Origin of the sequence: Pseudomonas sp. NPDC090592, assembly GCF_044769185.1 — a bacterium.
Classification (GTDB): domain Bacteria; phylum Pseudomonadota; class Gammaproteobacteria; order Pseudomonadales; family Pseudomonadaceae; genus Aquipseudomonas.
Map to the genome: position 1 here is coordinate 1 of NZ_JBIVXJ010000029.1, position 55,158 is coordinate 55,158.

A 55,158-nucleotide genomic window follows, 5' to 3' on the forward strand; every position below is an offset into this window, starting at 1 on the left:
GGGTGGGGCGATGTCTCCCACGGTCTGTACTGCTGTGAACAGTCAGAATCGGCTTTTTCGTCCCACCACCCCTTCAAGTATCACCATACAAGCGGGTTTACCCGCGAAAGGGCCCTTGAAACCAACCCCAATGCCCCTGAAGTTTGCTCCCCCCGCCCCGCTCTGCTAGTGTCGCGCCGTTCTGAATGCCACCGAGACAGTCGCCATGGCCCGCAAAAAAGCCTCCCTCGATTTCGAGCAATCCCTCGCAGACCTGCAAGCACTGGTCGAGCGCCTGGAGAACGGCGAGTTGTCGCTGGAAGAGTCGCTGGCCGCCTTCGAGCAAGGCATCGCCCTGACCCGTGATTGCCAGGGCGCCCTGGCCCAGGCCGAACAGAAAGTGCAAATCCTGCTGGAGCGTGATGGTGAGCTGGCTGCCCAGCCCTTCGACGCGGAGCCGGAAGCATGATCGGCACCTACCAGGCCAGTTGCCAGGCGCGGGTCGACGCCGCCCTCGAACCGCTGTTCGTCGCCCCGACCAAAGAGCTGCAACGCCTTTACGCCGCCATGCGCTACAGCGTGATGAACGGCGGCAAGCGTGTACGCCCATTGCTGGCCTATGCGGCGTGCGAGGCCTTGGGTGCCCCGGCCGAACAAGCCAACGGTGCGGCCTGTGCGGTCGAGTTGATCCACGCTTATTCGCTGGTGCATGACGACCTGCCGGCCATGGACGACGACGACTTGCGTCGCGGCCAGCCGACTACCCACAAAGCGTTCGATGAGGCCTGCGCCATCCTTGCTGGCGACGGCCTGCAAAGCCTGGCCTTCAGCGCCCTGCTTGACCCACGCCTGAGCCCACAGGCCGACAGCATTCGCCTGGCCATGGTCCAGGCCTTGGCCAAAGCTGCCGGCCCGGCCGGTATGGTTGGCGGCCAGGCGATCGACCTGGGCTCGGTAGGCGTGAAGCTGGACCAGCAGGCGTTGGAGTTCATGCACCGGCACAAGACTGGCGCGTTGATCGAAGCCAGCGTGCGCCTCGGTGCCCTGGCCAGCGCCCGTGCCGAACAGGCGCAGCTGGATGCCTTGCAGGTGTATGCACAGGCCATCGGCCTGGCATTCCAGGTGCAGGACGACATCCTCGACGTGGAAAGCGACACCGCTACCCTGGGCAAACGCCAGGGTGCTGACATAGCGCGTGACAAACCGACCTACCCGGCACTGCTTGGGCTGGAAGCGGCCAAGGCCTATGCCAGCGAACTGCGCGACCAGGCGCTGGTCGCACTGGATGGGTTCGGCGAAAAGGCCGAACCGCTGCGGGCGTTGGCGCGCTACATCGTCGAACGCCGCAACTGATTTGATTGGGGCCGCTGTGCGGCCCTTCGCGGGCATGCCCGCTCCCACAAGGACCTCACCGCTCTCGAGCCCTGTACCTGTGGGAGCGGGCGTGCCCGCGAAGGGCTGCGCCGCAGCCCCAATGCGACACCCGTCTGAATGGGCAGTATTTCCTACAATGGGGTAAACTGCCGCGTCTTCACACACCTATAACGACTCGCCTGATGCCCACGACGTTTCAAGAGATCCCCCGCGAACGCCCGGTCACGCCGTTGCTCGACCGCGCTGACACGCCCGCTGGCCTGCGCCGGCTGGCCGAAGCCGACCTGGAGACCCTGGCCGACGAACTGCGCCAGGAACTGCTCTACACCGTGGGTCAGACCGGTGGGCATTTTGGTGCCGGCCTGGGCGTAATCGAGCTGACTATCGCCTTGCACTACGTGTTCGACACCCCGGACGACCGGCTGGTGTGGGACGTGGGCCATCAGGCCTACCCGCACAAGATCCTCACCGGGCGCCGTAACCGTATGCTCAGCCTGCGCCAGAAAGACGGCATCGCCGCCTTCCCGCGCCGCAGCGAGAGCGAGTACGACACCTTTGGCGTCGGCCACTCCAGCACATCGATCAGCGCCGCGCTGGGCATGGCCATTGCCGCCCGCCTGCAAAACAGCGCCCGCAAGTCGATCGCGGTAATCGGTGATGGCGCGCTGACTGCCGGCATGGCCTTCGAGGCGTTGAACCACGCCCAGGAAGTCAACGCCGACATGCTGGTGATCCTCAACGACAACGACATGTCGATTTCGCGCAATGTCGGCGGCCTGTCCAACTACCTGGCCAAGATCCTCTCCAGCCGCACCTACGCGAGCATGCGCGAAGGCAGCAAGAAAGTGCTGTCGCGCCTGCCGGGCGCCTGGGAAATCGCCCGCCGCACCGAAGAGTACGCCAAGGGCATGCTGGTGCCGGGTACGCTGTTCGAAGAGCTGGGCTGGAACTACATCGGCCCGATCGACGGCCACGATCTGCCGACCATGATCGCCACCCTGCGCAACATGCGTGACCTGAAGGGCCCGCAGTTCCTGCACGTGGTGACCAAGAAAGGCAAGGGCTTCGCCCCGGCCGAGGTCGACCCGATCGGCTACCACGCCATCACCAAGCTGGAGCCGGCCGACAAGCCTGCCGCGCCGAAGAAAGCCAGCGGGCCGAAGTATTCCGCCGTGTTCGGCCAGTGGCTGTGCGACATGGCCGCCGCCGACAACCGCCTGGTGGGTATTACCCCGGCGATGAAGGAAGGTTCGGACCTGGTCGACTTCAGCGAGCGCTACCCGGAGCGTTACTTCGACGTGGCCATTGCCGAGCAGCATGCCGTGACCCTGGCGGCCGGCATGGCCTGCGAAGGCAGCAAGCCGGTGGTGGCCATCTACTCCACGTTCCTGCAACGCGCCTATGACCAGCTGATCCACGATGTGGCAGTGCAGAACCTCGACGTACTGTTCGCCATCGACCGCGCCGGCCTGGTCGGCGAAGACGGCCCGACCCACGCGGGCAGCTACGATCTGTCGTACCTGCGCTGCATCCCGGGCATGCTGGTGATGACACCGAGCGACGAGAACGAGCTGCGCAAGATGCTCAGCACCGGCCACCTCTACAACGGCCCGGCAGCCGTGCGCTACCCGCGTGGCACCGGCCCGAATGCGCCGATCAGCGGCGACCTGGAGCCACTGGAAATCGGCAAGGGCGTGGTTCGCCGCCAAGGCGAGAAAGTCGCCCTGCTGGTGTTTGGCGTGCAACTGGCCGAGGCCATGCAGGTTGCCGAGCAGATCAATGCCACGGTGGTCGACATGCGGTTCGTCAAACCATTGGACGAAGCGTTGGTGCTGGAGCTGGCTGGCAGCCATGAGCTGCTGGTGACCATTGAAGAGAACGCCATCATGGGTGGCGCAGGCGCAGCGGTGGGTGAGTTCCTTGCCAGCCAGGCAGTGCTCAAGCCACTGCTGCACCTGGGCTTGCCTGATATTTATGTCGAGCATGCCAAGCCGGCGCAGATGCTGGCCGAGTGCGGGCTGGATGCAGCCGGGATCGAGGCTTCGGTGAAAGCCCGCATGGCCAGGCTCGGCCTGTAAATTTTGGGGCCGCCTTGCGGCCCATCGCGACACAAGGCCGCTCCTACACAGGAACGCGCATTCCTGTAGGAGCGGCCTTGTGTCGCGATCGAGGGCGCAGCCCTCGCAAAATGGTACTACTGATGAAATCCCCAGCCCTTGCCACCCTGCTCTGCCTCCCGCTGCCGCTGTTGGCCACTGAGCGTGACGACGCCCTCAAGCTCCCTGACGTACTGATCAGCGCCAGCCGCCAGGTCGAGTCGCGCACTGCCACCAGCGCCGCCAACACTGTCTTCACCCGCACCGACATCGACCGCCTGCAACCCACCAGCGTCACCGACCTGCTCGCCCGCGTACCCGGCGTACAGGTAGCGCCCACCGGCGGCCGCGGCAGCCTGCCCGGCATCTTCATCCGTGGCACCAAGGCGGCACAAAGCCTGGTGCTGGTCGATGGTGTACGCATTGCCAACGCCACCTCCGGCGACAGCGGCCTGCAATTTCTCGACGTTGACCAGATCGAACGGGTCGAAGTGCTGCGCGGCTCACGCTCGGCGGTGTATGGCAGCGACGCCATTGGCGGGGTGATCCAGATCTTCACCCGCCGCAGCAACGGCCCCGGTCTGCAGCCCCGCCTGCGCCTGGCAGCAGGCAGCAACCAGACGTTCCAGCGCAGCCTGGGGCTCTCTGGAGGTGATGGCCAAACCCGGTTCAACCTTGGCGCCAGCCTGGATGAAACCGCCGGTATCGACTCGACCGGGCCGTCATTCTCCAGCGATGGCGACCACGATGCCTATCGCAACAAGTCGCTGAACCTGAGCCTGAGCCATACCTTCGGCGAACGCTTCGAGGCCGGCCTGAACCTGCTCGACAGCCGCGGCCGCAGCGAGTACGACAACCCGTTCGGCGGTTTTGACCCGGTCACTTTCGAAAGCTTCGGGCAAAAGCCCTACACCGATTTCAGCGTCAGCAGCCTGGGCAGCTACTTCGATGCCCAGCTCACCGATACCTGGCACTCGCGACTGGAACTGGCCCACAGCGAAAACCGCGACGACAAGCGCGACAAGCTCAGCGCCGAACGTTTTGTGTTCAACACCTACCGCGATCAGGTCACCTGGCAGAACGACCTGGCACTGGCCGAGCATCACAGCCTGCTGCTTGGTGGCGACTGGTATGAAGACCGCGTGCACGCCAGCACCGACTTCACCGAGGACAGCCGCTGGAACCGCGCCGTCTTCGCCCAGCATCGTTACCAAGGCGAGCAGTTTTCCACCGAGGTGGGCGTGCGACATGACCGTAACCAGCAATTCGGCGGCCAGACCACCTGGAGCGGCAGCCTGACTGTGCCGTTGAATGCGCAGAACGACGTGCTGCTGTCCTACAGCGAAGGCTTTCGGGCCCCCACCTTCAATGACCTGTATTACCCCCTGTTCAGCAACCCGGAGCTGAACCCCGAGCACTCCAGAAGCTACGAGTTGCAATGGCGCAGCCAGTTGGCCACGGACAGCCGCCTGGAAACTTCGCTGTACCGCACCGACCTGCGCGACGCAATCGTGTTCGGCCAGGACTCGATACCTCGTAACGTCGCCTCGGCGCGTATCAACGGCTTCGAGATGGCCTTGGCGCAACAATGGGGCGCATGGCGCAGCCAACTGGGCCTGGCAATGATCGACCCGCGTGACCGCGACAGCGGGCACACCCTCGCCCGCCGTGCCCGCCGCACATTGAGCCTGGACCTGGACCGTGAACTGGGGCGCTTCAGCGTGGGCGCCAGCTGGCAAGCGGTCAGCGCCAGCTATGACGACGAAGCCAACCGCAACCGCATCGGCGGTTACGGCGTGCTTGGCTTGCGCGGTGGCTGGGCAGCCACGGATGAGCTGAAACTGGAAGCAAAGCTGGATAACCTCCTGGACCGCTCCTACAGCCGCGCCCTGTACAGCTACGAAGGCGCCTACCAGCCCTACCGCGAAGAAGGCCGCACGCTGCTGTTCAGCGTCACCTGGACACCGGCGCTTTAGCCGCGAGCAACGCGCACAAGCGGGCGGTGGCTTCGATCATCTGCCCGCTGGGCCGTTCAAGCCCCTTGTCGGGCACCACCAGCAAGCGGCCATCGGCAACCGCACGCAGTTGCGGCCAGGCCTTCCAGCTCGCGAGCTGGGCCTGATCGCCAGCCAGGATGACCTGCGGGTTGCGCAGCAACACTGACTCCACATTCACTTGCGGTGCCGGTTGGCTGAGGTCGCCGAACACATTGCGCGCCCCGCACACGGCCAAGGCAGCGCTTACCACCTGCCGGCCACCCAAGGTATACAAGGGTCGGTCCCAAACCTGATAGAACACCTGCAATGGCTCATCGCGCCGATACTGCTGGCGTAGCTGCCCCAGCCGCTCCCGCAGGGCCTGGGCGTATTGATGCCCCTGCCCGGCCCGGCCGACACGCACGGCGATGGCTTCGATCTGCGCGATCAACTGGTCGAGGTCGTGGGGTTCTGCGCTGAAGGTAGCGATGCCCAGGCGCTTGAGCTGGTCACGCTGGGCGGGTGGTACGCTGCCAGGCCACAGCAGCAACAGGTCGGGGCGCAGGCTTAGCAGGCGCTCCATGTCCAGTTGCCCTTGGCGCCCGACCGAGGGCAGGTCGCGCAGCGCCGTTGGCCGTTCGCCGCCATCGAGCACACCCACCAGCAGGTCATCGGCCTGCAGTTCGAGCATGATTTCGGTCATCGAAGGCGCGAGGCTGACGACCCGCAACGGGTCGGCAGCCAGTGCGGAGCAGGCGATCACAGCCAACAGGCCAGGCAGCAGGCGCATCAGCCGAGCTGGCGGGGAATACGGTAGAGGTACAGCACCACGACGGTGGACAGCGCCAGCAGGATCTGCGGCACCGCCTCCAGGCCGACCAGCACCGACAGCGCAGCGACCCACGCCGGGAAGCACGCATAAAGCATCGCCATGCGCCGGACCCGTGCCAGTTCGATCCAGGCGGCGGGCTCTTCAGCGCTGCCCAGCACCTTGGAGGTAGCGATCAACGCCCGCTTGTAGGCACCGAAGCGCGGCAGGCTGAGGAACATGGTCGCCGCGCCAGCGATGAACAGAGGCATGGCCAGCACCGGGATCAATGCGTCGCCACCACCAAAGGCCCAGGCCATGACCGGAAGCGGAACCAGGCCTACCGCCAGGTATTGCCACCAGGCCAGTGCCAGGCGCCGCTTGACCTGGGCGCGGGTCACGCCTGCGGCGCCTCGCCCTGGTGTTCGTTGCCGAGCATGTGGCCCAGTTTGCCGGCCTTGGTCGCCAGGTAGTAGCGGTTGTGCGGGTTGTGACCGGTGTGCAGCGGCACACGTTCGGCAACCACGATGTTCATGTCGGTCAGGGCTTTGACCTTGCGCGGATTGTTGGTCATCAGGCGCAGCGATTTCACACCCAGGTGCTCCAGCATCGGCAGGCACATGGCGTAGTCACGCTGGTCGGCAGCAAAGCCCAGGCGCTCGTTGGCCTCGACGGTATCGGCGCCACCATCCTGCAGCTCGTAGGCGCGGATCTTGTTCAACAGGCCAATGCCACGGCCTTCCTGACGCAGGTACAGCAATACGCCACGGCCTTCACGGGCGATGGCCTGCAGCGCGGCTTCCAGCTGCGAACCGCAGTCGCAGCGCTGGCTGAACAGGGCATCACCGGTCAGGCACTCGGAGTGCAGGCGCCCCAGCACCGGCTGGCCGTCCGCGATGTCACCCAGGCTGAGCACCACGTGCTCACGGCCAGTGGCTTCGTCGAGAAAGCCATGCATGGTGAAGGTCGCGAAGGGAGTCGGGAGTTTAGAGGCGGCAACAAAGACGACGGGCACGTTGTGCTCCTGGATAAGTAGGAATTTTCTCTGAGCCGATTGTATCAGCCGGTTGCAGGCTGTGGGCGGGCTGAATACGGTGGCTTAAGATCGAAAAGTTCGATACTTAGTTGAGATCATTGCTCGCTCTGAGCCCTGCACAGATCCCTGTGGGAGCGGGCGCGCCCGCGAATACCGGCGTAGCCGGTGCCATCCATCGCGGTGGATTCTTCGCGGGCACGCCCGCTCCCACAAAGTCCCCGTCTAGTCATCAAACGCGTTACTTAATGTGGCTTGCTGTCTGCGCTGAACGGATACGGCTGCTTCCAATGCTCGAAAATCGGCTTCAGCTCGCCACTGCGCACCAGTTCGGCCATGCGTTTGTCGAACAGGTCGCTCAGGGCCTTGGCCTCGTCGTTACGGGAAAAGGCCAGGTACAGCGGCAGCTCGGCCACATGCGTACGGCGGAAGCGCTCTGGCTGGGTGCTCTGGCCGAGCACGTAGTCGACCTCGGTCAGCGCATCGATATAGAAGTCCACCCGGTCATGCTCAAGCATCGGCAAAATGCCTTCGCGCCGCTGGACTTCCCGGAAGTCATGCACATTGGGCAGGTAGCTGCCGTAGTCATAGCCGCGCACCCAGGCCAGGCGATACTTGCCCACATTCTCCGGGGTGGGCACTGGCTTGCTGGCCAGCCCCAAGGCGTAGATATGGTCCATGTCGAAGTGCCAACGCGGGTACAGGTTGTCTTCGTTCTCGTCCTTGTACGAGCCGACCCAGGCATCCGCCTCGCCCCGTTTCACCAACCCGACTGCCCGGCTGTAGGGCGCACTCTGGGTCACCACCTTGACCCCGGCCGGCTCGAACACCTTGCGCAGTACGTCCCAGGCCACCCCGGTACCGTCGGCGTTGGTATAGTCGAGCCACTCTTCACTGACCAGATGAATCTGCTTCGGCACACCGTCAGCAGCTGCCACCCAGGGTGCAACGCTCAACAGCATTGCCAGCAGCAAAGTCCTTATGGCCATTCACGCGCTCCTTGTTCAGGCAACCGCCCACACCAGAACCTGCATGCCCAGCCAGGCAAACACGCCGGCCAGGATATCGTCGAGCATGATGCCGACGCCCCCGTGCACATGGCGGTCGATCCAGCGGATCGGCCACGGCTTGAGGATGTCGAAGAAGCGGAACATCAGGAACCCCGCCAGCAACCACTGCCAGCCTTCCGGCACCAGCCAGAGGGTGATCCACATGCCGACAATCTCGTCCCAGACAATGCCTTCATGATCGTGTACGCGCAAGTCATTGGCGACTTTGCCGCACAACCAGAAGCCAAACAGCATGCTGACGCCGAGCAACAGCCAGTAACCCCAGTCGGGCAGCATCTGCCACAACGGGATGAACGGTATCGCCACCAGCGAGCCCCAGGTACCCGGGGCCTTGGGCAAGGTGCCGGAACCAAAGCCGAACGCGATGAAGTGCCACGGGTTGCGCCAGACCGAAGGCGGAACGAACTCCGCAGGCACCTGATTGGGGTGATCGGTCACGGTGTCTCCCTAAAGTGTTGATAGCCCCGCTGAACGGGGGTGATGTCCTGGCCCTGCGCGTCGCGCAAGGTCACGCCCTGCCCTTCGAGCACACGGCCAATGGTATGGACCTCGATGAAACCCAGGTCAGCCAACGGCGCAAGCGCCTCAGGCGCCAGGGTGAAGGCCAGTACGTAATCGTCGCCACCAGCAAGGGCGGCCTGCACTGCCGCTTCACGCCCGAGGAATGCCTCTACAGCAGGAGACACTGGCACCTGGGCCAGGTTCACCTCCAGCGCCACGCCGGACGCCTTGGCGATGTGCCCGCAATCAGCGAGCAGGCCATCGGAGATATCCAGCGCCGCCGTGGCCCGGCCACGCAGCAGCGTGCCTAGTGTGAGCTGGGGCATTGGCGACCAGTAATGGGCCAGCAGCGGTTCGGCCTGCCCGGCAGGCGCCTCGCGTTCGCCCAACACCAGCGGCAGTGCGCCGGCCGCCTTGCCAAGCACACCACCGACGCACAACAGATCGCCCGGCCGAGCACCACTACGGCGCAATGCCTGGCCTGCTGGCACGCGGCCGAACACGGTAATGGTGATACTCAGCGGGCCCCCGGTGGTGTCCCCGCCGATCAGGCTCATGCGGCAACGGTGGGCCATGCGGCTGAGGCCGTCGGCATAGGCCGCCAGCCAGTCGGGGCCGACGTCAGGCAGGGTCAAGGCGAGGGTGAAGCCGATCGCGGTCGCGCCCATGGCGGCCAGGTCACTGGCGGCCACGGCCAACGAACGCTGGCCAAGCAGCAGCGGGTCGCAAACAGCGGGAAAATGCACCCCGGCCACCAGGGTGTCAGTCGACACCGCCAGTTGCTCACCGGGAGGCAGCTGCAGCAGGGCGCAGTCGTCGCCGATCCCCAGGGCCACGCCCTCGCCGCCCTGCGCACAGGGCGCGGCGGCGAAGTAATGGTTGATCAGCTCGAACTCACCCATGGGCAGCTAGCGCCGGAATCAGCGCTTGTTCGCCTTGACTTCTGCTTCACGCAGGGCCGGGGCGAGCTTGTCCAGCACACCGTTGACGAACTTGTGGCCATCGGTGGCACCGAAGACCTTGGCCAGCTCCACACCTTCGTTGATCACAACGCGGTACGGCACATCGACGCGTTTGATCAGCTCCCAGGTGGACAGGCGCAGCACGGCCAGTTCGACCGGGTCGAGCTCTTCCAGTGCGATGGTCATGCAAGGCACCAGCGCCTTGTCGATTTCGCCCTTGATTGCCGGAACCCCATGCAGGATCTCGCGGAAATAGGCACCGTCGACATCGGTGAAATCGTTATCGACCCGGAACTGCGCTTCGATCTCGTTCAGCGAATGCTGCGCCATGTGCCACTGGTAGAGGGCCTGGGTCGCGAGCTTGCGGGCTTCGCGGCGCTTGGCGCTCTTCGAGGGCTTGCCGGCATCCGCAGGTTTTGGATCGCGCGGGTTGAAACGATCGCTTTCGTCGCTAATCACTTGGCCTCCAACTGCGCCAGCAGGCTGACCATTTCCAGAGCGGACAGGGCAGCTTCACCGCCTTTGTTGCCAGCCTTGGTGCCGGAACGCTCGATGGCTTGCTCGATGGAGTCGACGGTCAGTACGCCGAACGCCACCGGAACACCGAACTCCATGGACACCTGGGCCAGGCCCTTGGTGCATTCGCCTGCCACGTATTCAAAGTGCGGGGTACCACCACGGATCACGGCGCCCAGGGCGATGATCGCGTCGTAGGCGCCTTGCTGGGCGACTTTCTGTGCTACCAGCGGGATTTCAAAGGCGCCCGGGGCACGGATGATGGTGATGTCGCTTTCGCTGACACCGTGGCGCACCAGGGTATCAACGGCACCGCTTACCAGGCTTTCGACAACGAAGCTGTTGAAGCGGCCAACCACCAAAGCATAGCGACCTTTGGGGGCGATGAAGGTACCTTCGATGGTCTTCAGGGTCATTCCGATATTCTCATCTTCAAGAGCGAGGCCGCATACAAGCGGCCTCGACAGGGGTCTGGACTCGAGCAGAGGGCGTCAATGCCGCCTCAAGTCACTCGGAGGGCACGTATTCTACAACTTCCAGATCGAATCCGGATATCGCGTTGAACTTCATCGGCGAACTCATCAGGCGCATCTTGCGCACACCGATGTCACGCAGGATCTGCGAACCGGCACCCACGGTGCTGTAGGTGGTCGGTGCCTTGGCCGGTGCATCGCCCGCGCTTTCACGGATATGCGCCAGCAGCACATCGCCGTCCAGCGGGTGACCCAGCAGCAATACCACGCCGCTGCCGGCCTCGGCTACGGCGGCCATGGCCGCACGCAGGCTCCAGCGGCCGGGTTGCTTGACCAGCAGCAGGTCGCGCAGCGGGTCCATGTTGTGCACACGTACCAGGGTCGGCTCTTCGGCGCAGATCTTGCCCAGGGTCAGGGCCATGTGCACGTCGCCTTCCACCGCGTCGCGGTAGGTGACCAGGTTGAATTCACCCAGCTCACTTTCCACCGGCTGCTCGGAAACGCGCTGCACGGTGCGCTCGTGGATCATGCGGTAGTGGATCAGGTCGGCGATGGTGCCGATCTTCAGGCCGTGCTCGGCGGCAAACACTTCCAGCTCGGCGCGGCGCGACATGGTGCCGTCGTCGTTCATCACTTCGCAGATCACGCCGCTTGGCTCGAAACCGGCCATGCGCGCCAGGTCGCAGGCAGCTTCGGTGTGGCCGGCACGGGCCAGGGTACCGCCGGGCTGGGCCATCAGCGGGAAGATATGGCCGGGGCTGACGATGTCATCAGCCTTGGCATCCTTGGCAGCCGCAGCCTGCACGGTGCGGGCGCGGTCAGCGGCGGAAATGCCGGTGGTGACGCCTTCGGCGGCTTCGATCGACACAGTGAACTTGGTGCCGAAGCCCGAGCCGTTGCGCGGCGCCATCAGCGGCAGCTTCAGCGTTTCGCAACGCTCGCGAGTCATCGGCATGCAGATCAGGCCGCGGGCGTGCTTGGCCATGAAGTTGATGTGTTCAGGCAGGCAGCACTCGGCTGCCATGATGATGTCGCCTTCGTTTTCGCGGTCTTCGTCATCCATGAGGATGACCATTTTGCCCTGGCGGATGTCTTCGACCAGTTCTTCGATGCTGTTGAGCGCCACGCGGCACCCCCTTCTCAATCAGGATTTCAAGAAGCCGTTGGCGGCCAGGAAGCTTTCGGTAATGCCACTGCCCTTGCTCGGTTCAGCGGCCTTGTCACCCAGCAGCAAGCGCTCCAGGTAACGGGCCAGCAGGTCGACCTCAAGGTTTACCCGACGCCCTGCGCGGTAGTCGGCCATGATGGTTTCGGACAGGGTGTGCGGGACAATGGTCAGCTCGAACTCGGCGCCATTGACCTCATTGACCGTCAGGCTGGTGCCGTCGACGGTGATCGAACCCTTGTGGGCGATGTACTTGGCCAGTTCCTTGGGTGCACGCACCCGGAACTGGATGGCGCGGGCGTTATCGCTGCGCGAGATGATTTCGCCGACACCGTCGACATGGCCGCTGACCAGGTGGCCACCCAGGCGGGTGGTAGGGGTCAGGGCCTTTTCCAGGTTGACCTTGCTGCCGCTCTTGAGGTCGATGAAGGCGGTGCGCTTGAGGGTTTCGACGCTGACGTCGGCCCAGAAACCGTCGCCCGGCAGTTCGACGGCGGTCAGGCACACACCGTTGACGGCAATGCTGTCGCCGAGCTTGACGTCACCCAGGTCGAGCTTGCCGGTTTCGACGTAGACGCGCACGTCGCCACCCTTGGGGGTGAGGCTGCGGATAGTGCCGATGGATTCGATGATGCCGGTGAACATGGGGTCTTCCTCAAAAACGGTTTGCGCAAGGCAAGCCCGGCATTATACGCCGGGCGCCGGCAGGGGGATGGCTGTGACCCGCCAGTCATCGCCCACTGCGCGCATTTCGGTAATTTTCAGCCGCGGTGCTTCGCTCATCTTGTCCAGCGGCCAGTCCAGCAACGGGCGGGCGTTGGAGCCGAGGAAGGTGCCGGCGACGAACAGCTGGTACTCGTCGACCAAGCCGTGCCGGGCGAAGGCGCCGACCAGGCCGGCACCGGCTTCCAGCAGGATTTCGTTGACGCCGCGGGCTGCCAGGGCTTGCAGCAGCGCTGGCAAGTCGACCTGGCCATTGTCGCCCGGCAGGCTGAGCAGCTCGTGGCCGGCAGCGGCATAGCCCGGGTCATCTGCGACAGCGGTCACCACCAGTGCCGGGCCGGCCTGGAAGAACGGCGCATCCAGGGGCAGGCGCAAACGGCCATCGACCAGCACACGCAAGGGGGTGCGGCTGAGTGCCAATGTGGTGGTTTCGGCATCCAGGCCCAGTTCGTCGCCACGTACGGTCATGCGTGCATTGTCGGCCAGCACGCTCGCAGCACTGGTGAGCACCACGCTGGAGCGGGCGCGCAGGCGTTGCACCGCCGAACGGGCAGCCGGGCCGGTGATCCACTGGCTTTCGCCACTGGCCATGGCGGTGCGGCCATCCAGGCTCATGGCCAGTTTGGCGCGCACGAACGGCAGGCCATGTTCCATGCGCTTGAGAAAGCCCGGGTTGAGCGCCCGCGCCTCGGCTTCGAGCACGCCACTGGCCACTTCGATGCCAGCCTCGGCCAAACGCCGCAGCCCCTGCCCCGCCACTTGCGGATTGGGGTCCTGCATCGCGGCGACCACCCGCGCCACACCGGCCTTGACCAGTGCTTCTGCACACGGCGGCGTGCGCCCGTGGTGGCTGCACGGTTCAAGGGTGACGTAGGCGCAGGCGCCGCGTGCCCGTTCACCGGCCTGGCGCAAGGCATGCACTTCGGCATGCGGCTCGCCCGCACGCACGTGCCAGCCTTCGCCGACCACTTCGCCATCGCGCACGATCACGCAGCCTACGCGGGGGTTGGGGTGAGTGGTGTACAGGCCCTTGCGCGCCAACTCCAGCGCGCGGGCCATGTAGTGGGCATCAAGGATGGCGGCTTGGCTGGGCATGTTCACTCTTTAGCCGGCTCACGGGCCAGGCGGTCGATTTCTTCGCGGAACTCGTCCAGGTCCTGGAAGCGCCGGTACACCGAGGCAAAGCGGATATAGGCCACTTCATCGAGCTTGCGCAGCTCGGCCATGACCATTTCACCCACCACCAGCGATTTCACTTCGCGCTCACCCGTGGCGCGCAGTCGGCTTTTGATGTGCGCCAGCGCCGCTTCCAGGCGCTCGACACTGACCGGGCGTTTTTCCAGGGCCCGTTGCATGCCGGCGCGCAGCTTGTCTTCGTCGAAGGGCTGGCGTGTGCCGTCCTGCTTGATCAGCCGCGGCAGCACCAGCTCGGCGGTTTCGAAGGTGGTGAAGCGCTCGCCACAGGCCACGCATTCGCGGCGGCGGCGCACCTGCTCGCCCTCGGCGACGAGGCGAGAGTCGATGACCTTGGTGTCGTTGGCACCGCAAAAGGGACAGTGCATGGTGGCAGGCAACAAAAAAAGGGAGGGCCATGGTAGCGCATTGCACTGGCAAGACAAGCCAAAGGGGTTAACATCCATGGGAAATCTGCCCGTGAAGGACTACCCCATGCACTACCGAGCGCTCGTCGTGCTGTGCTGCGCCGCCCTGCTCACCGCCTGCGGCAGCGACAGGCCGAAAACCGATACTCCCGCGGCGCCCGCGCCAACCCGCTCGGCCAAACCGGCCGAAGTCCTGGGCCCGCTGCCGGCCTACCAGCGCGAACTGAGCGGCACCTTGCTGGAAATCCCGGCCGGGGCCGACGTGGAACTGGCCTTGCTGGTGATCGACGAACGCGACCGCCCGCAACGCCTGCTGGCCAGCAGCAACCTGACCGGCACCGGCCAGGCCCTGCCCTACCACCTGCGCTTCAACCCCGAAGCCTTCCCGGCCGGCGCGCGGGTCGAGCTGCGTGGCCGCGCCAGCAGCTCCGGCCAGCTGATCATGCACCTGCCACCGGTGCGCATCACCCAGGCCCAGACCCAGGCCACCGGCCCGCTGCGTTTCGAGAAGGCGCCTTAAGTGGCGCCGCTTGCCCTGCAACAGGCCCTCAGCGGCCTGATCGGCGAAGCGCGGCTGGTGGTCAGCGAGCTTCCAGGCTGCAACCTGAAACTGTGGCTGATCGACGACCAGAACATGGACCGCGCCTTCAGCAGCGAAGAGACCCGGCGCATTCTTGAAGAACCGCCGTACTGGAGTTTTTGCTGGGCCAGTGGCCTGGCCATGGCCCGCTACCTGGCCGAGCGCCCGGAATGGGTGGCTGGCAAGCGCGTGCTGGACTTTGGCGCCGGCTCCGGTATCGCCGGCATTGCCGCCGCGCGCGCCGGTGCATTGGAGGTGGTGGCTTGCGACCTCGACCCACTGGCCCTTGATGCTTGCCGTGCCAATGCGGCACTCAACGGTGTAGAGCTGGGCTGCAGCAGCGATTTCTTCGCCGAAGCCGACCGCTTCGACCTGATCCTGGTAGCCGATGTGCTGTACGACCGCGCCAACCTGCCGCTGCTGGATGCCTTCCTCGGCCGTGGCCGCCAGGCACTGGTGGCCGACTCGCGGGTACGCGACTTCAGCCACCCGCTGTACCGGCAACTGGGTGTGCTCGAAGCGCTGACTTTGCCAGACTTGGCCGAGCCGCACGAATTCCGCCGGGTCAGCCTGTACCACGCCAGCCGCGACGCCTTATAGTGGTGCCATACATGAGTTTGCGAGAGTCGCGATGACCCAAGACACGCCTTACATTTTCGACGCTACCGACGCCACCTTCCAGCAACTGGTGATCGAGAACTCCTTCCACAAGCCGGTGCTGGTGGACTTCTGGGCCGAGTGGTGCGCGCCGTGCAAGGCACTGATGCCGCTGCTGGCGAAGATCGCCGAGGGTTACCAGGGCGAGCTGTTGCTGGCCAAGATCAACTGCGACGTGGAGCAGCAAGTGGTTGCCCAGTTCGGCATCCGCAGCCTGCCGACCGTGGTGCTGTTCAAGGACGGCCAGCCGGTGGACGGCTTTGCCGGTGCCCAGCCGGAGTCAGCGATCCGCGCCATGCTCGAGCCGCATGTGCAGATGCCTGCCGCCCCCACTGCATCGCCGCTGGACCAGGCCAAGGCGCTGTTTGCCGAAAGCCGCTTTGCCGAGGCCGAAGCGCTGTTGCAGGCGCTGCTGGGTGAAGACAACAGCAATGCCGAAGCGCTGATCCTGTATGCCCGCTGCCTGGCCGAGCGTGGTGAACTGGGCGAGGCCCAGGTGGTACTGGATGCGGTCAAGACCGATGAGCACAAGGCCGCGCTGGCCGGTGCCAAGGCCCAGCTTACTTTCCTGCGCCAGGCGGCCAGCCTGCCGGAAGTGGCGGACCTGAAAAGCCGCTTGGCGCAAAACCCGCAAGATGATGAAGCGGCTTACCAGCTGAGCATTCAGCAACTGGCGCGCCAGCAGTATGAAGCGGCGCTGGATGGGTTGTTGAAGCTGTTCCAGCGTAACCGTGGGTATGAGAACGGGCTGCCGCAGAAAGCGCTGCTGCAGGTGTTCGAGTTGCTGGGCGGTGATCACCCGCTGGTTGGGGTTTACCGTCGCAAGCTGTCGGCGGCGCTGTTCTAGCCCGAGGCATTGCGAGGGCTTCGCCCTCGTTCGCGGGCACGCCCGCTCCCACAGGATATCCACCGAATTCGGGGCTGGTGCATTACCTGTGGGAGCGGGCGCGCCCGCGAAGGGGCCAGAGCAGGCAATACAGGTTTATCCCACCCAGTGATAAACCGGCGCATCCACGCCACTTTCCACCTTCACATCACTGCTGTGCCGCAAGCGCACCAGCAGCCGCTTGCCCGCCGCCGTGCTCCCGGCCAGCCCTTCCAGCCGGTCCAGCAACTCCGGCCCGCTCATCTGCCCCGCCAGGCGCAATACACCACGCGCCGCGGTCCATTGCCCGTCATCCTGGCGCGGTGCCGCCACGGTTTGCGTTGCTGCGGCCTGCGCTACCACCGGTACGTCAATCTGCCGCCCCAGCTGCGCCCACTCTTCAGGCGCCAGCTCGATGGTCAGGTCGACCGGCCACTCACCAATCTGTCCACGAATCCTCATGATGCATTCCTTGAACCCAGGTCAATGCACCCATGCTACCGCAACATGAAACCTTCGCCACGCAGGCTGGCGGCATGTAGAAAAGCTGTTATAACATAACCCATCTTTCAGCCCGTCACCGGAGTCGTCCATGCGTCGTCTGCTGCTCGCCCTGCCCTTCGCCCTGCTGCCACTGGCCATGGCCCATGCTCATGATGACCATGATCACGACCACGCCCATGGCACCCTTGGCGCCCATGAGCATGGCGTGGCCAAGCTCAACGTGGTGCTCGATGGCAACACGCTGGAGCTGGAGCTGGACAGCCCGGCAATGAACCTGGTCGGCTTTGAACACGCCGCCAGCAGCGATGCCGACAAAGCCAAGGTCGCCGCCGTGCGCCAGCAGCTCGAACAACCGCTGAAGCTGTTCGGCCTTTCTGCTGCCGCCGGCTGCAAAGAGGACCAGCAGGAACTGGAAAGCCCGCTGTTCGGTGACGCCCCGAAAGCCGACGATGATGGCGACGAACATGAGCATGGCCACCAGCACAGCGACATCGGCGCCCACTACCAACTGACCTGCGCGAACCCCGACAAATTGGCGCAGGTGGACCTCGCACCGCTGTTCAAAGCCTTCCCGGCCACCCAGAAGATCAACGTGCAGCTGATCGGCCCCAATGGCCAGAAAGGCGTCGAAACCACGCCGGCCAAGGCCGCGGTCGCGTTCTGAATGAGCCAGCCGTTGATCGAACTGCATGACCTGGTGTTCGCCTGGCCAGGCCAGCCGCCGCTGCTGGATATTCCGGCCTTCCACCTGGACGCGGGTGAAGCCCTGTTCCTCAAGGGCCCCAGCGGGAGTGGCAAAACCACCTTGCTGGGCCTGCTGGGCGGCGTGAACGTGCCGGCCCAGGGTCGCATCCAGTTGCTCGGCCAGAACCTCGGCAGCCTGGGCCTGGGTGCCCGTGACCGCTTCCGGGTCGATCACACGGGTTACATCTTCCAGCAGTTCAACCTGCTGCCGTTTCTGTCGGTACGTGAAAACGTCGAGTTGCCCTGTCGCTTCTCGCGCAGCCGCAAGGCTCGCGCCGAGCAGCGTCATGGCAGCGTCGACCAGGCAGCCAGCCTGCTGCTGGCCCACCTGGGCCTGGACGACCCCGCCCTGCTCGCCCGCCGCGCCGATAGCCTGTCGATCGGCCAGCAGCAGCGGGTGGCCGCCGCCCGCGCACTGATCGGCCAGCCCGAGCTGGTCATTGCCGACGAACCGACCTCGGCCCTGGACGCCGATACCCGTGAAGCGTTCATCCGCCTGCTGTTCGATGAATGCCAGGCCGCCGGTGCCAGCCTGCTGTTCGTCAGCCATGACCAGAGCCTGGCGCCACTGTTCGACCGCCACCTTTCCCTGGCCGAACTCAACCGCGCCGCCAAGCCCCGGGAGGCCTGATGTACCTGCTCCGCCTTGCCCTGGCCAGCCTGGCCAACCGCCGTTTCACCGCTTTCCTCACCGCGTTTGCCATCGCCCTGTCGGTGTGCCTGCTGCTGGCCGTGGAGCGCGTTCGCACCGAAGCCCGCGCCAGCTTCGCCAGCACCATCAGCGGTACCGACCTGATCGTCGGCGCCCGCTCCGGCTCGGTGAACCTGCTGCTGTATTCGGTGTTTCGCATTGGCAACGCGACCAACAACATCCGCTGGGACAGCTTCCAGCACTATGCCCAGGACCCACGGGTGAAATGGGCGATCCCCATTTCGCTGGGCGACTCGCACCGTGGCTATCGGGTGATGGGGACTACCGCCGATTACTTCAGTCATTACCAGTACGGGCGCAAGCAACATCTGCAACTGAGCCAGGGCCGTGAATTCGCCAGCGACCCGTTCGAGGTGGTGCTCGGCGCTGAAGTGGCCGAGGCATTGCACTACAAGCTGGGTGACAAGCTGGTGCTGGCCCATGGCGTGGCGGCGATCAGCCTGGTCAAGCATGACGACAAGCCGTTCACCGTGGTGGGTGTGCTCAGGCGCACCGGCACACCGGTCGACCGCACCCTGCATATCAGCCTGGGCGGCATGGAGGCCATCCATATCGACTGGCACAACGGTGTGCCGGCCCGTGGCGCCGGGCGCATCAGTGCCGAGCAGGCCCGCACGATGGACCTGCAACCTGCCGCCATCACCGCCTTCATGCTGGGCCTGAACAACAAGATCGCGACGTTCAGCCTGCAGCGGGAGATCAACGAGTACCGCAGCGAGCCGTTACTGGCGATCCTGCCTGGGGTTGCACTGCAAGAACTGTGGAGCCTGATGGGCACTGCGGAACAGGCGTTGTTCGTGGTGTCCTTGTTCGTGGTGCTGACCGGCTTGATCGGCATGCTCACGGCGATTCTCACCAGCCTCAACGAGCGTCGGCGGGAGATGGCGATCTTGCGGTCGGTCGGCGCCAGGCCGTGGCATATTGCGGGGCTACTGGTGCTGGAAGCGCTGTCGCTGGCGGCGGTGGGGATCGTGGCCGGGCTGGGGTTGCTGTATGCCGGTATCGCCCTGGCACAGGGGTATGTGCAGGCCAACTATGGTTTGTACCTGCCACTGGCTCTGCCGAGCGCTCATGAATGGACATTGCTGGCTATCATCCTGGGGGCTGCGTTGCTGATGGGTAGCGTGCCGGCTTGGCGGGCCTACCGGCAGTCGCTGGCCGATGGCCTGTCCATACATCTCTGAGTGCCCCTGATGATCCAGTACCTCACTGCCTTCTTCGCGGGCACGCCCGCTCCCACAGGCTTCGAACCTTGCACAGGACCTGTGGGAGCGGGCATGCCCGCGATGAGGCCAGCAAGGCCAATGCTACTGACCCTGCTGTTGCTGATAGCAATGCCTCTGTGGGCCGCCGAACCCAAAGAGCTGGACTGGCCCGCCCTGATCCCCGAAGGCGCCCCGGTCATCCCGCCACAACTGGCGCCATTGCACGACATGTCACAACTCAGCAACGCCTTGTCTGCCGAGTCCGCCCCGCCCGCACGCCAGCAAGCCCCCGACGCGCCGGTGGTCAAAAGCCTCGACGGCCAGCAAATCAAGTTACCCGGCTACATCGTGCCACTGGAGGTGAGTGAAGAAGGCCGCACCACCGAATTCCTGCTGGTCCCTTACTACGGTGCTTGCATCCACGTGCCGCCTCCACCGTCCAACCAGATCGTGCATATCTTCAGCGAGATGGGCGTGCGCGTCGAAGACCTCTACCAGCCCTACTGGATCGAGGGAAAGATGCAGGTTAGAGCCTCCAGCAGCGAACTGGCCGACGCCGGCTACCAGATGGAAGCCGAGAAAATATACGCTTATGAGCTGAAATGAGAACCGCTTCGAATTCGTAACGACGCTTCCTTGAGCTGGGTCAAACAATCCGTTTAGACAGCTCCGTACCATTGGACTACTCGATTAATAACGTCCTTTGGGAGCTTCCATGAACAAGTCTTTGCTCGGCGCCTCGCTTGTGGCCCTTGCCCTCGCCGCCCCTGCCGCCCACGCCTACCAGGCGGGGGACATGATCTTGCGCGCAGGCGCCATCACCACCGCCCCGAACGAGAGCAGCGGCGACCTCAAGTTCGACGGCAACAAGGTGTCGGGCACCAAGGCGACCCTGGACAGCGACACCCAGCTGGGCCTGACCTTTGCCTACATGCTCACCGACCACATCGGCCTGGAGCTGCTGGCAGCCACCCCGTTCAAGCATACCGTCGGCGTAAAAGGCCTGGGCGGCGGGCTGGACGGCAAGCTGGCAGACATCAAGCAACTGCCACCGACCCTGTCGCTGCAGTACTACCCGATGGAGCCGAACTCGCGCTTCCAGCCGTACGCCGGCGTGGGTATCAACTACACCCTGTTCTTTGACGAAGACCTGAGCAGCGCGCGCAAGCAGCAAGGCTTCAGCAACCTCAAGCTGCAAGATTCGGTGGGTATTGCCGGCCAGTTGGGCATGGACTACATGCTGACTGAAAACCTGCTGGTCAACGCCTCGGTCTGGTATGTCGACATCGACACCAAGGCCAGCGTCAATGGCCCGACCGCGCTGGGCTACAGCAAGACCAAGGTCGACGTCGACGTCGACCCATGGGTGTACATGGTCGGCCTTGGCTACAAGTTCTGACCGGAACACCGAAGGGCGGCTCCAGCCGCCCTTTCTCGTCGCAGCCACAGCCAATAGCCCAGCGCGACCGCACTGATGGCCATGCCAAGCCCGCACACAGCCGCCCAACCCCACCGGGCATATACCCAACTCGCCAGCACTGCACCCACGCCGCTACCAACCGAGTAGCAGCACATGTAGGCACCTATCAAGCGGCTGGCCATCGCGCCACGCCCGGCCAGCAACAGGCTCTGGTTGGTGACATGCACCGCCTGCACGGCAAAGTCCAGCATCAACACACCCATCACGAAGGCCAGCAGCGAATGCTCGACGAACGCCGCGGGCAGCCACGACAGCGTTAGCAGCGCCAGCGCCAACCCGGTTGTGCGCTCACCACGCCCCATGTCAGCCAAGCGCCCGGCACGCGAAGCCGCCAACGTACCTGCAACCCCTGCCAGGCCGAACAGGCCGATCTCGGTATGGCTCAAGGCCAATGGCGCAGCGCTGAGCGGCATGACCATGGCACTCCACAGCACGCTGAACGCGGCGAAGATCAATACGCCGAACAATCCACGCTCGCGCAGCAGCCTGTCGCGCCGGTACAAGTGGAGCTGCGACACGATCAGCTCTCGATAACCAGGCCGCTGCGCCAACGGCTGCCCGTTTGGCAAACAGCGCCACAGCACCAGGGCCAGCGCCAGCAACAGCCCGGCGGCAATCAGGTAGACACTGCGCCAGCCGGCCAGGTCAGCCAGCCCACCCGCCACCAGGCGCGCCAACAGAATGCCCAGTACAATGCCGCTGGTAACGGTGCCTACGGCTTGCCCTTGCTCACCGGGTGAGGCCAGGCTGGCAGCATGCGCCACCATCACCTGCACCATGACGGCCATCAACCCGGTAATGGCCAATGCCAGCAGCAACAGCCCCCAACTCGGCGCCATGCCCACGCCGACCAGTGCCAGCGTGGAGAACAGCAACTGGCCCAGCAGCAAGCGCTTTCGGTCGATCAGGTCTCCCAGCGGCACAATCAGCAGCAGCCCCAGGGCATAGCCCGCCTGGGTCGCGCCGACTACCCAGCCAATCTGCTGCCGTGCCACTCCCAGCTCGTAGGCAATCGACTCGAGCAAAGGCTGGGCGAAGTACACGGTCGCAACTGCCATGGCACTGGTGACGGCAAGCAGCAGGGTTATCCAGCGTGTCATCGGGTCGGCCTCGCCAATGTGGTTTCGAATTGAAACCACTTATGGCTATTTAGCAAATGTGGTTTTAATCTGCAACCAGTCAATCAGAACAGGCTCACCTCATGCTCGACGAAAACAATGCGCAATGCCCCGTGGCCCGAGCCCTGGAGGTATTGGGGGACCGTTGGGCGCTGATGATCCTGCGCGATGCCTTCGATGGCCTGCGGCGCTTCAGTGAGTTTCAGAAGAACCTGGGGCTGGCGAAGAACATTCTCGCCTCACGGCTGAAGTTGCTGGTGGAGAGTGGCTTGCTGGAGATGCAGCCGGCCTCGGATGGGAGTGCCTACAAGGAATATGTGCTGACCGAGAAAGGGCGATCGGTGTTTCCGGTGGTGGTTGGCTTGAGGCAGTGGGGGGAGCGCTTTCTGTTTGAAGCAGGCGAGGTACGTTCGGAACTGTTCGATGCTGTCAAAGGGCAAGCTATCGAGACTTTGCAGGTACGGGCTTTGGATGGGCGAGTAATGAAAGCCGAAGATTGCCTGCGCAGAGTGGTGCGGCATGGGTGAATGCTGGGGCTGCTGTGCAGCCCTTTCGCGACACAAGGCCGCTCCCACAGGGTGCGCATGTCCATCGGCTTTACGCTATCGCTGTGGGAGCGGCCTTGCGTCGCGAAAGGGGCGCAAAGCGCCCCCCAAGGGTTCAGCCTTTACCGAGAAGCTTGGCAAGACCCTCGACCATCGGTGTCGCCTCCGGAAACTCGAACCGCGCCAGCAAACGCTGGTTGTCCGCCCGCGAATGGCGAATATCACCCGAACGCGCCGCCACATGGCTGATCGCCGGCAATTTGCCCACCACTTTCTCCAGCGCCACCAGCAACTGGTTCAGTGAAGTGGCCTGGTTGAGGCCGATGTTTACCGCGCCCTCCTCGACCTGCTGCTGCTCCAGCGCCTGCACCATCACCTGCACCAGGTCGCCTACGTAAAGGAAGTCGCGGGTCTGTTCGCCATCACCAAAGATGGTAATCGGCAAACCCTGCACAGCACGCTCGCAGAAGATGCTGATCACCCCGGAATACGGCGATGACGGGTCCTGGCGCGGCCCGAAGATATTGAAGAAGCGGAACACCACCGGTTCCAGCCCATGCTGGCGTCGGTAAAAGTCCAGGTACTGCTCACTGGCCAGCTTGTCCACCGCGTACGGGGTCAAGGGCGCCTTGGGCGTGTCTTCGGCAATCGACTCACCCTCGCCATTGTTGCCGTACACCGCTGCACTGGAGGCGAACAACACCCGCCGCACACCCTGCACACGCATGGCTTCACATACGTTCAGGGTGCCGATGAAGTTGCTCTGGTGGGTGCGCACCGGGTCTTCGACCGAGGCCTGTACAGAAGCTACGGCCGCCAGGTGCACCACGGCACTGCACCCCGCCGCAGCCTGGGTGACCAGCGCAGCATCGGCTACATCGCCTTCGATCAGCTGCAACCGTGGGTGGGTGACCTGCAAGTTGCTGCGCCGACCTGTGGAGAAGTCGTCGAGAATGCGTACGGCGTAGCCTTTGTCCAACAACGCATCGCACAGGTGGGAGCCAATGAAGCCGGCACCGCCGGTGATCAGGATGAGGGCGTCAGCCATGGCGGTAGAACCGGTCCAGTAGAGGCGGCAAGCCCGCGCGCCAGGCACGCGGCTTGATGCCGAAGGTATGAAGGATTTTCTTGCAGGCCAACACCGCGTGCTGTGGCTCTTCGCTTGCGTCCGGGCGGGCGGCATGGGCCTGCGGCGTCGGTGCCTGCACGGCCAGCTGACGGTATTGACCGGCTTCGGTCAGGATCGCCTGGCCCAGCGCCAGCGGCGTGGTCGCCTCGTTGCCGGCGTAATGGTAGGTGCCCCACAGCGGCGCACTGCAGTCGAGCTGCTTGAGCACCGACAGGATCACCCGCGCGGCATCGTCGACCGGTGTCGGGTTGCCACGCCGGTCATCCGCCAGCAGCAGCTCTTGTGGCTGCTCGGCACAGGTCAGGAAGCGGCCCAGCGACCCGTCGATGCTTTCATCCAGCAACCAGCCAAAGCGCAGCAGCACATGCTGCGGGCAAGCCGCGCGCACACTCTGCTCGATGCGCCACAGCGCCTGGCCACGCAGGCCCAACGGCACCGGTTCGTCTTTTTCGCTGTAGGCCGTGGCCCGCGAACCATCGAACACGCGGTAGCTGGAAGGCTGTACCAGGGTGATCTGGTGGTGCTGGCACAGTTCAGCCAGCCGCTCCACCGCCCGCTCCTGTTGAGCCAGGCGTTGCTCGCTGACCGACTCGGCCTGGAACCAGTCGAAGTAATAGGCCAGGTTGACCAGGGCGTCGGGGCGGTGATCGTCAAGCAGCTGGGTGAGGTTGGCCGGCGTCCAGCCGTTCTCGGGCGGGCGCGGCGCCAGGAATGCGATGTCCTCCTCGGCCCCAAGACGAATCAGCGCTTGCCCGAGGGCATTGCCACCACCCAACAGCATTAGGCGCATACGCATAGAGTCAGCAGATCCGGAGAGGTTGATGAGGGAAAGGGGTCATTTTGCGGTTTCCGCTGCGGGAAGTCCAACCACAGGCCTTATTGAGTTGCCTGTCCCGGCCCCTTCGCGGGTGAACCCGCTCCCACAGGTAGGATGCCACCTTCAGGTTTGGTGAAGTGTTCAGGATCCATACAGCACGTGTGGGAGCGGGTTTACCCGCGAAGAGGCCAGTACAGTCGCTACAGCTATTCAACCTCAAACAAGCTGTTGCGCAACGGCCCCACACTCAACCTATCACGTACATCATCATCTATACGCGGATCATCCGGCCGGTACAGTTTCACTTGCCTGAAGGCATTGATCCGATTGATCTCCTCTCCCAGGTATTCCCACACCACACGGGTACAAGCCGGGTTACGCCGGTCGCCGCTTGAAACACCGGCCTTCAGGCCATTGAGGCGGGTAATACGGCTTTTGAAGCTGGGGATGAGGATGGTCTGGCTCATTTCGTTGTACGTGAGCGACTCGTAGTCGATCAGGAACACCCGGTCCTGAAGCTGGAACGCCGCGCCCAGGTAACGGCAGCGTACCTCGGCATGCTGGTCATTGGCGCTGGAGCGCTCCTGTCGCTCCTGGCGCTCGAACAGGAAGCGGCCGCGCTCTTCCCACAGGTGCACCAGCGACACCAGGATGGTGCCCGGTACCGACATGCAGTTGGAATACTCGAAGTAGTAACCGCAATAGCGCGACAGGTTGCCGGCGTGCTCGTGCAGTGGGCGGAAAAGTTCGCTGATCGGATCGCTGGGCTGCTCGGCCAGCGTCGACACGCGTGCGCCAATCAGCCGGGCGAACTGCTCGGCGGGCAAGTTCAGCTCGTAATCCTCGACCCCGAAGAAATCGCCGATGCGTTTGAGGTTGAACGCCGTCGGACGGCTTTGCCCGCTCAGGTACTTGTTGAACTGCGCGCGGTTGATCGAAAGCTGGCGGCAAACTTCGGAGATAGAGCGGTAGTGGCTGCAAGCCAGCTTGAGGTTGGTAGCGAAATGATCGCTCATGTGCGGGACCCAGGTGACGCGAATGACGCCATTGTAGCATCAAGTCGCGTCAACTAAGAGCAACCCGCGAAATTGTAACCACTCTTGTCATGGCCAACCATGCGCCCCAACGAATAGCGGTGCGCCTGCCGTCCGCTGGTCTTTCCACACGAAGAATAAGAATCGAGGTCATTCTCCAATGCTCGAAGTAATCAACGATTTCCTTTCGGGGAAACTCCTCATCGTGCTGATCGTAGGGCTGGGTAGCTATTTCACCATCCGCTCCCGGTTCGTCCAGTTCCGCCACTTCGCCCACATGTTTGCCGTGTTCAAGGAATCGCTGCGTGGCCAGGCAGGCCAGCTGAGCTCCTTCCAGGCCCTGATGCTGAGCCTTGCCGGCCGCGTGGGCGCCGGTAACATCGCGGGTGTCGGTATTGCCGTGACCCTGGGTGGCCCGGGTGCCGTGTTCTGGATGTGGGTCACTGCCCTGGTAGGCATGTCCAGCAGCTTCTTCGAATGCACCCTGGCCCAGGTGTACAAGCGCGCCGATGGCGACGGCCTGTACCGTGGCGGCCCTGCCTACTACATCCAGCATGGCCTGAAGCGCAAAGGCATGGCCATCGTGTTCTCGCTCCTGCTGTTGGTCACCTACGGCTTCGCCTTCATCGGCCTGCAGTCGTACACCGTGACCCACTCGCTGCAGAACGCCTTTGACTTTGCCCCAAGCCAGACCGGTATCGTCCTGGCCGTGTTGCTGGCCATCACCTTCATCGGCGGCATCAAGCGTATCGCTGCGGTGTCGGACCTTCTGGTACCGATCAAGACCCTGGCCTACATCGGCGTGACCCTGTATGTGATCGGCACCCAGATCGAACACGTGCCGGCCATGCTGGAAACCATCTTCAAGAGCGCCTTCGGCCTCGACCCGGCCTTTGGTGGCCTGCTCGGCAGCGCCATTGTCATGGGCGTGAAGCGTGGCGTGTTCGCCAACGAAGCGGGCCTGGGTAGCGCGCCGAACGTCGCCGCCGTGGCGGCCGTGAAACACCCGGGTGCCCAGGGCGTGGTCCAGGCCTTCAGCGTGTTCCTCGACACCTTCGTGATCTGCACCTGCACCGCGCTGCTGATCCTGCTGTCGGGCTTCTACACCCCAGGCTTCGAGGGTGACGGCATTGTCCTGACCCAGAACTCGCTGGCCGCCGTGGTCGGTGACTGGGGCCGTGTGTTCGTCAGCGTGGCACTGTCGCTGTTCGTGTTTACCTGCATCCTCTACAACTACTACCTGGGCGAGAACAGCCTGCAGTTCCTCACCCGTAACCGCGTGGTCCTGATGGGGTTCCGTGGCCTGGTGCTGGCACTGGTGGTATGGGGCTCGATGCAAGACCTGTCGACCGTGTTCGCCTTCGCCGACATCACCATGACCTGCCTGGCCTTCGTCAACCTGGTGGCCCTGGCCCTGCTGTTCAAGGTCGGCCTGCGTGTGATGCGTGACTACGACGAGCAGCGCAAGGCGGGTATCCAGCAGCCAGTGTTCGATTCGACCAAGTTCGCCGACCTGGACCTGGACCGCAACGCCTGGCCTGCCAATCCGCAGGCGGAAACAGCCACTGACAAAACAGTCGGCCAGGCTCAGCCTCAGCGCTGATACGCTGCCCTGCCCAGCCGCCCCTTCTGCGGGCGGCTTTTCTTTCTCCGCTCACCGCTACGGATGTTTTCCATGCGCGCAGTAAAGAATCTTCTCGTTCTCTATACCGGTGGCACCATCGGCATGCTCGAAACCCCGGAAGGCCTGGCGCCGGCGGGTGGTTTTGATGCACGGATGCGCGAACATTTCGCCCACATGGCCGATGCGCCCCAGCTGCAATGGACCCTGCAGGAACTGAACCCGCTGCTCGACAGCGCCAACATGCAGCAGCACAACTGGCTGGCGATGCGTGATGCCATCGTCGAGGCAGTGGACGTGGCGGGCCATGACGGCGTGCTGGTGCTGCACGGCACCGACAGCCTGGCGTACAGCGCTGCGGCGCTGTCCTTCCTGCTGCTGGGCCTGCCGGTACCGGTACTGCTGACGGGTTCGATGCTGCCTGCCGGCGCGCCGGACAGCGACGCCTGGGCAAACCTGTGCGGCGCGTTGCGCCAGTTCGAACACGGCCTGGAGAATGGCGTGCAGCTGTACTTCCACGGCCAGCTGCTGCATGGCTGCCGGGCGTCGAAGCTGCGCAGCGAGGCGTTTGATGCCTTTGCTGCGCTGCCGCGCCATCGTGACGGTGAGCATGCTGCTACGGTACCTGCCGAACTTGGCTACAAACACCCGCGCCAACCGGTCAACCTGGCCATAGTGCCGGTGTTCCCGGGGTTGCAGGCCGGGCACTTGCAGGCGCTGATCGACAGCGGTGTGCAAGGGTTGCTGCTGGAATGTTACGGCAGCGGTACCGGGCCATCGGATGACCAGGCGTTGCTGGAGGTGCTGAGCACGGCGCGCCAGCGCGGCGTAATGCTGACCGCTATCAGCCAGTGCCCTGAGGGTTCGGTGGTATTCGATACCTATGCGGCGGGTAATCGCTTGCGCGGGGCCGGGCTGGTCAGTGGTGGTGGCATGACCCGTGAGGCGGCGCTGGGCAAGATGGTTGCACTGCTGGGGGCTGGGTTGGATATAGATGCAGCAGAACAGTGGTTTGCCCTGGATCTGTGCGGGGAGCGGGCTTAGCTTTTAGCCTTTACGGCCTCTTCGCGGGCACGCCCGCGAAGAGGCCCTGACAGGCAAAAGATAATGGCGGAAGGCAGCGGGAGTCGAACCTGCCCGGGAACGGCTGCCGTCCCCAACCGGGTTTGAAGCCCGGCCGCGCCACCGGGCGCGATTGCCTTCCTTGAACTCAGTGCCTGGCCTGTTGCTGGGCCAGGGCGCTGTCGGCACGGATGTGACGCTGGTCGGCCACCCTCCGGGTCAGGCCGATGCGGTCGAAGTATTCCAGAATCTGCACACTGCGCTTGCGACCAATACCCAACATATCGCGAAACGCGGCGACCTGCACTATCGGCGTTTCGCTGGCCTGCCCCAGCAACAGCTCTGCCATGCGCTGTAGCGTCGCCTCAGGGTAGAACAAGTCACGTACCACCTGGTGCACCAGGCCCAGCCGGGCCAGCTTGCGCAACAACAAGCGCACATCGGCTTCGGCGCAATTCTCTTCACTCGCCAAGGTCCTGACCCAAGGCGGATCATATAGCCCCGCCAGCAATTTCGGCTGCAAGCGCGCCCACAACGCACTATCGGCTTCGCTCAATTGCACCTTGTGATCGGGTAGGTGCAGCCAGGGCCCGCTGCTGCTGATGGCGCGTTCATCGAGCAGTTCATCCAGCAAGCTGACGAATGCCGGTCGCTCCAGGGGCAAGGCCGCAAAGCGGCGCAAGCGGTCACGATCCGGGCCGAGTTGGTCGGGCTCCTGCTCGTGAAACCGCGCCAAGTGCCCCAGCACTTGTTGCTTCAGCGCCAGCCACTGGCCGCTGGCAAACAGCAGTTGGCCCTGTCGCGTTGCCACTACCAACACATCCTTTGGCAAATGCCAGGTTGCGCGCAGGCGATTGAACTGGCGCTCAAGGCGCTGCGGGTCGAGGCCGCCGGGAGCGCTGGCGAGCAGTGCCGGCAACGCCTGCTCCAGGTCCTCGGCATCTCGCAGCACCTGCAACTGACGCAGCCGCTCATCGCTGCGGCGCTGCCGGGTAGGCGCGAACGGGTCGAGTACCTTGCCGCCGCCCAAAGTGCGCTGGGCACGCTGGTCGCGCAGCACCAGGCGATCACCGTGCACCGCCTGCAACGGCGCATTGAGCAGCAACTGAGCGAACATGCGCTGGCCTGCCGCCAAGGTTTCACCTTCCAGCAAGGCAACCCGGGCCGTTACATCCTGAGTGCCAAGGTGCACATGCACAGCGCTGAAATGTTCAAACGTGCGGGTCTCACCCGGCAGCAGGCTCAGGTCGATATCCACCCGCACGCTGGGCGCATGCAGCCAGTCGGGCACCAGCCAGTCACCCCGATGTACCTGCTCCATCGCCAGGCGTTCGGCAGCAATATTCAGCGCCACCCGCTGGCCCGCCTCAGCCATCAGCGCGGCCTGGTTCTGCGCATGCAGGCCGCGCACCCGCACCGGTTTACCGGCCTTGCCCAGCAACAAGGTGTCGCCAGTACTCACCCGCCCGGCCAGCGCCGTGCCTGTGACCACCACGCCCGCACCGGTCACGGCAAAAGCACGGTCAACCGCCAGGCGAAAGCCGCCACGCGCAGTACGCTGTCGCACCTGTGCTTCGGCCTTCAGCAAGGCTTGGCGCAACGCGTCGACACCTTCACCGGTGATACTCGACAACGGGAACTGCGGCGCCCGGGCATAGGGCCCCGGCGCCAGCAAGGCACTGACCTGTGCCTGTACCTCGGCCAGGCGCGCCGCCTCGACCCGGTCGGCCTTGCTGATTGCAACCAGCGCCTGGGGAATGCCAAGCAACTCGACAATCGCCAGGTGCTCGCGGGTCTGGGGCATGACCCCGTCGTCGGCAGCCACCACCAGCAGCACCACGTCGATGCCGTGGGCACCGGCCAACATGTTGTGGATAAAGCGCTCGTGGCCCGGCACGTCGATGAAACCGGTCAGCGGCGCGCCTTCGGCCAGCGCCGCATAGCGGTAGCCAAGGTCGATGGTCATGCCGCGGGCGCGTTCTTCCTGGCGCTGGTCGCCGGCCTGACCAGTAAGGGCATGGAGCAACGCAGTCTTGCCGTGGTCGATGTGGCCGGCGGTGCCGACGATCACTGCACTGGCCCCAGTTGCAAGGCCGGTAGCTGCGCCAGCCACTGGGCCTCATCGTCGAGCTGGCGCAGGTCCAGCCACAGGGCGTCGTCATCGATGCGGCCGAGCACCGGCACCGGCAGGCCGCGCAGCGCCCGCTCCAGCACATGCAAGCTGCGCCCGCGCAACTTTTTGGAGACCTGCGGGCGCAGGCACAGCGCCGCGCTGGGCAGGCGCGCCACGGGCTGGCTGCCACTGCCGATCATGCCCAATGCAGGCTCTACGCTGACGGCCCATTGCTCGCCGAGACAGGCTTTGAGTTCAGGTGCCAGGCGCTCGGCCTGCGCCTGGATTTCCTCCCCGCGGCGAGTCAGCAAACGCAAACTGGGCAGGCGCTCGGCCAGGCGGTCAGGGTTGCGGTACAGCGCCAGCACTGCTTCAAGTGCTGCAAGCGTGATCTTGTCGACACGCAGGGCGCGCTTGAGCGGGTTTTTCTTGATTTTGCCGATCAAGTCCTTGCGGCCAACGATGATCCCCGCTTGCGGCCCGCCCAGCAGTTTGTCGCCGCTGAAAGTGACGATATCAGCGCCATCAGCCAGGGCCTGGCGCACAGTCGGTTCGGCGGGCAGGCCCCAGCGGGTAAGGTCGAGCAGGCTGCCGCTGCCGAGGTCTTCGAGTAGCGGCAGTTCATGTTGACGGGCGATCCGCGCCAGCTCGGCAGTGGGCACCTGGGTAGTGAAGCCTTGAATGCTGTAGTTGCTGCAATGCACGCGCATCAGCAAGCCGGTACGCGGGCCGATGGCGGCTTCGTAGTCACGGGCGTGGGTGCGGTTTGTGGTGCCAATTTCGTGCAGCTTCACGCCCGCCCGGGCCATGATGTCGGGGATACGGAATGCACCGCCAATCTCGATCAGCTCACCACGGGAGATGATGCCCTCCTTGCGCGCGCCAAGGCTGTTGAGCGCCAGCAATACAGCGGCCGCATTGTTATTGACCACGGTGACGGCCTCGGCGCCGGTCAGCTCGCGGATCAGGCCTTCGATCAGGTCGTCGCGATCACCGCGCTTGCCGGTGGCCAGGTCGAATTCGAGGTTGAGCGGGTAGCGGGCAGCGGTTTGCATGGCCTCGATGGCTTCTTCGGGCAGCAGGGCGCGGCCGAGGTTGGTATGCAGTACGGTGCCGGTGAGGTTGAAGACGCGGCGGACCTGGCTGCGTTGTTGCGCGGCCAGGCGTTCGCCGGCGCGGCCCAGGAGGATTTCAGGGGACAGTTCGGCGGCACTGAGCTGGCCGTTGCGCGCAGGATCGCGCAGGTCGTCCAGCAGTTGGCGCAGGGTGGCCAGGACCGCGTCGCGGCCGTGGCGGTCGATCAGCGGGAGGCAGGCCGGGTGGCGCAGGAGGGTATCGATGGAGGGCAGGCGTGGGGTGTCGCTGGCGAGGCTGTTGGACATGCGGTACTACCTTGGACTGGTCCGTTGTCTGTACTGGCCTCTTCGCGGGCATGCCCGCTCCCACAGGTACTGCACCGGCTTTCAAGTGGGTGCTGTACCTGTGGGAGCGGGCGTGCCCGCGAAGAAGGCGACTCGGTCTTTCAGTGTAGACACTCACCCACTAACCGGGCGCGAGCATCAGGTTGGGCGCCAACCGATGAAAGCCCTCCTCGTCCAGGCGTATATCCAGCGCCAGGCTGGCCAGGTCGTCGGCCAGCGCCTCGGCGGCTGCGTCGTTCTCCAGATAATTCTGCTTCAGGTAGGTATTGCACCCGGGGCAGCACTCGGCCCGCAGCGGCGCCTTGCCCGGTGCATGGCGGTCATCCTCAAGGCTGGTATATCGCAGGTCCTTGCTCGACTCGCAGTACACGCACTTGACCCGCACCACATGCCATTCACAGGCACACAACGAACACACCAGATAACGCAGGCCGTTGTGCTTGCCACGGTTGCGTACCACCCCGGCCATCGCTGGCGAACCACAGGCCGGGCACTGGGCCAGGCTGCCTCCCGGTTTGAGCTCGGGGGCCGGCAACGCCAGCAGCCAGCTGGACCAGGCCGCCTGCAACGCAGCCCCGAGGAACGGCACCAGTGCCGCCGGCACCGCATCGTACTGGCCCGCCAGCAAAGCGATACCCCATCCCTTGCGCAGGTTGTCAGCACTGCCACGCAGCACCTGCAAGGCCTCACCCAACGGGCCACTGGTTTCACCGTTGAAGTGCTCAAGGAGGGCCTGCAACCAAACCAGCCAAGGCCCTTCGCGCACCAGGCTGTCAGCCGCCAACGGCGGCAAACCATGGCTTATGCACAGGCGCTGACGCTCCTCGGCCACCGGCATGCCGCCGGGTGGGTTATCCACAAGCTGCTGCTGAATGCGGCACAACCGTGCGACCAGTGTCAGGTAGTCGCCAAGGACGTTGCCCTCGGCCAACTGCTCCAACCGCACGGCGCGCAGCTCGAACAGATTGGCGGGAGGCAGGTGCAGAAACGGCGGCATCACCGCCGATGCTTCGATCTGCCCGGGTTCGAGTATCGTGCTCAAGCGCTTATCCTTCTTTTCTTCCATGATTGCCCGGCGTCTTGTCGCCGGTCACTTCGCTGTACCACAACTCATGGTGCTTGCGTGCCCAGGCGCGACTGACCCAACCATGCAGCATGGCGCCGATCGAGCCCTTGATCCAGATACCGGCATAAATGTGCACGATGATGCTGAGGATGAGCACGAAACCGGCCAATGCGTGAGCAAGCGATGCCAGGCGAATGGACCCTATGTCAAAGAAATGGCTGAAATAGGCACGCCAGATCACCACGCCGCTGAGCAGCAACACCAGCATGCACAGCAGTAGCGTCCAGAACAGCAGCTTCTGCCCGGCGTTGTACTTGCCAATGGGTGGCACGCCATCCTCACGATTGACCATCACCCGATCAATGCGACGCAACCACAGGCGGTCGTTCGCGGTGATGAAGTTGGCGCGCCAGAAGCGGATCACCAGGCCGAGGAAAAAAACGAACATCGCCACACCCATGAACGGGTGCAATATGCGTGTCCACGGCCCGCCACCAAACAAGTGGCTGAGCCAGAACAGCGCCGGGTGAAAAAGCGCCAGCCCGGAAAGCCCGGCCATGAAGAACAGGATGGCGACGACCCAGTGGTTGGTCCGCTCGTTGGCGTTGTAGCGCAGGATGGGTTTGTTGTCGTTCATGGCCGCTGCTCCCCTTGCCCACCGGGTTTGGTCGGATCATAGACATGGACCGCAGGATCCACCTGATGCACGCTGTCATGCGGCGGCGCGGGGTGCTCGTCCTCCTCGACCCGCTGCGGCCCAACCCGCACGTAATGGAAGAACCCGGCCAACACCGCCGCGCCCATGGCCAGCAGCGCCAGCGGCTTGGTGAAGCCTTTCCACAGCCCCACCAGCGGGCTGATCACCGGCTGGTCCGGCAAGCCGGCGTACAGCTTCGGCGTGTCGGCATGGTGCAGCACGTACATCACGTGGGTGCCGCCGACGCCATCCGGGTCGTACAAGCCGGCCTTGTCGTAGCCCCGCGACTTCAGGTCGACGATGCGCTCGGCGGCGTGCACTTTCATCTCGTCCTTGCTGCCAAACACGATCGCACCGGTCGGGCAGGTTTTCACGCAGGCCGGCTCCAGCCCTACGGTCACGCGGTCGGAACACAGGGTACATTTGTACGCCTTGTGGTCCTTCTGCGAGATGCGCGGGATGTTGAACGGGCAGCCGGTGATGCAGTAACCGCAGCCGATGCAGTGGTCCTGGTTGAAGTCGACGATGCCGTTGGCGTGCTTGATGATCGCCCCTGGGCTTGGGCACGCCTTCAGGCACCCTGGGTCGGCGCAGTGCATGCAGCCATCCTTGCGGATCAGCCACTCCAGGTTGCCGTCGTCGCGCTCGTGCTCGGTGAAGCGCATCAAGGTCCAGGTTTCGGCCGTGAGGTCCTGGGGGTTATCGTAGGTGCCGTGGTTGTGGCCGACCTCGTCACGCAGTTCGTTCCATTCCGAGCACGCCACCTGGCAGGCCTTGCAGCCGATGCACTTGGTGGTGTCGATCAGCTTGGCGACTTCCTGCTGCTGGCGTACCGAAGGCGGTACGGTGGTGGTGGCCGAGCGGGCGATGATGTCTTGGCTGGCCATCAGAGTTTCTCCACTTTGACGAGGAACGACTTGGACTCTGGCGTCTGGGTGTTGCCGTCACCGAGGAATGGCACCAGCGTGTTGGTCAGGTAGCCATGCCGGGTTGCGCCGGTGAAGCCCCAGTGCAACGGGATGCCGATCTGGTGCACGGTCTGGTTGTTGACCTGCAGCGGGCGAATCCGCTTGGTCACCACAGCCACCGCATCAATATGCCCGCGCTTGCTCGACACCCGCACCCGGTCGCCAGCCTTGATGCCTTTTTCGTTGGCCAGCACCTCGCCGATCTCGACGAACTGCTCGGGCTGGGCGATGGCGTTCAGGCGGCAGTGCTTGCTCCAGAAGTGGAAGTGCTCGGTCAGCCGGTACGTGGTCGCCGCATAGGGGAACTCGTCGTGTGTGCCCAGGGTGTCCCACACCGAGTCGAAGATGCGCCCGGCCGGGTTGCTGACCACTTTCTTGTTCTGCGGGTGCAGCGGGTTGATGCCGATCGGCGTCTCGAACGGTTCGTAGTGCTCGGGGAACGGGCCCTCGGCCATCTTGTCGATGGCGAAGAAACGCGCCACACCTTCAGGGTTCATGATGAACGGGTTCATCCCCGCCTCAGGTGGCGAGTCGACCTTGAAATCCGGCACGTCGGTACCGGCCCAGGCCTTGCCGTTCCACCACACCAGGCGTTTTTTCTCCGGGTCCCACGGCTTGCCTTGCGGGTCGCTTGAGGCACGGTTGTAGAGGATGCGGCGGTTGGCCGGCCAGGCCCAGGCCCAGTTCTGCACCTGGTGCATGCCAAATGGGTCGCTGTTGTCGCGGCGCGCCATCTGGTTGCCCTGCTCGGTCCAGCAGCCGGCGAAGATCCAGCAGCCGGACGCAGTACTGCCGTCGTCCTTCATCTGGGCGAAGCCCGACAGTTGCTGGCCCGCCTTGAGCGTGGCGCCGGTGGCATCGGTAAGGTCGGTGACCGCCCAGCCGTTCATTTCCTTGGCCAGCTCCTCCGGGGATGGCTCCTCAGGGATCTTGTATGGCCAGCTGATGTTCATCATCGCATCGGGGTAGGCGCCGCCCTCGGCTTGGTAGCGTTGGCGCAAGCGCAGGAACAGCTCGCTCATGATCTGCACGTCGGTGCGGGTCTCGCCCGGGCCATCGGCGCCCTTCCAGTGCCACTGCAACCAGCGGCTGCTGTTGACCAGCGAACCGTCTTCCTCGGCAAAGCAGGTTGTGGGCAGGCGTATGACTTCGGTCTGGATGTTGGCCGTATCGACATCGTTGAACGGCCCGGCGTTGCGCCAGAACTCCGAGGTTTCGGTGGCCAGCGGGTCCATGATCACCAGCCACTTGAGCTTGGCCAGCGCGGCCGTAACGCGGTTCTTGTCCGGCAGCGCGGCGATCGGGTTGAAGCCTTGGCACATGTACCCGTTGACCTTGCCCTGCCCCATCATTTCGAACATGCGCAATACGTCGTAGGCCGGCACATCGAGCTTGGGCAGCCAGTCATAGCCCCAGTTGTTTTCTGCGGTGGCGTTTGCGCCATACCAGGCCTTCATCAGGCTGACGTGGAACTTGCCGTAGTTCTGCCAGTAAGAAAGCTGGCCCGGACGCAAGGGTTTGGATGCGCGCTTGTCGATATAGGTGGCGTAGTCCTGCTCGGCATCACCCGCCAGGGTCAGGTAGCCCGGCAGCGAGTTGGACAGCAGGCCGAGGTCGGTCAGGCCCTGGATGTTGGAGTGCCCGCGCAGGGCGTTGACCCCGCCACCCGGCATGCCGACGTTGCCCAGCAAGAGCTGGACCATGGCCGCACTGCGGATGATCTGTGCGCCAATCGAATGCTGCGTCCAGCCGAGCGCATAGAGGATCGTCATGGTCTTGCCCGGTGCCGAGCAGGTGGCGATCTCTTCCCAGACCTTCATCATGGCGTCCTGCGGCATGCCGCAGGTCATGCTGGCGATTTCCGGGGTATAGCGGCTGTAGTGCTGCTTCATCAGCTGGAACACACAGCGTGGGTGCTGCAAGGTCGGGTCAACCTTGGCAAAGCCGTCCTCGCCCAGCTCGTAACCCCAGCCAGACTTGTCGGCATACACGCGCTTGGCCTCGTCGTAGCCGCTGAACAGCCCGTCCTCGAAGCCATAGTTCTCTTTGACGATGAACGACACGTCGGTGTAGTTGCGCACGTATTCGTGCTGGATCTTGTCGGTGCTCAGCAGGTAGTTGATCAGCCCGCCCATGAAGGCGATGTCGGTACCGGTACGGATCGGCGCGTAGTAATCCGCCACCGAGGCGGTACGGGTAAACCTCGGGTCGACCACGATCAGCCGCGCTTTGTTGTGCGCTTTCGCCTCAGTCACCCACTTGAAGCCGCACGGGTGCGCTTCTGCTGCGTTGCCACCCATCACCAGGACCAGATTCGCGTTGGCGATATCGGACCAGTGGTTGGTCATGGCGCCACGGCCATACGTCGGGGCAAGACTTGCCACCGTCGGGCCATGTCAGACACGTGCCTGGTTATCGAACCCCAGCATGCCTGTTGCGCGGACGACCTTGTGGGTCAGGTAGCCGGCCTCGCTGGAGGCGGCGGATGCAGCGAGAAAACCGGTGGTGAGCCAGCGGTTGACGGTTTGCCCCTGGGCGTTCTTCTCGATGAAGTTGGCGTCGCGGTCCTGCTTCATCAGCCCGGCAACGCGGTCTAGCGCCTCATCCCAACTGACCCGCACCCACTCCTTGCTGCCCGGCTTGCGTACCTCGGGGTACTGCAGGCGGCTCGGGCTGTGGATAAAGTCCAGCAGGCCGGCGCCTTTCGGGCACAGCGTGCCGCGGTTGACCGGGTGGTCGGCGTCACCTTCGATATGGATGATGTTCTGTTTGACGTTTTTACCCGCGTCACCCTGGCTGTACAGGATCAGGCCGCAGCCGACCGAGCAGTAGGGGCAGGTGTTACGCGTCTCTTTGGTGTGCGCCAGCTTGAAGTGACGCACCTGCTCGGCAAAGGCCGGCGTCGGGGCCATGCCCAACGCCGCCAGGCTCGAGCCTCCAAGGCCGACAGCGGCGACCTTGAAGAACTGCCGACGGTTGAGATCCATCGTGCACTCCTGATCAGGTGGTGGACGCTCGGAACATGGCCGGCGCCTCTTGGTAGTCACGGTGGCGGCTTTTTGATGGCTGCCAATAGATAAGACTAGTCAAGAATCGGGAAGGTGCGATGACGTGGATCAGTGGCAGATGCTGTTGCTGGCGCTATCTGCGCCAAGCACTGTGCACAGGCCCTAGCCATGGCACTGTTCCAGTTGGAGATTGCCCAGCCCATTGGGCTGCGCTGTCGCGTCAAGAACTGATGCCGGGCGCACCGCCTACCCTGTGGGAGCGGGCGTGCCCGCGAAGAATCCACCGCGGTGCATGGCACCGGCTGCGCCGGTGTTCGCGGGCACGCCCGCTCCCACAGGGTCCCTGCTAAATCAGTAAGTGATAGGTAGTTCTATGAGAGTCAACCCAGGAACAAAACGAGTAACAGTTTCATGGTAATTACCTGTACTGAGGGCGCAAGGAGGCCTGAGCATCCAATTGGCGCTCAGTCGTCATGAATGTTGGGGATGGCCCGGCGCAGCAAGGCGCCGGGCCGAGCTACATCAGAAGGGCTTGGTAGGCAGGTACTTGCCGTCCAGGGTGATCACTGCACGGTGGCCACCGTCGGGATCTTCGACCTTCTTGATGTCCAGCTTGAAATTGATGGCACTGATGATGCCGTCGCCGAACTTCTCGTGAACCAGCGCTTTGAGGGTGGTTCCATACACCGACATCATTTCGTAGAAACGGTAGATGGTAGGGTCGCTCGGCACACCGTCAAAGAAGCTGCCGCGGATCGGCATCGATTGCAGCAGTGCCACTTGATCAGCATCGAGGTCGAGCTTGTCGCCTACGACCTTCGCGGCGCTTTCAGGCAGCGGATGTTGGCCCAGCAAGGCAGCGGTGACAAAGGCCTCGGACAGGCCGGTACCGTCAACGATCTGCGCGAAGGACAGGTCCTTGCGGGCCTTGGCCAGAATGATGATTTCGGTCAGTTCCTGGCGAGCGGTGCGGGTAGCTTGAGTCTGGATCATGGTAAGTCTCCTGGGTAGGTAAAGGCGTAGGTACAGGTTTCAGGCAACGTGCCTGGCTTGTTGGGAAACGGCGTGGACTTCAGGGTTTTCTGCAAGCGACACGAAGGCCCCGGTGCTGCCATCAAAGGCGTCGATGCGCCCGGTTTCGATGTCATAGATCCAGCCATGCAGGGTGACGCGGCCCTCTTCGAGCGCCAGGCGAACGGATGGGTGGGTCTGGATGTTGGCCAGTTGCGCGATGACGTTTTCGCGCACCATGGAAGCGACTTTGCTGGGTTTATCGGGGTGCTGACGGGCTTCGTTAACCACCTTGGCCGAGTCGGCGTAGCGCAACCAGCCGGCTACGGCAGGCATGTGATCCAGGCATTTGCAGGTTGCAATGGCGGTCATCGCGCCGCAGTCGGAGTGGCCGCAGATCACGATGTCGGCAACGTTGAGCCCGGCCACCGCGTACTCGACCGAGGCCGAAACACCCCCCGGCTCCGGGCCATACGACGGCACGATGTTGCCGGCGTTGCGGATGACGAACAGGTCGCCTGGCTCGCGCTGGGTAACCAGTTCAGGCACCAGCCGGCTGTCGGAGCACGAGATGAACAGCGCCTTTGGACTTTGCTGGTTAGCCAGGTCCTTGAACAGTTTGACCCGCTCAGGGAAGGCGTTTTGCTGGAACTTCAGAAAACCGTCGATGATCGCTTTCATGGTTGCTGTCTCAATGTCGCTGGGTGTGAAACAGAGATTAAGCAACGCATGACATAAGGTAAAAGTCTCATTTATTATGCAGTTGATCAGATAATCTTATGGGTTAAGGCATGCTCGCTCGGCACATCCAGTACTTCCTCGCGGTTGCGGAACATCTCAGTTTCACCAAGGCTGCAGCGGCGTTGCATGTCTCTCAACCGGCCTTGTCACAGCAGGTGAAGTTGTTGGAAGAAAGTCTTGGAGCGCAGTTGTTCGACCGCTCTGGACGCGCAACGCGATTGACCGACGCGGGCGACGTTTATTTGCTTTATGCGCGCCGTGCCTATCAGGAACTACGCGAAGCTAAAAACGCTATTCATGACGTGAGCGACCTCAGCCGCGGTTCATTGCGGGTTGCGGTAACGCCGACATTCACAACCTATCTGGTGGGGCCGCTGATCGAGGCATTTCATTCCAGGCACCCCAAGATCACCGTCAACCTGAAAGAGATCTCCCAGGAGCGCATCGAGGAGTTGCTTTTGGCAGGAGAACTGGACCTAGGGATCGCGTTCGATGAAATAAATACGCCGGACATTGAAGCCGTCCCCTTGCTGAACGAAACACTCGCGCTAGTGGTAAACCGCAGACACCGCTTGGCCGAGGAGCGGGCAATAACATCGCAAGGTCTGAGTGCCGAGTCTCTGGTTCTGCTCAGTACAGAGTTTGCCACTCGTGATCAAATCGACCGCTACTGCCGCAAACACGAGATCCGCCCTCAGGTGCAGATGGAGGCCAACGCACTTGGCGCGGTGATTGAAATAGTTCGCCGGACAAATCTCTCGACCTTGCTGCCTGCCAGAATTGCATTGGCCCATGACGACCTGGTGGCCATCACCCTGGAGCCAGAACGCTTGCAGCGAACGGCCGTTCTTTTACGGCGAAAAGAAGCTTATCTGAGTGCGGCGGTGGGGGTTTTCATCGAGCTGGCCAAAGAAGTGTCCAGCGGGCTTGATGAGTGAAGTAGCCACGAGGGTTGACGGCGCTGCTTGGCGCCTGGGGAAGGAAGACGACACTTGCGGTTGGTTTCGGCGTGATTGCCATGCCAACACCGTGGGTAAAGCAAAAAACCTGATCCTTCAGCTGTGAAGGACCAGGTTTGCCACGGCTTACAGGCCCAGTTCAGTCAGGCCTGGGTGGTCATCCGGGCGGCGCCCCAGTGGCCAGTGGAACTTGCGCTCGCTTTCCTTGATAGGCATGTCGTTGATGCAGGCGAAGCGGCGGTGCATCAAGCCATCGGCTTCAAACTCCCAGTTTTCATTACCGTAGGAGCGGAACCAGTTGCCCGAGTCGTCGTGCCACTCGTAGGCGTAGCGGACGGCGATGCGGTTGTCGGTGAAGGCCCAGAGCTCTTTGATCAGGCGGTAATCCAGCTCTTTCTTCCACTTGCGAGTGAGGAAGCCCTGGGCTTCTTCGCGATTGCTTGCAAACTCGGCGCGGTTACGCCATTGGGTGTTCAGCGTATAGGCGAGCGCAATTTTTGCGGGCTCGCGGGTATTCCAGCCATCTTCGGCAAGGCGGACCTTCTCAATCGCGGATTCACGAGTGAAAGGAGGAAGTGGTGGACGAGCTTGTTGATTGGACATGGGAGTGCCTCCAGGGCAGTGGATACATTAAAAGAGTTAGCATTCATTAAATAAGACCAATGCGGCTTGGCCTAATTGCAGCGATATTGAATAACGTGTCGCGTTGATTGAAAACGTGCAGCCGATAGCCATCGTCAGTGACAGCAGCAAAATGCTGTTACTGACGGCTCATCAAAAACAATACAAGGATAACGCTTAACGTGTAACCAAGTTATCGAGCGTTTGTGCGCTTCGCTTCCTTGAGTAATAACTTCGCTACTTCTTTTGCACTCTCAAGAGAGGAATGGTCCCCCATTACACGGGCCACGGTAATCGTGCCTTCTATCAGCACAAAGAGTTGCCTCGCCAAACCCATCGGATCTTCGACTGCCAATTGGCTGGTCAGCTCAAACGTGTAGTCCAGCAGCTTTTGCTTATGCAGTTTAGCAATCTGGCGAATAGGGTCTTCTGCATCGCCGACTTCCCCGGCGGTATTGATAAAAGCACAACCCCGGAAACCGTCCGATACGAACCAACTCTTGAGCACATCAAACATACCGATAATGCGTGCTTGCGCAGATTCGGCTTTGTCACATTCGCTTCTGAACCACTGCATCCAGCGTACATCGCGGGCGTTGAGTGCCGCCGCAGCGACATCGTCTTTGTTCGCGAAATAACGGTAAATACTTTTACGTGCTACGCCCGAGGTCTTTACCAACAAGTCCATGCCCGTGGCATGAATCCCGTTCTCGTAAATTAACTGCTCGGCAGTCGCCAGAATTTTTTCGCGTGTATCGGTTATTGGCTTATCCATGTAGCCAGAGTAGAACGACCGTTCTCCCCGGTCAAGCACCTGTTGAAAATTTTTCGATTGCAGGTTCGGAGAGTGTGTTTGATGCGCAGATTTAACCCGGGGGCCCAACCTGACCGTCACCCTGCACCGAGCTGCCTCAACTGTTAACTGGGCGGTTCGGCAGCGTGACCGCCATTGCAGCTGAAGCATGCATTGACGTCGGACTTCGGCAGATTATACAGTTTGTATACATTATGATTTTGCACACAAGGAAGCACTGCAATGCGTGGACTACTCCCCATCGCCCTACTCGCCAGCACCTTCGCATCGCTGGCGTTTGCCGATACGCAAGGCATCACCTACGCCATCGAAAACCCGCTGCGCCCCGGTGCCAAGGCCGCCCACTGCCCCGCGCAAGCGCAGGTCGTCGATGGTTGCACCTTCCATAGCGTGGCCGGGGATACCTACTCTGCCAGGCTGGCAGTTGCCCCTGGGGAGACTTGGGTTGCCAGCACGCCGGACTCCGCTACTGTCGAGCTTCAGCCGCAAGCGCCAGCAGGCCAGGATTATCAGGTGATCCGAATCGTGCCTAATCCGGCGGTCAATGCCGATACCACTGTCACTTTCGACAAGCTCACTGGCGCACCCGGCGCCCAGAAAGTCATCGAGCGTCGCCGTATTAACGTAATGATTCATCCGGCCTGATTGGGCAAAAAAAAGCGAAGCCAAATAAATGGCTTCGCTTTTGGTGTTTGCTGCTTTGAAAAAGCGGTGAATCAGAACGGAATATCGTCATCGAAGCTGTCAAAGTCAGCTGCCGGCTGCGGTGCAGGCTGCTGCGGCGCCGGGCGCTGTTGCTGCTGCGGGCGCTGGGCCTGCTGACGAGGCGGCGCCTGGTTGTACTGTTGCTGCTGGCCGCCACCCTGGTTGTAGTTGCCGCCACCCTGGTTGTACGGGTCGCCGCCTTGCTGCTGACCCTGAGGACGGCCGCCGAGCAACTGCATGGTGCCGTTGATGTCGACGATGATCTCGGTGGTGTAGCGCTTGATGCCGTCTTTTTCCCACTCGCGGGTCTGCAGCTTGCCTTCGATGTAGCACTGCGAACCTTTGCGCAGGTACTCGCCGGCGATTTCGGCAACCTTGCCGAACAGCGACACACGGTGCCACTCGGTACGCTCGACCTTCTGGCCCGACTGCTTGTCGGTCCACTGCTCGCTGGTGGCCAGGCTCAGGTTGGTCACGGCGTTACCGTTGGGCAGGTAGCGGACTTCGGGATCCTGGCCACAAGTGCCGACCAGAATGACTTTGTTAACCCCACGGGCCATAACGTTCTCCTAGGCTTCGCACGCCGAAGAGGCTGGATTCACCAGTCGCTCGAGGGTCGCACGGTCCAAAATTTTCGTATCCAGTTTGATATAGATGGCGGCTTCTTCTGCCACCACAACGGCGTCGGTCACACCCGGCACAGCCATCAGGCGTTCAGTCAGGCCGGCTTCCCGGACTGCCTCTGGCGTCAGCGGCATGCGCAGGCTGGTCACATACGGCGGCTCGTTCATGCGCAAGGCGACGACCAGCCAGATGGCACACAGCACCGCGCAGCCCAGGAACACCATGTTCAGCCCGCCGTGCTGGAACAACCAGCCACCGAGGATTCCCCCCAAGGCAGCGCCGAGGAACTGGCTGGTGGAGTAAACCCCCATTGCCGTCCCCTTGCCACCTGCAGGCGACACCTTGCTCACCAGCGAAGGCAGCGATGCCTCCAGCAGGTTGAATGCGGTAAAGAATACCACGGTGCCAATCACCAGTCCGCGCAAACCGTCAGCCCACTCCCAGAAGTATATCTCTGTAAGCAGCAGGACACTGACAGCACCAGCCAACACGCGTTTCATCTTGCGCTTTTTTTCGCCGTAGATGATGAACGGGATCATTGCAAAAAATGAGATGAACAGCGCGGTCAGGTACACCCACCAGTGCTGCTCCTTGGGCAGGCCACCACGCTCGACGAAGGCCAGCGGCAATGCGACGAAGCTGGCCATGAGGATGGCGTGCAGGATGAAGATGCCCACATCCAGGCGCAGAAGGTCCGGATGGCGCAGGGTCGGGCCGATTGCCTTGCGTGCCACACCGGACTCGCGGTGTTGCAGGATGCTGTGGGTGTTGGGCACCACAAAGGCGATCAGCAGGATGCCGACCAGGGCAAGCCCTGCCGTGGCCAGGAACAATCCTGACAAACCATAGGCACTTGTCAGCAACGGGCCGACGACCATGGCGACGGCGAACGACAGGCCGATGCTCATGCCGATCATGGCCATGGCCTTGGTGCGGTGTTGCTCGCGGGTGAGGTCGGACAGCAGCGCCATGACCGCGGCAGAAATCGCCCCGGCCCCCTGCAAGATGCGCCCGGCAATCACACCCCAGATGGAGTCGGCCTGGGCCGCCAACACACTGCCCAGGGCAAAGATCACCAGCCCCAGGTAAATCACCGGCCGACGGCCGATGCGGTCGGAAATCATCCCGAACGGGATCTGCAATACCGCCTGGGTCAGGCCATAGGCGCCAATGGCCAGGCCGATCAGCGCAGGCGTGGCTCCGGCCAGGTCCATGCCGTAGGTGGCCAGTACCGGCAAGACCATGAACATGCCCAGCATACGAAAGGCAAAGACCAGGGCAAGGCCGCCAGCGGCGCGGGTTTCGCCGCCACTCATGCGCTCGTTGTGGGTGTCGTGCATGGATTAACCTCGTGTGAACCGGCGGCGATTCTATCAGTCCGACAGCTTGACGGCATCTACGCGACGCTTTGCCGCGCCATGCTGGCGCGCCGTATACTTCCTTGTTTATGCCCGCCAAGCGAGGCCGCAGTGGACAAGATCCTGATTCGTGGGGCACGTACCCACAACCTGAAGAACATCGACCTGACCCTGCCCCGGGACAAGCTGATCGTGATCACCGGCCTGTCCGGTTCCGGCAAGTCGTCCCTGGCGTTCGACACCCTGTATGCCGAAGGCCAGCGCCGCTACGTGGAATCGCTGTCGGCCTACGCCCGGCAGTTCCTGTCGATGATGGAAAAGCCCGACGTCGACACCATCGAAGGCCTGTCGCCGGCCATTTCCATCGAGCAGAAGTCGACCTCGCACAACCCACGCTCCACCGTCGGTACCATCACCGAAATCTACGACTACCTGCGCCTGCTGTATGCCCGCGTGGGTACGCCACGCTGCCCGGACCACGATATCCCGCTGGAGGCGCAAACGATCAGCCAGATGGTCGACCTGGTGCTGGAGCGCCCGGAAGGCAGCAAGCTGATGCTGCTGGCGCCGGTGGTGCGCGAGCGTAAAGGCGAACACCTGGCGGTTTTCGACGAACTGCGCGCTCAGGGCTTCGTCCGCGCCCGGGTCAACGGCAAGCTCTACGAGCTGGACGAGTTGCCCAAGCTCGACAAGCAGAAAAAGCACAGCATCGATGTAGTGGTGGACCGCTTCAAGGTTCGCGCCGACCTGCAACAGCGCCTGGCCGAATCGTTCGAGACCGCGCTCAAGCTGGCCGACGGTATCGCCCTGGTGGCGCCGATGGACGACGAGCCAGGCGAAGAGATGATCTTCTCCGCGCGCTTCGCCTGCCCGGTGTGTGGCCACGCCATCAGTGAGCTGGAGCCGAAGCTTTTCTCCTTCAACAACCCTGCCGGTGCGTGCCCGACATGCGATGGCCTGGGCGTGAAGCAGTTTTTCGACACCAAACGCCTGGTCAATGCCGAACTCACCCTGGCCGAGGGCGCGATCCGCGGCTGGGACCGGCGCAATGTGTACTACTTCCAGATGCTCGGTTCGCTGGCCGCGCATTACGGCTTCAGCCTGGAGGAGCCATTCGGTGAGCTGTCGGCCGAACACCAGAAGGTGATCCTGCAAGGCAGTGGCAAGCAGAGTGTCGACTTCAAGTACCTCAACGACCGTGGCGACATCGTCAAGCGCTCGCACCCGTTCGAAGGCATCGTGCCGAACCTGGAGCGCCGCTACCGCGAGACCGAGTCGGCCACCGTGCGTGAAGAGCTGGCCAAGTTCCTCGGCACCCAGCCCTGCCCGGATTGCCGTGGTACCCGCCTACGCCGCGAAGCGCGCCATGTGTGGGTGGGCGAGAAGACCCTGCCGGCGGTTACCAACCTGCCGATCGGTGAAGCCAGCAACTACTTCGGCGAGCTGACCCTGACCGGCCGCCGTGGCGAAATTGCTGCGAAGATCCTCAAGGAAATCTGCGAGCGCTTGCAGTTCCTGGTCAACGTCGGCCTCGATTACCTCACCCTGGACCGCAGCGCCGATACCCTGTCTGGCGGCGAGGCGCAGCGTATCCGCCTGGCCAGCCAGATCGGCGCCGGCCTGGTGGGGGTGATGTACATCCTCGACGAACCGTCCATCGGCCTTCATCAACGCGACAACGATCGCCTGCTGGCCACCCTCAACCACCTGCGCGACCTGGGTAACACAGTGATCGTGGTAGAGCACGACGAAGACGCCATTCGCCTGGCGGACTACGTGGTCGATATCGGCCCTGGGGCCGGTGTACATGGTGGGCAGATCGTGGCCGAGGGCACGCCACAGGAGGTCATGGACCACCCTGATTCGTTGACCGGCAAATACCTGTCCGGGCGCAAGAAGATTGTCGTGCCGGCCAAGCGCACACCACGCAACAAGAAGTTGCAGCTCAAGCTCAAGGGCGCACGTGGCAACAACTTGCAAAACGTCGACCTGGAAGTCCCGATCGGTCTGCTGACGTGCGTGACCGGGGTGTCCGGCTCGGGCAAGTCGACGTTGATCAACAACACCTTGTTCCCGTTGGCAGCCACTGCCCTGAATGGTGCAAGCACCCTGGAAGCGGCGCCGCACAGCAGCATGGACGGCTTGCAGCACCTGGACAAGGTGGTGGATATCGACCAGAGCCCGATCGGCCGCACCCCGCGCTCCAACCCGGCGACCTATACCGGTATCTTCACGCCAATCCGCGAGCTGTTCTCCGGCGTGCCGGAGTCACGCTCCCGCGGCTACGGTCCGGGGCGCTTCTCGTTCAACGTGAAGGGTGGCCGTTGCGAGGCCTGCCAGGGTGACGGCCTGATCAAGGTCGAGATGCACTTCCTGCCAGACATCTATGTGCCGTGCGACGTGTGCAAGAGCAAGCGCTACAACCGCGAAACCCTGGAAATCAAGTACAAGGGCAAGAACATCCACGAAGTGCTGGAAATGACCATCGAGGATGCCCGCGAGTTCTTCGACGCAGTACCGGCGCTGGCGCGCAAGCTGCAAACGCTGATGGATGTGGGCCTGTCGTACATCAAGCTGGGCCAGTCTGCGACCACACTGTCTGGCGGTGAAGCCCAACGGGTGAAACTGTCACGCGAGCTGTCCAAACGCGATACCGGCAAGACCCTGTACATCCTCGATGAGCCAACCACCGGCCTGCACTTTGCTGATATCCAGCAATTGCTGGACGTACTGCATCGCCTGCGCGACCACGGCAACACCGTGGTGGTGATCGAGCACAACCTGGATGTAATCAAGACCGCCGACTGGCTGGTGGACCTGGGGCCGGAAGGTGGTTCCAAAGGTGGGCAGATCATTGCCTGCGGCACGCCAGAAGAGCTGAGCGAGATGAAGCAGTCGTATACCGGGCACTACCTGAAACCGCTGCTGGAGCGGGACCGGGCCTGAGGACCATGGGGGCGCTTTGCGCCCCCATCGCGACACAAGGCCGCTCCTACAGGCGATCGCGTAAACCTTGGAGTTGCGCGATCGCCTGTAGGAGCGGCCTTGTGTCGCGATGGGCTGCAAAGCAGCCCCGCTATTTACATCTGCGATTGCAGGTAATTCTCCAGGCCAATGGCCTTGATCAGACCCTGCTGCTTCTCCAGCCAGTAGGTGTGATCTTCTTCGGTATCCGCCAATTGAGCACGGAGAATGTCACGGCTGATGTAGTCCTTGTGCAGTTCGCACAACTCGATGCCTTTGCACAGGGCGCCACGCACCTTGTACTCGAGCTTGAGGTCAGCCTCGATCATTTCCGGCACGGTACTGCCGACTTCGAGGTCGTCCGCACGCATGTCAGGGGTACCTTCGAGCATGAGGATACGCCGCATCAGGGCATCGGCGTGCTGGGTCTCTTCCTCCATCTCATGGTTGATACGCTCGTAGAGCTTGGACAGGCCCCAGTCTTCGTACATGCGCGAATGAATGAAGTATTGGTCGCGTGCCGCCAGTTCGCCCTTCAGCAGCGTGACGAGGTAGTTGATTACGTCCGGGTGGCCTTGCATCGCCCTGATTCTCCATATGAAAACGTCTATGCCACATAGTGTGAACCAGCTTTTGCCTACGGTCACTGAAAAACACGCAATTAGAAGCAAAAAATCGGTTAAACAGTAGTGATATTCATTGAAAAACCGCCCAAATGAGGGCGGTTCTGCTTATCACTTAGAGTTAGGCCAGATTGACGCCCAACGCCTTGGCAATTCCTTCGCCATAGGCCGGATCGGCCTTGAAGAAGTACAGCAACTGGCGCTGGATCACGTCTTCGCTGACACCTGCCATGGCCCCGGCAATGTTGCTGATCAACAGGGCCTTCTGCTCATCGCTCATCAGGCGGAATAGCGCGCCCGCGTGGCTGAAGTAGTCAGTGTCCTCGCGGTGATCGTAACGATCCGCCGCACCATCCAGGGCCAGCGCTGGCTCAGCGTGGCGTGGCGACTGCTTCGGCGCGTCGGTGTAGCTGTTGGGCTCGTAGTTCGGTGCGCTGCCGTAGCTGCCAGTGGCCATCGAACCGTCGCGCTGGTAGCTGTTTACCGGGCAGCGTGGCGCGTTCACTGGCAACTGCTGATGGTTGGTGCCTACACGGTAGCGGTGCGCGTCAGCGTAAGCGAACACCCGGCCCTGGAGCATGCGGTCTGGCGACAGGCCGACACCGGGGACCATATTGCTCGGGCCAAAGGCCGCCTGTTCCACTTCAGCGAAGTAGTTGAGCGGATTTCGGTTGAGTTCGAGCACACCGACTTCGATCAGCGGGTAATCCTTCTGCGACCAAGTCTTGGTGACGTCGAACGGGTTCTCGTCGCGGTTGGCCGCTTCGGCCTCGCTCATCACCTGAATGCACACGGTCCAGCGCGGGAAGTCGCCACGCTCGATGGCCTCGAACAGGTCACGCTGGGCGTAGTCCGGGTCGCTACCGGCCAGGCGTGCTGCGTCGGCCGGGGCCAGGTTCTTGATGCCTTGCTGGGTCTTGAAATGCCATTTGACCCAGGTGCGCTCGCCCTGTGCATTGATCAGGCTGTAGGTGTGGCTACCAAAGCCGTGCATGTGGCGATAGCCATCTGGAATGCCCCGGTCCGAGAACAGAATGGTCACTTGGTGCAACGCCTCGGGCGAGTGCGACCAGAAGTCCCACATCATCTGGGCATTCTTCAGGTTGGATTGCGGGTGACGTTTCTGCGTGTGGATAAAGTCGGGGAACTTGAGCGGGTCGCGAATGAAGAACACTGGCGTGTTGTTACCCACGATGTCCCAGTTGCCTTCCTCGGTGTAGAACTTGACGGCAAAGCCGCGTGGATCACGCTCAGTGTCCGCTGAACCACGTTCACCACCGACAGTGGAGAAGCGCAGGAAGGTTTCTGTCTGCTTGCCAACCTGCTCGAACAGCCTGGCGCTGGTGTAACCGCTGATATCGCGGGTTACGGTAAAAGTGCCATAGGCGCCCGAGCCCTTGGCGTGCACACGGCGCTCAGGAATGTTCTCGCGGTTGAAATGGGCAAGCTTCTCGATCAGGTGGAAGTCATCGAGCAGCAGCGGGCCGCGTGGGCCGGCAGAGCGGGAATTCTGGTTGTCGGCTACAGGTGCACCGCTGGCGGTGGTGAGAATCTTGCTCATGGGCTCTCCTTATCGGTCTTCAAACGCCGGCTAATCGGCTATGGAGAGAGTATTGACGAGCAAGGTTACAGGGACAAATTCATTACATGACTTGTATCAATAGAAATAAACAATACTTACAAGCACAAAAAACCGGGCACTAGGCCCGGTTCTTTGTAGCAGACAGAACGTCTTACTCAGCAGCTTCTACAGCACCGCCGACCGGACGATCAACCAGCTCGACGTACGCCATAGGCGCGTTGTCGCCAGCGCGGAAACCGCACTTCAGGATGCGCAGGTAGCCGCCCTGACGGGTGGCGTAACGCTTGCCCAGGTCGTTGAACAGTTTGCCAACAGCGGACTTCGAACGGGTACGGTCGAAGGCCAGACGACGGTTAGCAACGCTGTCTTCCTTGGCCAGGGTGATCAGCGGCTCGGCAACGCGGCGCAGTTCCTTGGCTTTCGGCAGGGTGGTTTTGATCAGCTCGTGCTCGATCAACGACACTGCCATGTTCTGGAACATAGCCTTGCGGTGAGAGCTGGTACGGCTCAGGTGACGTCCACTTTTACGATGACGCATGATTCATTCCTTACCAAACACTACGTTCGGTGATTACGACGATCAGGCGGTCGCCTTGTCGTCTTTCTTAAGACTTGCAGGCGGCCAGTTGTCGAGGCGCATGCCGAGAGACAGACCACGAGAGGCCAGGACGTCCTTGATTTCAGTCAGGGACTTCTTGCCCAGGTTAGGAGTCTTCAACAGCTCTACTTCGGTACGCTGAATCAGGTCGCCGATGTAGTAGATGTTCTCCGCCTTGAGGCAGTTGGCCGAACGTACAGTCAGTTCCAGGTCGTCAACCGGACGCAGCAGGATCGGATCGATCTCGTCTTCCTGCTCGACTACGACAGGCTCACTGTCACCTTTGAGGTCGACGAACGCGGCCAGCTGCTGTTGCAGGATGGTCGCAGCGCGGCGGATAGCCTCTTCAGGATCCAGGGTGCCGTTGGTTTCCAGATCAATGACCAGTTTGTCCAGGTTGGTACGCTGTTCAACACGGGCGTTCTCGACCACATAGGCGATACGACGCACAGGGCTGAACGAAGCGTCCAACTGCAGACGGCCAATGCTACGGCTTTCGTCTTCGTCGGTTTGACGGGAGTCGGCCGGCTCGTAACCACGACCACGAGCTACAGTGAGCTTCATGTTCAGGGCGCCGTTCGACGCCAGGTTCGCGATTACGTGATCGGGGTTGACGATCTCGACATCGTGATCCAGCTGAATATCGGCAGCGGTAACCACCCCCGAACCCTTTTTCGACAAGGTCAGCGTAACTTCGTCACGACCGTGCAGTTTGATAGCCAGGCCTTTCAGGTTCAACAGGATTTCAATTACGTCTTCCTGAACACCTTCGATCGCGGAGTACTCATGGAGTACGCCATCGATCTCGGCCTCGACTACTGCACAGCCAGGCATGGAGGACAACAGGATGCGGCGCAGCGCGTTGCCCAGGGTATGGCCGAAACCACGCTCGAGAGGCTCGAGCGTAATCTTGGCGCGGGTCGGACTGACCACCTGCACATCAATGTGGCGGGGAGTCAGGAACTCATTTACCGAAATCTGCATGGATGCACCTATTTTCTAGCCCTTACTTGGAGTAGAGCTCGACAATCAGGTTTTCGTTGATGTCGGCAGACAGGTCGCTGCGAGCAGGAACGTTCTTGAAAACGCCCGACTTTTTAGCAGCATCCACGTCAACCCACTCAACGCGGCCACGCTGGGCGCACAGTTCAAGGGCTTGAACAATGCGCAGCTGGGCCAGCGACTTCTCGCGGACCGCGACCACGTCACCCGGACGAACTTGGTAGGATGGAATGTTTACAGTCTTACCGTTGACGCTGATCGCTTTGTGCGAAACCAGCTGACGGGACTCGGAACGAGTCGAGCCGAAGCCCATACGGTAGACGACGTTATCCAGACGGCACTCGAGCAGTTGCAGCAGGTTCTCACCGGTTGCGCCTTTTTTCGAGGCAGCAGCTTGGTAGTAACCGCGGAACTGACGCTCCAGTACGCCGTAGATACGACGAACTTTTTGTTTCTCACGCAGCTGGGTGCCGTAGTCGGACTGACGGCCACGGCGCTGGCCGTGGATACCTGGGGCTGCTTCGATGTTGCACTTCGATTCCAGAGCGCGAACGCCGCTCTTCAGGAACAGATCGGTGCCTTCACGACGAGACAGTTTGCATTTTGGACCAATGTAACGTGCCATTCTTCTGTCTCCTGATTACACGCGACGCTTCTTCGGCGGACGGCACCCGTTATGCGGGATTGGCGTCACGTCGGTGATGCTGGCGATCTTGTAGCCGCAGCTGTTCAATGCACGAACGGCGGATTCACGACCCGGACCTGGACCCTTGACGTTGACGTCGAGGTTCTTCAGACCGTATTCCAGCGCAGCTTGACCAGCACGCTCAGCAGCAATCTGGGCTGCGAACGGGGTGGATTTGCGCGAACCACGGAAACCCGAACCACCGGAGGTCGCCCAGGACAAAGCATTGCCCTGACGGTCGGTGATGGTCACGATGGTGTTGTTGAAAGATGCATGGATGTGGGCGATGCCATCAACCACTGTCTTTTTGATTTTCTTACGAGGACGAGCAGCAGGTTTTGCCATGTCTATATTCCTGGGCGATTACTTGCGGATCGGCTTACGCGGGCCCTTACGGGTGCGTGCGTTGGTCTTGGTGCGCTGACCGCGAACCGGCAGACCTTTACGATGACGCAGGCCGCGGTAGCAACCCAGGTCCATCAAGCGTTTGATCTTCATGTTGATGTCACGACGCAGGTCACCTTCGGTGGTGAACTTCGCAACTTCGCCACGCAGGGTTTCGATTTGCTCGTCGCTCAGATCCTTGATCTTAGCGGCTGGGTTTACACCAGCGTCTGCACAGATCTTCTGTGCAGTTGTGCGACCGACACCATAGATGTAGGTCAGCGAGATAACAGTATGCTTGTTATCTGGAATGTTGACGCCTGCAATACGGGCCATTCAGTGGGACTCCAATTGACAGCTACCTACGCCCCGGAAGCCAAGAAATAGGGCGCGAGATAATATCGCTGTAGAAACGAATAATCAACCCAGCAGCACACTAGCTGCTGGGTTTGAAACGCAGATCACACTCAGCCTTGGCGCTGTTTGTGACGCGGTTCCGCGCTGCAGATCACTCGAACGACGCCTTCGCGACGGATGATCTTGCAGTTACGGCACAGCTTTTTCACCGATGCACGAACTTTCATTACCGACTCCTCGAACCTTAGGGGCGTATCAGCGCAGCAAACCGCTGCCACCGTAGCCTTTCAGGTTGGCTTTCTTCATCAGGGATTCGTACTGGTGCGAAACGAGGTGCGATTGTACTTGGGACATGAAGTCCATCACAACCACTACCACAATCAGCAACGAGGTCCCGCCAAGGTAGAACGGCACATTTGCTGCCACCACCAGGAACTGGGGCAGAAGGCAGACGGCCATCATGTAAAGAGCACCGAACATGGTCAGACGAGTCAGAACGCCATCAATGTAGCGTGCCGACTGCTCACCAGGACGGATACCCGGAATAAAGGCACCGGACTTCTTCAGGTTTTCCGCTACGTCTTTCGGGTTGAACATCAGCGCTGTGTAGAAGAAGCAGAAGAAAATGATCCCTGCACTAAACAGCAGAATGTTCAACGGCTGACCAGGAGCGATCGACTGCGAGATGTCCTGCAGCCAGCCCATACCTTCGGACTGACCGAACCAGGCACCCAGCGAAGCCGGGAACAGCAGAATGCTGCTCGCGAAAATGGCCGGGATAACCCCCGCCATGTTCACTTTCAACGGCAAGTGGCTGGTCTGCGCAGCGAAGACCTTGCGGCCCTGCTGACGCTTGGCGTAGTGAACGGCGATACGACGCTGACCACGCTCAATGAACACCACGAAACCGATAATCGCTACTGCCAGCAAACCGATAGCGACCAGGGCGAAAATGTTGATATCGCCTGTGCGCGCAGACTCGAAAGACTGCCCGATTGCTCTCGGAAGACCGGCAACGATACCTGCGAAGATCAACATCGAGATACCGTTGCCCACACCGCGCTCGGTGATCTGCTCGCCCAGCCACATCATGAACATCGCGCCCGCCACGAAGGTGGAGACGGCAACGACATGGAAGCCAAGACCTACAGAAAACGCCACGCCCTGGTTGGCCAGGCCAATGGACATGCCAATGGCTTGAACCAGTGCCAGGATAACGGTGCCGTAGCGGGTGTACTGGCTGATCTTGCGACGGCCAGCTTCACCTTCCTTCTTCAACTGCTCCAGTTGCGGGCTGACCGCCGTCATCAGCTGCATGATGATCGATGCCGAGATGTACGGCATGATCCCCAGTGCAAAGATGCTCATGCGCTCAAGCGCACCACCGGAAAACATGTTGAACAAGCTAAGAATGGTCCCCTCATTCTGCCGAAACAGATCCGCCAGACGGTCCGGATTGATGCCGGGAACCGGGATATGCGCACCTATCCGATAGACGATGATCGCCATGAACAGAAAGCGCAGACGAGCCCAGAGTTCCGACATCCCGCCCTTACCGAGCGAAGAGAGAGCACCTTGCTTAGCCATTTATTCCTCGAATTTGCCGCCAGCTGCTTCGATAGCCGCACGCGCACCCTTGGTGGCTGCGATGCCCTTGATGGTGACTGCGCGAGTAACTTCGCCAGACAGCATGATTTTCACACGCTGAATGTGCTGGTTGATCACGTTGGCATCCTTCAGGGATTGCACGGAGATCACGTCGCCTTCCACCTTGGCCAGCTCGGACAGACGCACTTCTGCGCGGTCCATGGCTTTCAGGGAAACGAAGCCGAACTTCGGCAGACGACGGTGCAGCGGTTGTTGACCGCCTTCGAAGCCAGGAGCGATCGAACCACCCGAACGGGAAGTCTGACCTTTGTGGCCACGGCCGCCGGTCTTACCCAGACCGCTACCGATACCACGACCTGGACGATGCTTTTCGCGACGGGAACCCGGCGCTGGACTCAGATCATTGAGTTTCATCGATTAGCCCTCGACCTTCAGCATGTAGTAAGCCTTGTTGATCATCCCGCGGTTCTCGGGAGTATCCTGGACTTCTACAGTGTGACCGATGCGACGCAGACCCAGGCCTTTAACACACAGTTTGTGGTTAGGCAGACGGCCCGAGACGCTCTTGATCAGCGTTACTTTTACGGTTGCCATGATCAGAAGATCTCCTCGACGCTCTTGCCGCGCTTGGCAGCAATGGATTCAGGAGATTGCATGGCTTTCAGACCCTTGAAGGTGGCGTAAACCACGTTCACTGGGTTGGTCGAACCGTAGCACTTGGCCAGAACGTTCTGAACACCAGCAACTTCCAGGACAGCACGCATTGCGCCGCCGGCGATGATACCAGTACCTTCCGAAGCAGGCTGCATGTAAACCTTCGAGGCGCCATGGGCAGCCTTGGTGGCGTACTGCAGGGTGGTGCCCTTCAGGTCAACCTGGATCATGTTGCGACGAGCAGC

General features: G+C 62.3%; 59 protein-coding genes and 1 tRNA gene (1 of these 60 only partly in view). 18 read left to right on the forward strand and 42 right to left on the reverse strand.

Annotated features, from left to right (window positions below; translation table 11 throughout):
* Positions 1-205 precede the first annotated feature (205 nt).
* The 4 genes from ACIQUI_RS22165 to ACIQUI_RS22180 all read left to right on the forward strand — a co-directional run bounded on the left by ACIQUI_RS22165 (position 206) and on the right by ACIQUI_RS22180 (position 5,425).
* Positions 206-448: an exodeoxyribonuclease VII small subunit gene (locus tag ACIQUI_RS22165; RefSeq protein WP_003255380.1), complete on the forward strand. Its 243-nt coding sequence runs from the start codon at positions 206-208 to the stop codon at positions 446-448.
* A complete protein-coding gene (gene ispA / locus ACIQUI_RS22170) occupies positions 445-1,332 on the forward strand; it encodes a (2E,6E)-farnesyl diphosphate synthase (protein WP_403202738.1) in 888 nt (295 codons plus the stop codon). Before ACIQUI_RS22165 ends, ispA begins: the two co-directional genes overlap by 4 nt.
* A gap of 203 nt (positions 1,333-1,535) precedes the next feature.
* Positions 1,536-3,431, forward strand: coding sequence for a 1-deoxy-D-xylulose-5-phosphate synthase (gene dxs / locus ACIQUI_RS22175; RefSeq protein ID WP_403202740.1), 1,896 nt, complete (start codon positions 1,536-1,538; stop codon positions 3,429-3,431).
* A gap of 122 nt (positions 3,432-3,553) precedes the next feature.
* Complete coding sequence (locus ACIQUI_RS22180; RefSeq protein ID WP_403202742.1) at positions 3,554-5,425, forward strand: TonB-dependent receptor domain-containing protein; 1,872 nt, start codon at positions 3,554-3,556, stop codon at positions 5,423-5,425.
* Here the strand turns inward: ACIQUI_RS22180 and ACIQUI_RS22185 are convergent.
* From ACIQUI_RS22185 to nrdR, 12 genes are all read right to left on the reverse strand, one after another.
* On the reverse strand, positions 5,403-6,215 hold the full coding sequence (locus ACIQUI_RS22185; RefSeq protein ID WP_403202744.1) for a cobalamin-binding protein: 813 nt from the start codon (positions 6,213-6,215) through the stop codon (positions 5,403-5,405). The two genes, ACIQUI_RS22180 and ACIQUI_RS22185, sit on opposite strands and share 23 nt — an antisense overlap.
* The gene (locus ACIQUI_RS22190) at positions 6,215-6,634 is read right to left on the reverse strand and encodes an MFS transporter (protein ID WP_403202746.1); all 420 of its coding nucleotides are present in this window, start codon (positions 6,632-6,634) and stop codon (positions 6,215-6,217) included. The genes ACIQUI_RS22185 and ACIQUI_RS22190 overlap by 1 nt, the downstream gene beginning before the upstream one ends.
* Positions 6,631-7,248 (reverse strand): GTP cyclohydrolase II, encoded by a 618-nt coding sequence (ribA, locus tag ACIQUI_RS22195; RefSeq protein WP_012270291.1) that lies wholly within the window; start codon positions 7,246-7,248, stop codon positions 6,631-6,633. Before ribA ends, ACIQUI_RS22190 begins: the two co-directional genes overlap by 4 nt.
* Positions 7,249-7,511: 263 nt before the next feature.
* A complete protein-coding gene (locus ACIQUI_RS22200) occupies positions 7,512-8,255 on the reverse strand; it encodes a substrate-binding periplasmic protein (protein ID WP_403202748.1) in 744 nt (247 codons plus the stop codon).
* A 15-nt stretch (positions 8,256-8,270) separates the two neighbouring features.
* Positions 8,271-8,774 (reverse strand): phosphatidylglycerophosphatase A, encoded by a 504-nt coding sequence (locus ACIQUI_RS22205; protein ID WP_003255391.1) that lies wholly within the window; start codon positions 8,772-8,774, stop codon positions 8,271-8,273.
* Positions 8,771-9,739 carry a thiamine-phosphate kinase gene (gene thiL / locus ACIQUI_RS22210; RefSeq protein WP_403202749.1) on the reverse strand — a complete coding sequence of 323 codons (969 nt, stop codon included), beginning with the start codon at positions 9,737-9,739 and terminating at the stop codon, positions 8,771-8,773. Before thiL ends, ACIQUI_RS22205 begins: the two co-directional genes overlap by 4 nt.
* Before the next feature lie 18 nt (positions 9,740-9,757).
* Entirely contained in the window at positions 9,758-10,258 is a 501-nt protein-coding gene (gene nusB / locus ACIQUI_RS22215) for a transcription antitermination factor NusB (protein ID WP_003255393.1), read from the reverse strand.
* Positions 10,255-10,731 (reverse strand): 6,7-dimethyl-8-ribityllumazine synthase, encoded by a 477-nt coding sequence (ribE, locus tag ACIQUI_RS22220; protein WP_391131027.1) that lies wholly within the window; start codon positions 10,729-10,731, stop codon positions 10,255-10,257. The genes nusB and ribE overlap by 4 nt, the downstream gene beginning before the upstream one ends.
* A 91-nt stretch (positions 10,732-10,822) precedes the next feature.
* A complete protein-coding gene (gene ribBA / locus ACIQUI_RS22225) occupies positions 10,823-11,914 on the reverse strand; it encodes a bifunctional 3,4-dihydroxy-2-butanone-4-phosphate synthase/GTP cyclohydrolase II (RefSeq protein WP_403202750.1) in 1,092 nt (363 codons plus the stop codon).
* 18 nt (positions 11,915-11,932) lie between these two features.
* Entirely contained in the window at positions 11,933-12,598 is a 666-nt protein-coding gene (locus tag ACIQUI_RS22230; RefSeq protein ID WP_003255399.1) for a riboflavin synthase, read from the reverse strand.
* 42 nt (positions 12,599-12,640) lie between these two features.
* Positions 12,641-13,771 carry a bifunctional diaminohydroxyphosphoribosylaminopyrimidine deaminase/5-amino-6-(5-phosphoribosylamino)uracil reductase RibD gene (gene ribD, locus ACIQUI_RS22235; protein ID WP_403202752.1) on the reverse strand — a complete coding sequence of 377 codons (1,131 nt, stop codon included), beginning with the start codon at positions 13,769-13,771 and terminating at the stop codon, positions 12,641-12,643.
* A gap of 2 nt (positions 13,772-13,773) precedes the next feature.
* The gene (nrdR, locus tag ACIQUI_RS22240) at positions 13,774-14,238 is read right to left on the reverse strand and encodes a transcriptional regulator NrdR (protein WP_009685710.1); all 465 of its coding nucleotides are present in this window, start codon (positions 14,236-14,238) and stop codon (positions 13,774-13,776) included.
* A 106-nt stretch (positions 14,239-14,344) separates the two neighbouring features.
* Here nrdR and ACIQUI_RS22245 point away from each other — a divergent pair, with 106 nt between their 5' ends.
* The 3 genes from ACIQUI_RS22245 to trxA are packed head-to-tail and all read left to right on the forward strand — an operon-like array spanning position 14,345 to position 16,361.
* Complete coding sequence (locus ACIQUI_RS22245) at positions 14,345-14,797, forward strand: YbaY family lipoprotein (RefSeq protein WP_403202754.1); 453 nt, start codon at positions 14,345-14,347, stop codon at positions 14,795-14,797.
* The gene (locus ACIQUI_RS22250; protein ID WP_403202756.1) at positions 14,798-15,457 is read left to right on the forward strand and encodes a class I SAM-dependent methyltransferase; all 660 of its coding nucleotides are present in this window, start codon (positions 14,798-14,800) and stop codon (positions 15,455-15,457) included.
* A gap of 31 nt (positions 15,458-15,488) precedes the next feature.
* Positions 15,489-16,361 carry a thioredoxin gene (gene trxA / locus ACIQUI_RS22255; protein WP_403202758.1) on the forward strand — a complete coding sequence of 291 codons (873 nt, stop codon included), beginning with the start codon at positions 15,489-15,491 and terminating at the stop codon, positions 16,359-16,361.
* A 135-nt stretch (positions 16,362-16,496) separates the two neighbouring features.
* Here the strand turns inward: trxA and ACIQUI_RS22260 are convergent, their stop codons facing one another.
* Positions 16,497-16,841 (reverse strand): hypothetical protein, encoded by a 345-nt coding sequence (locus ACIQUI_RS22260; protein ID WP_403202760.1) that lies wholly within the window; start codon positions 16,839-16,841, stop codon positions 16,497-16,499.
* A 130-nt stretch (positions 16,842-16,971) separates the two neighbouring features.
* Here ACIQUI_RS22260 and ACIQUI_RS22265 point away from each other — a divergent pair, with 130 nt between their 5' ends.
* From ACIQUI_RS22265 to ACIQUI_RS22285, 5 genes are all read left to right on the forward strand, one after another.
* The gene (locus ACIQUI_RS22265; RefSeq protein WP_391131050.1) at positions 16,972-17,547 is read left to right on the forward strand and encodes a DUF2796 domain-containing protein; all 576 of its coding nucleotides are present in this window, start codon (positions 16,972-16,974) and stop codon (positions 17,545-17,547) included.
* Positions 17,548-18,258: an ABC transporter ATP-binding protein gene (locus ACIQUI_RS22270; RefSeq protein WP_403202762.1), complete on the forward strand. Its 711-nt coding sequence runs from the start codon at positions 17,548-17,550 to the stop codon at positions 18,256-18,258.
* Positions 18,258-19,523 carry an ABC transporter permease gene (locus tag ACIQUI_RS22275; protein ID WP_403202764.1) on the forward strand — a complete coding sequence of 422 codons (1,266 nt, stop codon included), beginning with the start codon at positions 18,258-18,260 and terminating at the stop codon, positions 19,521-19,523. Before ACIQUI_RS22270 ends, ACIQUI_RS22275 begins: the two co-directional genes overlap by 1 nt.
* A 93-nt stretch (positions 19,524-19,616) precedes the next feature.
* On the forward strand, positions 19,617-20,150 hold the full coding sequence (locus ACIQUI_RS22280; protein ID WP_403202766.1) for a DUF3299 domain-containing protein: 534 nt from the start codon (positions 19,617-19,619) through the stop codon (positions 20,148-20,150).
* Between the two features lie 109 nt (positions 20,151-20,259).
* Positions 20,260-20,943 carry an OmpW family protein gene (locus ACIQUI_RS22285; protein WP_016497769.1) on the forward strand — a complete coding sequence of 228 codons (684 nt, stop codon included), beginning with the start codon at positions 20,260-20,262 and terminating at the stop codon, positions 20,941-20,943.
* Here the strand turns inward: ACIQUI_RS22285 and ACIQUI_RS22290 are convergent.
* Positions 20,931-22,124 carry an MFS transporter gene (locus ACIQUI_RS22290; protein WP_403202768.1) on the reverse strand — a complete coding sequence of 398 codons (1,194 nt, stop codon included), beginning with the start codon at positions 22,122-22,124 and terminating at the stop codon, positions 20,931-20,933. The two genes, ACIQUI_RS22285 and ACIQUI_RS22290, sit on opposite strands and share 13 nt — an antisense overlap.
* Positions 22,125-22,225: 101 nt before the next feature.
* Here ACIQUI_RS22290 and ACIQUI_RS22295 point away from each other — a divergent pair, with 101 nt between their 5' ends.
* A complete protein-coding gene (locus ACIQUI_RS22295; RefSeq protein ID WP_403202770.1) occupies positions 22,226-22,669 on the forward strand; it encodes a winged helix-turn-helix transcriptional regulator in 444 nt (147 codons plus the stop codon).
* Positions 22,670-22,802: 133 nt separating this feature from the next.
* Here ACIQUI_RS22295 and ACIQUI_RS22300 read toward each other — a convergent pair whose 3' ends face one another.
* The 3 genes from ACIQUI_RS22300 to ACIQUI_RS22310 all read right to left on the reverse strand — a co-directional run bounded on the left by ACIQUI_RS22300 (position 22,803) and on the right by ACIQUI_RS22310 (position 25,649).
* Complete coding sequence (locus tag ACIQUI_RS22300; protein WP_403202772.1) at positions 22,803-23,735, reverse strand: NAD-dependent epimerase/dehydratase family protein; 933 nt, start codon at positions 23,733-23,735, stop codon at positions 22,803-22,805.
* Complete coding sequence (locus ACIQUI_RS22305) at positions 23,728-24,612, reverse strand: sugar nucleotide-binding protein (protein ID WP_403202773.1); 885 nt, start codon at positions 24,610-24,612, stop codon at positions 23,728-23,730. Before ACIQUI_RS22305 ends, ACIQUI_RS22300 begins: the two co-directional genes overlap by 8 nt.
* A 227-nt stretch (positions 24,613-24,839) precedes the next feature.
* Positions 24,840-25,649, reverse strand: a complete 810-nt coding sequence (locus ACIQUI_RS22310; RefSeq protein ID WP_403202775.1) for a helix-turn-helix domain-containing protein — start codon at positions 25,647-25,649, stop codon at positions 24,840-24,842.
* Between the two features lie 178 nt (positions 25,650-25,827).
* On the opposite strand from ACIQUI_RS22310, the gene ACIQUI_RS22315 reads away from it, so the two are divergent.
* Both ACIQUI_RS22315 and ACIQUI_RS22320 read left to right on the forward strand, forming a co-directional pair.
* Positions 25,828-27,270: an alanine/glycine:cation symporter family protein gene (locus ACIQUI_RS22315; protein ID WP_403202777.1), complete on the forward strand. Its 1,443-nt coding sequence runs from the start codon at positions 25,828-25,830 to the stop codon at positions 27,268-27,270.
* A 72-nt stretch (positions 27,271-27,342) separates the two neighbouring features.
* Positions 27,343-28,332, forward strand: a complete 990-nt coding sequence (locus ACIQUI_RS22320) for an asparaginase (protein WP_403202778.1) — start codon at positions 27,343-27,345, stop codon at positions 28,330-28,332.
* 64 nt (positions 28,333-28,396) lie between these two features.
* On the opposite strand, the gene ACIQUI_RS22325 is transcribed toward ACIQUI_RS22320, so the two are convergent.
* The 9 genes from ACIQUI_RS22325 to ACIQUI_RS22365 form a co-directional block, all read right to left on the reverse strand.
* Positions 28,397-28,492, reverse strand: a tRNA-Sec gene (locus ACIQUI_RS22325).
* 6 nt (positions 28,493-28,498) lie between these two features.
* Complete coding sequence (gene selB, locus ACIQUI_RS22330; protein ID WP_403202823.1) at positions 28,499-30,421, reverse strand: selenocysteine-specific translation elongation factor; 1,923 nt, start codon at positions 30,419-30,421, stop codon at positions 28,499-28,501.
* Positions 30,418-31,845: an L-seryl-tRNA(Sec) selenium transferase gene (gene selA / locus ACIQUI_RS22335; RefSeq protein WP_403202779.1), complete on the reverse strand. Its 1,428-nt coding sequence runs from the start codon at positions 31,843-31,845 to the stop codon at positions 30,418-30,420. Before selA ends, selB begins: the two co-directional genes overlap by 4 nt.
* A gap of 160 nt (positions 31,846-32,005) precedes the next feature.
* On the reverse strand, positions 32,006-32,926 hold the full coding sequence (gene fdhE, locus ACIQUI_RS22340; protein WP_403202781.1) for a formate dehydrogenase accessory protein FdhE: 921 nt from the start codon (positions 32,924-32,926) through the stop codon (positions 32,006-32,008).
* Positions 32,927-32,930: 4 nt separating this feature from the next.
* Positions 32,931-33,587, reverse strand: a complete 657-nt coding sequence (locus ACIQUI_RS22345; RefSeq protein ID WP_403202782.1) for a formate dehydrogenase subunit gamma — start codon at positions 33,585-33,587, stop codon at positions 32,931-32,933.
* Positions 33,584-34,534 carry a formate dehydrogenase subunit beta gene (fdxH, locus tag ACIQUI_RS22350; protein WP_403202783.1) on the reverse strand — a complete coding sequence of 317 codons (951 nt, stop codon included), beginning with the start codon at positions 34,532-34,534 and terminating at the stop codon, positions 33,584-33,586. Before fdxH ends, ACIQUI_RS22345 begins: the two co-directional genes overlap by 4 nt.
* Entirely contained in the window at positions 34,534-37,602 is a 3,069-nt protein-coding gene (gene fdnG / locus ACIQUI_RS22355) for a formate dehydrogenase-N subunit alpha (protein WP_403202785.1), read from the reverse strand. The genes fdxH and fdnG overlap by 1 nt, the downstream gene beginning before the upstream one ends.
* A 543-nt stretch (positions 37,603-38,145) precedes the next feature.
* Positions 38,146-38,616 carry a cyanase gene (cynS, locus tag ACIQUI_RS22360; protein WP_403202787.1) on the reverse strand — a complete coding sequence of 157 codons (471 nt, stop codon included), beginning with the start codon at positions 38,614-38,616 and terminating at the stop codon, positions 38,146-38,148.
* A 39-nt stretch (positions 38,617-38,655) separates the two neighbouring features.
* Positions 38,656-39,315: a carbonic anhydrase gene (locus tag ACIQUI_RS22365; RefSeq protein WP_167063166.1), complete on the reverse strand. Its 660-nt coding sequence runs from the start codon at positions 39,313-39,315 to the stop codon at positions 38,656-38,658.
* A 110-nt stretch (positions 39,316-39,425) separates the two neighbouring features.
* Here ACIQUI_RS22365 and cynR point away from each other — a divergent pair, with 110 nt between their 5' ends.
* A complete protein-coding gene (gene cynR / locus ACIQUI_RS22370; protein ID WP_403202789.1) occupies positions 39,426-40,313 on the forward strand; it encodes a transcriptional regulator CynR in 888 nt (295 codons plus the stop codon).
* A 147-nt stretch (positions 40,314-40,460) separates the two neighbouring features.
* Here cynR and ACIQUI_RS22375 read toward each other — a convergent pair whose 3' ends face one another.
* Both ACIQUI_RS22375 and ACIQUI_RS22380 read right to left on the reverse strand, forming a co-directional pair.
* The gene (locus tag ACIQUI_RS22375; protein WP_403202791.1) at positions 40,461-40,937 is read right to left on the reverse strand and encodes a DUF1348 family protein; all 477 of its coding nucleotides are present in this window, start codon (positions 40,935-40,937) and stop codon (positions 40,461-40,463) included.
* A 211-nt stretch (positions 40,938-41,148) separates the two neighbouring features.
* Positions 41,149-41,730: a TetR/AcrR family transcriptional regulator gene (locus ACIQUI_RS22380; RefSeq protein ID WP_403202792.1), complete on the reverse strand. Its 582-nt coding sequence runs from the start codon at positions 41,728-41,730 to the stop codon at positions 41,149-41,151.
* Positions 41,731-41,991: 261 nt separating this feature from the next.
* Here ACIQUI_RS22380 and ACIQUI_RS22385 point away from each other — a divergent pair, with 261 nt between their 5' ends.
* Positions 41,992-42,414: a hypothetical protein gene (locus ACIQUI_RS22385; protein ID WP_403202794.1), complete on the forward strand. Its 423-nt coding sequence runs from the start codon at positions 41,992-41,994 to the stop codon at positions 42,412-42,414.
* 71 nt (positions 42,415-42,485) lie between these two features.
* Here ACIQUI_RS22385 and ACIQUI_RS22390 read toward each other — a convergent pair whose 3' ends face one another.
* Positions 42,486-43,034, reverse strand: a complete 549-nt coding sequence (locus ACIQUI_RS22390) for a single-stranded DNA-binding protein (protein WP_103448767.1) — start codon at positions 43,032-43,034, stop codon at positions 42,486-42,488.
* Between the two features lie 9 nt (positions 43,035-43,043).
* Complete coding sequence (locus tag ACIQUI_RS22395) at positions 43,044-44,438, reverse strand: MFS transporter (RefSeq protein ID WP_403202797.1); 1,395 nt, start codon at positions 44,436-44,438, stop codon at positions 43,044-43,046.
* A gap of 129 nt (positions 44,439-44,567) precedes the next feature.
* Between ACIQUI_RS22395 and uvrA the strand changes: the two genes are divergently transcribed.
* Complete coding sequence (uvrA, locus tag ACIQUI_RS22400) at positions 44,568-47,402, forward strand: excinuclease ABC subunit UvrA (RefSeq protein ID WP_403202799.1); 2,835 nt, start codon at positions 44,568-44,570, stop codon at positions 47,400-47,402.
* Positions 47,403-47,536: 134 nt separating this feature from the next.
* On the opposite strand, the gene bfr is transcribed toward uvrA, so the two are convergent.
* The 12 genes from bfr to rpsE form a co-directional block, all read right to left on the reverse strand.
* Positions 47,537-48,001, reverse strand: a complete 465-nt coding sequence (gene bfr / locus ACIQUI_RS22405; RefSeq protein WP_003257116.1) for a bacterioferritin — start codon at positions 47,999-48,001, stop codon at positions 47,537-47,539.
* Between the two features lie 163 nt (positions 48,002-48,164).
* The gene (locus ACIQUI_RS22410) at positions 48,165-49,604 is read right to left on the reverse strand and encodes a catalase (RefSeq protein ID WP_403202801.1); all 1,440 of its coding nucleotides are present in this window, start codon (positions 49,602-49,604) and stop codon (positions 48,165-48,167) included.
* A 172-nt stretch (positions 49,605-49,776) separates the two neighbouring features.
* Positions 49,777-50,163 (reverse strand): 50S ribosomal protein L17, encoded by a 387-nt coding sequence (rplQ, locus tag ACIQUI_RS22415; RefSeq protein ID WP_003255451.1) that lies wholly within the window; start codon positions 50,161-50,163, stop codon positions 49,777-49,779.
* 42 nt (positions 50,164-50,205) lie between these two features.
* On the reverse strand, positions 50,206-51,207 hold the full coding sequence (locus tag ACIQUI_RS22420; RefSeq protein WP_003255452.1) for a DNA-directed RNA polymerase subunit alpha: 1,002 nt from the start codon (positions 51,205-51,207) through the stop codon (positions 50,206-50,208).
* A gap of 22 nt (positions 51,208-51,229) precedes the next feature.
* Complete coding sequence (gene rpsD / locus ACIQUI_RS22425; RefSeq protein ID WP_012270238.1) at positions 51,230-51,850, reverse strand: 30S ribosomal protein S4; 621 nt, start codon at positions 51,848-51,850, stop codon at positions 51,230-51,232.
* 15 nt (positions 51,851-51,865) lie between these two features.
* Positions 51,866-52,255, reverse strand: coding sequence for a 30S ribosomal protein S11 (rpsK, locus tag ACIQUI_RS22430; protein ID WP_012270237.1), 390 nt, complete (start codon positions 52,253-52,255; stop codon positions 51,866-51,868).
* An 18-nt stretch (positions 52,256-52,273) separates the two neighbouring features.
* Positions 52,274-52,630 carry a 30S ribosomal protein S13 gene (gene rpsM / locus ACIQUI_RS22435; RefSeq protein ID WP_003255457.1) on the reverse strand — a complete coding sequence of 119 codons (357 nt, stop codon included), beginning with the start codon at positions 52,628-52,630 and terminating at the stop codon, positions 52,274-52,276.
* A gap of 131 nt (positions 52,631-52,761) precedes the next feature.
* Complete coding sequence (rpmJ, locus tag ACIQUI_RS22440) at positions 52,762-52,878, reverse strand: 50S ribosomal protein L36 (protein WP_002555468.1); 117 nt, start codon at positions 52,876-52,878, stop codon at positions 52,762-52,764.
* A 28-nt stretch (positions 52,879-52,906) separates the two neighbouring features.
* Positions 52,907-54,238, reverse strand: a complete 1,332-nt coding sequence (secY, locus tag ACIQUI_RS22445) for a preprotein translocase subunit SecY (RefSeq protein WP_003257108.1) — start codon at positions 54,236-54,238, stop codon at positions 52,907-52,909.
* Positions 54,239-54,673 (reverse strand): 50S ribosomal protein L15, encoded by a 435-nt coding sequence (gene rplO / locus ACIQUI_RS22450; protein WP_003255461.1) that lies wholly within the window; start codon positions 54,671-54,673, stop codon positions 54,239-54,241. It abuts the gene before it with no gap.
* A gap of 3 nt (positions 54,674-54,676) precedes the next feature.
* On the reverse strand, positions 54,677-54,853 hold the full coding sequence (rpmD, locus tag ACIQUI_RS22455) for a 50S ribosomal protein L30 (protein WP_003255463.1): 177 nt from the start codon (positions 54,851-54,853) through the stop codon (positions 54,677-54,679).
* Between the two features lie 2 nt (positions 54,854-54,855).
* Positions 54,856-55,158, reverse strand: the 3' portion of a protein-coding gene (gene rpsE, locus ACIQUI_RS22460; RefSeq protein WP_003255465.1) for a 30S ribosomal protein S5. Its footprint extends 198 nt past the window's final position; only the last 303 of its 501 coding nucleotides appear in the window; the start codon falls outside the window, past its right edge; its stop codon occupies positions 54,856-54,858.

Coding starts and splice junctions, on each gene's coding strand:
- ACIQUI_RS22165 (WP_003255380.1), top strand. CDS start 206: ATGGCCCGCAAAAAAGCCTCCCTCGATTTCGAGCAATCCCTCGCAGAC.
- ispA (WP_403202738.1), top strand. CDS start 445: ATGATCGGCACCTACCAGGCCAGTTGCCAGGCGCGGGTCGACGCCGCC.
- dxs (WP_403202740.1), top strand. CDS start 1,536: ATGCCCACGACGTTTCAAGAGATCCCCCGCGAACGCCCGGTCACGCCG.
- ACIQUI_RS22180 (WP_403202742.1), top strand. CDS start 3,554: ATGAAATCCCCAGCCCTTGCCACCCTGCTCTGCCTCCCGCTGCCGCTG.
- ACIQUI_RS22185 (WP_403202744.1), bottom strand. CDS start 6,215: ATGCGCCTGCTGCCTGGCCTGTTGGCTGTGATCGCCTGCTCCGCACTG.
- ACIQUI_RS22200 (WP_403202748.1), bottom strand. CDS start 8,255: ATGGCCATAAGGACTTTGCTGCTGGCAATGCTGTTGAGCGTTGCACCC.
- thiL (WP_403202749.1), bottom strand. CDS start 9,739: ATGGGTGAGTTCGAGCTGATCAACCATTACTTCGCCGCCGCGCCCTGT.
- ribE (WP_391131027.1), bottom strand. CDS start 10,731: ATGACCCTGAAGACCATCGAAGGTACCTTCATCGCCCCCAAAGGTCGC.
- ACIQUI_RS22230 (WP_003255399.1), bottom strand. CDS start 12,598: ATGTTCACCGGCATCATCGAATCCATCGGCACTATCCGCAGCCTCACC.
- ribD (WP_403202752.1), bottom strand. CDS start 13,771: ATGCCCAGCCAAGCCGCCATCCTTGATGCCCACTACATGGCCCGCGCG.
- nrdR (WP_009685710.1), bottom strand. CDS start 14,238: ATGCACTGTCCCTTTTGCGGTGCCAACGACACCAAGGTCATCGACTCT.
- ACIQUI_RS22245 (WP_403202754.1), top strand. CDS start 14,345: ATGCACTACCGAGCGCTCGTCGTGCTGTGCTGCGCCGCCCTGCTCACC.
- trxA (WP_403202758.1), top strand. CDS start 15,489: ATGACCCAAGACACGCCTTACATTTTCGACGCTACCGACGCCACCTTC.
- ACIQUI_RS22260 (WP_403202760.1), bottom strand. CDS start 16,841: ATGAGGATTCGTGGACAGATTGGTGAGTGGCCGGTCGACCTGACCATC.
- ACIQUI_RS22265 (WP_391131050.1), top strand. CDS start 16,972: ATGCGTCGTCTGCTGCTCGCCCTGCCCTTCGCCCTGCTGCCACTGGCC.
- ACIQUI_RS22270 (WP_403202762.1), top strand. CDS start 17,548: ATGAGCCAGCCGTTGATCGAACTGCATGACCTGGTGTTCGCCTGGCCA.
- ACIQUI_RS22275 (WP_403202764.1), top strand. CDS start 18,258: ATGTACCTGCTCCGCCTTGCCCTGGCCAGCCTGGCCAACCGCCGTTTC.
- ACIQUI_RS22280 (WP_403202766.1), top strand. CDS start 19,617: ATGCCCGCGATGAGGCCAGCAAGGCCAATGCTACTGACCCTGCTGTTG.
- ACIQUI_RS22285 (WP_016497769.1), top strand. CDS start 20,260: ATGAACAAGTCTTTGCTCGGCGCCTCGCTTGTGGCCCTTGCCCTCGCC.
- ACIQUI_RS22290 (WP_403202768.1), bottom strand. CDS start 22,124: ATGACACGCTGGATAACCCTGCTGCTTGCCGTCACCAGTGCCATGGCA.
- ACIQUI_RS22295 (WP_403202770.1), top strand. CDS start 22,226: ATGCTCGACGAAAACAATGCGCAATGCCCCGTGGCCCGAGCCCTGGAG.
- ACIQUI_RS22300 (WP_403202772.1), bottom strand. CDS start 23,735: ATGGCTGACGCCCTCATCCTGATCACCGGCGGTGCCGGCTTCATTGGC.
- ACIQUI_RS22305 (WP_403202773.1), bottom strand. CDS start 24,612: ATGCGTATGCGCCTAATGCTGTTGGGTGGTGGCAATGCCCTCGGGCAA.
- ACIQUI_RS22310 (WP_403202775.1), bottom strand. CDS start 25,649: ATGAGCGATCATTTCGCTACCAACCTCAAGCTGGCTTGCAGCCACTAC.
- ACIQUI_RS22315 (WP_403202777.1), top strand. CDS start 25,828: ATGCTCGAAGTAATCAACGATTTCCTTTCGGGGAAACTCCTCATCGTG.
- ACIQUI_RS22320 (WP_403202778.1), top strand. CDS start 27,343: ATGCGCGCAGTAAAGAATCTTCTCGTTCTCTATACCGGTGGCACCATC.
- selA (WP_403202779.1), bottom strand. CDS start 31,845: ATGTCCAACAGCCTCGCCAGCGACACCCCACGCCTGCCCTCCATCGAT.
- ACIQUI_RS22345 (WP_403202782.1), bottom strand. CDS start 33,587: ATGAACGACAACAAACCCATCCTGCGCTACAACGCCAACGAGCGGACC.
- fdxH (WP_403202783.1), bottom strand. CDS start 34,534: ATGGCCAGCCAAGACATCATCGCCCGCTCGGCCACCACCACCGTACCG.
- cynS (WP_403202787.1), bottom strand. CDS start 38,616: ATGATCCAGACTCAAGCTACCCGCACCGCTCGCCAGGAACTGACCGAA.
- ACIQUI_RS22365 (WP_167063166.1), bottom strand. CDS start 39,315: ATGAAAGCGATCATCGACGGTTTTCTGAAGTTCCAGCAAAACGCCTTC.
- cynR (WP_403202789.1), top strand. CDS start 39,426: ATGCTCGCTCGGCACATCCAGTACTTCCTCGCGGTTGCGGAACATCTC.
- ACIQUI_RS22375 (WP_403202791.1), bottom strand. CDS start 40,937: ATGTCCAATCAACAAGCTCGTCCACCACTTCCTCCTTTCACTCGTGAA.
- ACIQUI_RS22380 (WP_403202792.1), bottom strand. CDS start 41,730: ATGGATAAGCCAATAACCGATACACGCGAAAAAATTCTGGCGACTGCC.
- ACIQUI_RS22385 (WP_403202794.1), top strand. CDS start 41,992: ATGCGTGGACTACTCCCCATCGCCCTACTCGCCAGCACCTTCGCATCG.
- ACIQUI_RS22390 (WP_103448767.1), bottom strand. CDS start 43,034: ATGGCCCGTGGGGTTAACAAAGTCATTCTGGTCGGCACTTGTGGCCAG.
- ACIQUI_RS22395 (WP_403202797.1), bottom strand. CDS start 44,438: ATGCACGACACCCACAACGAGCGCATGAGTGGCGGCGAAACCCGCGCC.
- bfr (WP_003257116.1), bottom strand. CDS start 48,001: ATGCAAGGCCACCCGGACGTAATCAACTACCTCGTCACGCTGCTGAAG.
- ACIQUI_RS22410 (WP_403202801.1), bottom strand. CDS start 49,604: ATGAGCAAGATTCTCACCACCGCCAGCGGTGCACCTGTAGCCGACAAC.
- rplQ (WP_003255451.1), bottom strand. CDS start 50,163: ATGCGTCATCGTAAAAGTGGACGTCACCTGAGCCGTACCAGCTCTCAC.
- ACIQUI_RS22420 (WP_003255452.1), bottom strand. CDS start 51,207: ATGCAGATTTCGGTAAATGAGTTCCTGACTCCCCGCCACATTGATGTG.
- rpsD (WP_012270238.1), bottom strand. CDS start 51,850: ATGGCACGTTACATTGGTCCAAAATGCAAACTGTCTCGTCGTGAAGGC.
- rpsK (WP_012270237.1), bottom strand. CDS start 52,255: ATGGCAAAACCTGCTGCTCGTCCTCGTAAGAAAATCAAAAAGACAGTG.
- rpsM (WP_003255457.1), bottom strand. CDS start 52,630: ATGGCCCGTATTGCAGGCGTCAACATTCCAGATAACAAGCATACTGTT.
- rpmJ (WP_002555468.1), bottom strand. CDS start 52,878: ATGAAAGTTCGTGCATCGGTGAAAAAGCTGTGCCGTAACTGCAAGATC.
- secY (WP_003257108.1), bottom strand. CDS start 54,238: ATGGCTAAGCAAGGTGCTCTCTCTTCGCTCGGTAAGGGCGGGATGTCG.
- rplO (WP_003255461.1), bottom strand. CDS start 54,673: ATGAAACTCAATGATCTGAGTCCAGCGCCGGGTTCCCGTCGCGAAAAG.
- rpmD (WP_003255463.1), bottom strand. CDS start 54,853: ATGGCAACCGTAAAAGTAACGCTGATCAAGAGCGTCTCGGGCCGTCTG.